Source organism: Paraburkholderia fungorum (assembly GCF_003610895.1).
Taxonomy (GTDB): domain Bacteria; phylum Pseudomonadota; class Gammaproteobacteria; order Burkholderiales; family Burkholderiaceae; genus Paraburkholderia; species Paraburkholderia fungorum_B.
Window position 1 is genome coordinate 1 of the sequence record NZ_MCAS01000046.1, and the last position, 43,773, is coordinate 43,773.

General features: G+C 62.4%; 42 protein-coding genes. 21 read left to right on the plus strand and 21 right to left on the minus strand.

Features of this window, described 5'->3' with window-relative positions; genetic code table 11:
- From BCY88_RS32660 to BCY88_RS32675, 4 genes are all read right to left on the minus strand, one after another.
- Positions 1-200, minus strand: a 200-nt coding sequence (locus tag BCY88_RS32660) for a helix-turn-helix domain-containing protein (RefSeq protein ID WP_183081495.1), incomplete at its 3' end; no start/stop codon positions are given.
- A gap of 350 nt (positions 201-550) precedes the next feature.
- Complete coding sequence (gene thrC / locus BCY88_RS32665; RefSeq protein WP_120348257.1) at positions 551-2,002, minus strand: threonine synthase; 1,452 nt, start codon at positions 2,000-2,002, stop codon at positions 551-553.
- 8 nt (positions 2,003-2,010) lie between these two features.
- Entirely contained in the window at positions 2,011-3,342 is a 1,332-nt protein-coding gene (locus BCY88_RS32670; protein ID WP_120348258.1) for a homoserine dehydrogenase, read from the minus strand.
- Positions 3,343-3,427: 85 nt separating this feature from the next.
- Entirely contained in the window at positions 3,428-4,675 is a 1,248-nt protein-coding gene (locus BCY88_RS32675) for a pyridoxal phosphate-dependent aminotransferase (protein ID WP_120348259.1), read from the minus strand.
- A gap of 552 nt (positions 4,676-5,227) precedes the next feature.
- Here BCY88_RS32675 and BCY88_RS32680 point away from each other — a divergent pair.
- The 12 genes from BCY88_RS32680 (at position 5,228) to BCY88_RS32740 (ending at position 18,645) form a co-directional block, all read left to right on the plus strand.
- Positions 5,228-5,602, plus strand: a complete 375-nt coding sequence (locus tag BCY88_RS32680; protein ID WP_120348260.1) for an Mth938-like domain-containing protein — start codon at positions 5,228-5,230, stop codon at positions 5,600-5,602.
- A gap of 242 nt (positions 5,603-5,844) precedes the next feature.
- The gene (locus BCY88_RS32685) at positions 5,845-7,605 is read left to right on the plus strand and encodes a glycosyltransferase family 39 protein (RefSeq protein ID WP_120348261.1); all 1,761 of its coding nucleotides are present in this window, start codon (positions 5,845-5,847) and stop codon (positions 7,603-7,605) included.
- 28 nt (positions 7,606-7,633) lie between these two features.
- Positions 7,634-8,005 (plus strand): SMR family transporter, encoded by a 372-nt coding sequence (locus tag BCY88_RS32690; RefSeq protein WP_120348262.1) that lies wholly within the window; start codon positions 7,634-7,636, stop codon positions 8,003-8,005.
- Between the two features lie 257 nt (positions 8,006-8,262).
- A complete protein-coding gene (locus tag BCY88_RS32695) occupies positions 8,263-9,414 on the plus strand; it encodes a DegT/DnrJ/EryC1/StrS family aminotransferase (protein ID WP_120348263.1) in 1,152 nt (383 codons plus the stop codon).
- A 6-nt stretch (positions 9,415-9,420) separates the two neighbouring features.
- Positions 9,421-10,464: a glycosyltransferase gene (locus tag BCY88_RS32700; protein WP_120348264.1), complete on the plus strand. Its 1,044-nt coding sequence runs from the start codon at positions 9,421-9,423 to the stop codon at positions 10,462-10,464.
- Complete coding sequence (locus BCY88_RS32705; protein WP_120348265.1) at positions 10,461-11,408, plus strand: formyltransferase; 948 nt, start codon at positions 10,461-10,463, stop codon at positions 11,406-11,408. Before BCY88_RS32700 ends, BCY88_RS32705 begins: the two co-directional genes overlap by 4 nt.
- Positions 11,405-12,451 (plus strand): bifunctional UDP-4-keto-pentose/UDP-xylose synthase, encoded by a 1,047-nt coding sequence (locus BCY88_RS32710; RefSeq protein ID WP_120348266.1) that lies wholly within the window; start codon positions 11,405-11,407, stop codon positions 12,449-12,451. The genes BCY88_RS32705 and BCY88_RS32710 overlap by 4 nt, the downstream gene beginning before the upstream one ends.
- A gap of 10 nt (positions 12,452-12,461) precedes the next feature.
- Entirely contained in the window at positions 12,462-13,355 is an 894-nt protein-coding gene (locus BCY88_RS32715) for a polysaccharide deacetylase family protein (RefSeq protein ID WP_120348267.1), read from the plus strand.
- Between the two features lie 160 nt (positions 13,356-13,515).
- Complete coding sequence (locus tag BCY88_RS32720) at positions 13,516-13,977, plus strand: peroxiredoxin (RefSeq protein ID WP_120348268.1); 462 nt, start codon at positions 13,516-13,518, stop codon at positions 13,975-13,977.
- Between the two features lie 347 nt (positions 13,978-14,324).
- A complete protein-coding gene (locus BCY88_RS32730; RefSeq protein ID WP_120348269.1) occupies positions 14,325-16,211 on the plus strand; it encodes a PhoH family protein in 1,887 nt (628 codons plus the stop codon).
- A 205-nt stretch (positions 16,212-16,416) separates the two neighbouring features.
- Complete coding sequence (locus tag BCY88_RS32735) at positions 16,417-17,634, plus strand: C40 family peptidase (RefSeq protein ID WP_120348270.1); 1,218 nt, start codon at positions 16,417-16,419, stop codon at positions 17,632-17,634.
- Between the two features lie 207 nt (positions 17,635-17,841).
- Positions 17,842-18,645 (plus strand): SDR family oxidoreductase, encoded by an 804-nt coding sequence (locus tag BCY88_RS32740; protein WP_120348271.1) that lies wholly within the window; start codon positions 17,842-17,844, stop codon positions 18,643-18,645.
- A gap of 114 nt (positions 18,646-18,759) precedes the next feature.
- On the opposite strand, the gene BCY88_RS32745 is transcribed toward BCY88_RS32740, so the two are convergent.
- From BCY88_RS32745 to BCY88_RS32790, 10 genes are all read right to left on the minus strand, one after another.
- A complete protein-coding gene (locus BCY88_RS32745) occupies positions 18,760-19,770 on the minus strand; it encodes an inorganic phosphate transporter (protein WP_120348272.1) in 1,011 nt (336 codons plus the stop codon).
- Complete coding sequence (locus BCY88_RS32750; RefSeq protein ID WP_115782833.1) at positions 19,770-20,396, minus strand: DUF47 domain-containing protein; 627 nt, start codon at positions 20,394-20,396, stop codon at positions 19,770-19,772. Before BCY88_RS32750 ends, BCY88_RS32745 begins: the two co-directional genes overlap by 1 nt.
- Positions 20,397-20,512: 116 nt before the next feature.
- Complete coding sequence (locus BCY88_RS32755; RefSeq protein WP_063495982.1) at positions 20,513-21,898, minus strand: replicative DNA helicase; 1,386 nt, start codon at positions 21,896-21,898, stop codon at positions 20,513-20,515.
- Positions 21,899-22,045: 147 nt separating this feature from the next.
- Complete coding sequence (gene rplI / locus BCY88_RS32760; RefSeq protein ID WP_120348273.1) at positions 22,046-22,498, minus strand: 50S ribosomal protein L9; 453 nt, start codon at positions 22,496-22,498, stop codon at positions 22,046-22,048.
- Between the two features lie 27 nt (positions 22,499-22,525).
- Positions 22,526-22,801, minus strand: a complete 276-nt coding sequence (gene rpsR, locus BCY88_RS32765; protein WP_007182109.1) for a 30S ribosomal protein S18 — start codon at positions 22,799-22,801, stop codon at positions 22,526-22,528.
- 2 nt (positions 22,802-22,803) lie between these two features.
- Positions 22,804-23,103 carry a primosomal replication protein N gene (gene priB, locus BCY88_RS32770; RefSeq protein WP_028196682.1) on the minus strand — a complete coding sequence of 100 codons (300 nt, stop codon included), beginning with the start codon at positions 23,101-23,103 and terminating at the stop codon, positions 22,804-22,806.
- 50 nt (positions 23,104-23,153) lie between these two features.
- A complete protein-coding gene (gene rpsF, locus BCY88_RS32775; protein ID WP_097392318.1) occupies positions 23,154-23,528 on the minus strand; it encodes a 30S ribosomal protein S6 in 375 nt (124 codons plus the stop codon).
- Between the two features lie 228 nt (positions 23,529-23,756).
- Positions 23,757-24,662, minus strand: coding sequence for an anti-sigma factor family protein (locus BCY88_RS40755; protein ID WP_120348274.1), 906 nt, complete (start codon positions 24,660-24,662; stop codon positions 23,757-23,759).
- A complete protein-coding gene (locus tag BCY88_RS32785; protein WP_120348275.1) occupies positions 24,652-25,392 on the minus strand; it encodes an RNA polymerase sigma factor in 741 nt (246 codons plus the stop codon). The genes BCY88_RS40755 and BCY88_RS32785 overlap by 11 nt, the downstream gene beginning before the upstream one ends.
- A gap of 151 nt (positions 25,393-25,543) precedes the next feature.
- A complete protein-coding gene (locus BCY88_RS32790; protein WP_120348276.1) occupies positions 25,544-26,458 on the minus strand; it encodes a LysR family transcriptional regulator in 915 nt (304 codons plus the stop codon).
- Between the two features lie 377 nt (positions 26,459-26,835).
- On the opposite strand from BCY88_RS32790, the gene gcl reads away from it, so the two are divergent.
- The 4 genes from gcl (at position 26,836) to BCY88_RS32810 (ending at position 31,611) form a co-directional block, all read left to right on the plus strand.
- Positions 26,836-28,611 (plus strand): glyoxylate carboligase, encoded by a 1,776-nt coding sequence (gene gcl / locus BCY88_RS32795; protein ID WP_120348277.1) that lies wholly within the window; start codon positions 26,836-26,838, stop codon positions 28,609-28,611.
- A gap of 130 nt (positions 28,612-28,741) precedes the next feature.
- Entirely contained in the window at positions 28,742-29,551 is an 810-nt protein-coding gene (gene hyi, locus BCY88_RS32800; RefSeq protein ID WP_120348278.1) for a hydroxypyruvate isomerase, read from the plus strand.
- 57 nt (positions 29,552-29,608) lie between these two features.
- On the plus strand, positions 29,609-30,517 hold the full coding sequence (locus tag BCY88_RS32805) for a 2-hydroxy-3-oxopropionate reductase (protein WP_120348279.1): 909 nt from the start codon (positions 29,609-29,611) through the stop codon (positions 30,515-30,517).
- Positions 30,518-31,209: 692 nt separating this feature from the next.
- The gene (locus BCY88_RS32810) at positions 31,210-31,611 is read left to right on the plus strand and encodes a DUF3597 domain-containing protein (protein ID WP_120348280.1); all 402 of its coding nucleotides are present in this window, start codon (positions 31,210-31,212) and stop codon (positions 31,609-31,611) included.
- Between the two features lie 173 nt (positions 31,612-31,784).
- Here the strand turns inward: BCY88_RS32810 and BCY88_RS32815 are convergent, their stop codons facing one another.
- The 6 genes from BCY88_RS32815 to BCY88_RS32840 all read right to left on the minus strand — a co-directional run bounded on the left by BCY88_RS32815 (position 31,785) and on the right by BCY88_RS32840 (position 38,155).
- Positions 31,785-32,828, minus strand: a complete 1,044-nt coding sequence (locus tag BCY88_RS32815) for an asparaginase (RefSeq protein ID WP_120348290.1) — start codon at positions 32,826-32,828, stop codon at positions 31,785-31,787.
- An 82-nt stretch (positions 32,829-32,910) separates the two neighbouring features.
- Positions 32,911-33,837, minus strand: a complete 927-nt coding sequence (locus tag BCY88_RS32820) for a CysB family HTH-type transcriptional regulator (protein WP_028196691.1) — start codon at positions 33,835-33,837, stop codon at positions 32,911-32,913.
- Positions 33,838-33,938: 101 nt separating this feature from the next.
- Positions 33,939-34,997 carry a sulfate/molybdate ABC transporter ATP-binding protein gene (locus tag BCY88_RS32825; protein WP_120348281.1) on the minus strand — a complete coding sequence of 353 codons (1,059 nt, stop codon included), beginning with the start codon at positions 34,995-34,997 and terminating at the stop codon, positions 33,939-33,941.
- Positions 34,997-36,043, minus strand: a complete 1,047-nt coding sequence (gene cysW, locus BCY88_RS32830) for a sulfate ABC transporter permease subunit CysW (protein WP_183081507.1) — start codon at positions 36,041-36,043, stop codon at positions 34,997-34,999. Before cysW ends, BCY88_RS32825 begins: the two co-directional genes overlap by 1 nt.
- A complete protein-coding gene (gene cysT / locus BCY88_RS32835; protein ID WP_120348282.1) occupies positions 36,040-36,942 on the minus strand; it encodes a sulfate ABC transporter permease subunit CysT in 903 nt (300 codons plus the stop codon). The genes cysW and cysT overlap by 4 nt, the downstream gene beginning before the upstream one ends.
- A gap of 163 nt (positions 36,943-37,105) precedes the next feature.
- The gene (locus BCY88_RS32840) at positions 37,106-38,155 is read right to left on the minus strand and encodes a sulfate ABC transporter substrate-binding protein (RefSeq protein WP_120348283.1); all 1,050 of its coding nucleotides are present in this window, start codon (positions 38,153-38,155) and stop codon (positions 37,106-37,108) included.
- Between the two features lie 315 nt (positions 38,156-38,470).
- Between BCY88_RS32840 and lexA the strand changes: the two genes are divergently transcribed.
- From lexA to BCY88_RS32855, 3 genes are all read left to right on the plus strand, one after another.
- Positions 38,471-39,121 (plus strand): transcriptional repressor LexA, encoded by a 651-nt coding sequence (gene lexA, locus BCY88_RS32845; RefSeq protein WP_120348284.1) that lies wholly within the window; start codon positions 38,471-38,473, stop codon positions 39,119-39,121.
- Between the two features lie 56 nt (positions 39,122-39,177).
- The gene (locus tag BCY88_RS32850) at positions 39,178-39,528 is read left to right on the plus strand and encodes a hypothetical protein (protein WP_120348285.1); all 351 of its coding nucleotides are present in this window, start codon (positions 39,178-39,180) and stop codon (positions 39,526-39,528) included.
- Positions 39,529-39,690: 162 nt separating this feature from the next.
- On the plus strand, positions 39,691-40,323 hold the full coding sequence (locus BCY88_RS32855) for a DUF2939 domain-containing protein (protein ID WP_120348286.1): 633 nt from the start codon (positions 39,691-39,693) through the stop codon (positions 40,321-40,323).
- Between the two features lie 120 nt (positions 40,324-40,443).
- Here BCY88_RS32855 and BCY88_RS32860 read toward each other — a convergent pair whose 3' ends face one another.
- Entirely contained in the window at positions 40,444-40,908 is a 465-nt protein-coding gene (locus BCY88_RS32860; protein WP_120348287.1) for a universal stress protein, read from the minus strand.
- Positions 40,909-41,173: 265 nt separating this feature from the next.
- On the opposite strand from BCY88_RS32860, the gene nodI reads away from it, so the two are divergent.
- Both nodI and BCY88_RS32870 read left to right on the plus strand, forming a co-directional pair.
- On the plus strand, positions 41,174-42,088 hold the full coding sequence (gene nodI / locus BCY88_RS32865; protein WP_120348288.1) for a nodulation factor ABC transporter ATP-binding protein NodI: 915 nt from the start codon (positions 41,174-41,176) through the stop codon (positions 42,086-42,088).
- A 64-nt stretch (positions 42,089-42,152) separates the two neighbouring features.
- Positions 42,153-42,980 (plus strand): ABC transporter permease, encoded by an 828-nt coding sequence (locus tag BCY88_RS32870; RefSeq protein WP_120348289.1) that lies wholly within the window; start codon positions 42,153-42,155, stop codon positions 42,978-42,980.
- The last annotated feature ends 793 nt before the right edge of the window (positions 42,981-43,773 follow it).

Here is a 43,773-nt window from a genome sequence, read left to right on the forward strand (position 1 = left end):
CGCACCACTTCCTGCTCCATGGCAGCGGGGGTCTTCGAGGGACTGCTGGCAGGGCGCCGCGATTGATCGGATAGCGCGTTCTCGCCGCGCCTGAGCCACTTGTAGCCGGTCTGCCGGCTGATGTTAAAGCGCTGGCACAGTTCGGTCATCGTCAGCGTGTCCTGACTGGCCAGATGAACAAATTCCTGTCGGAGGCTCATGGTGTCTCTTGCGTTCCAGGGCATGGTCGGGACCGGGCGTTTTAATACCCGGAAGTGTCAACCATGTCCCCGCACACCTGTCAGCTATGTCTCCGGTCTATACACTTGCCGCAAAGAAAAGTAGGCAAAAGAAAGCGGCTCAAACCGCCAGCTCTTAAGCGGGTCCCCCGCGCAGCCACGGTAGTGGTGCATCTGGAATCTGTGCTCTCGCACATTCGGCATCAGTGGCACAGCAGTCATGCTTCCGGCGGCGCTGCGCGCGCCGCGGCGGTTGTTCCAAAACAGTCCAGACATCTATTTCCGGGGTGCGGAGCGTCGGGTGCGACTTTGTCGCGCCCGACGCTCCCGGGTTACTTCCCCGTGTTGGCGACGATGAAGTCCTTTACGCGCTGGACGTCCGCCGGCAGTACCTCGAATCGCTGCGGTAGCGATTCCAGTCCCGAAAACGCAGCGGGACGCTCCGGTTCGCGCAGCAGCGCTTCGCGGATCGTTTCGCCAAACTTGATCGGTTGCGCCGTTTCCAGCACGATCATCGGGATGCCCGCCTGCAGATGCTCGCGAGCGACCTTCAGGCCGTCTGCCGTGTGCGTGTCAATCATCGTGTCGTAACGCTCGAAGACGTCGCGGATCGCATCCACGCGGTCCTCGTGGCTGCTGCGGCCCGACACGAAACCGAATTCCTGCACGCGCGCAAAATCGCCGCTCGCGGCGAGGTCGAAACCGCCCTTCTCTTCAACGTCGCGGAACAGTTGCAGCACGCGCGCCGGGTCGCGGCCCAGCAGGTCGAACACGAAACGCTCGAAGTTCGAGGCCTTCGAAATGTCCATGCTCGGGCTGCTCGTGTGATACGTCTCGGCCGCCTTGCGCACGCGGTAAATGCCCGTGCGGAAGAACTCGTCGAGCACATCGTTCTCATTCGTGGCAACCACCAGCTTCTCGATCGGCAAACCCATCATGCGTGCGATGTGACCGGCGCACACGTTGCCGAAATTGCCCGACGGCACCGTGAACGAAACACGTTCGTCGTTCGACTTCGTTGCGGCGAAGTAGCCCTTGAAGTAATACACGACCTGCGCCACGACGCGTGCCCAGTTGATCGAGTTGACCGTGCCGATCTTGTACTTCGCCTTGAACGCGTGGTCGTTCGAAACCGCCTTCACGATGTCCTGGGCGTCGTCGAACACACCTTCGACCGCGATGTTGAAAATGTTCGGGTCCTGCAGGCTGTACATCTGCGCAGTCTGGAACGCGCTCATCTTCTTGTGCGGCGAGAGCATGAACACGCTAATGCCCTTTTTGCCACGCATCGCATATTCCGCCGCGCTGCCGGTGTCGCCCGAAGTCGCGCCGAGAATGTTCAGCGTCTCGCCGTGCTTCGCCAGTGCGTATTCGAACAGGTTGCCGATCAACTGCATCGCCATGTCCTTGAACGCGAGCGTCGGGCCGTTCGACAACTCCAGCAGCGACAGTGGCGCGCCGTTCTCGACGCCCAGCGTCTTCAACGGAGTGATCTGCTCGGCGCTTTCGTCGTCGCGCACGTGGCAATACGTCTTTGCTGTGTAAGTCTTGCGCGTCAGCGCGCGCAGGTCCTCAGCAGGAATGTCGTCGCTGAATTTCGACAGGATCTCGAAGGCGAGGTCCGCGTACGGCAGCGTGCGCCAGCGCGCCAGTTCGTCGGCCGTGACGCGCGGATATTCGGCCGGCAGGTACAGGCCGCCGTCTTTCGCAAGACCGCCCAGCAGAATGTCGGAAAACGTATGACGCTCGCCGGCGCCGGCGCCGCGTGTAGAAAGGTAGTTCATAGTTCGGCCTAGTTCAGCGCTTCCATGCGCAGCTTCGTGACTTGCGAGACAACGGTCTTCAGCGCTTCGATCGTTTTGATCGCCGCGTTGACGTGCTTTTCAACCGTTTCGTGCGTAATCAGGATGATGTCGGTTTCGCCCTTGCCGTTCGCGTCGACCTGCTCCGATTCCTTCTGCAGCAACGCGTCGATCGAAATGCCGGTATCCGCCAGGATGCGCGTGATGTCAGCCAGCACGCCGGTCACGTCCGCCACTCGCAGACGCAGGTAGTAGCCGCTCGTCACGTCGTCGATCGAGAGGATCGGCGTGCTCGACAGGCTGTCCGGCTGGAACGCCAGATGCGGCACGCGATGCTCCGGGTCCGCCGTGTGCAGCCGCGTCACGTCGACCAGATCCGCCACCACGGCGGATGCCGTCGGCTCCGCGCCCGCGCCCTTGCCGTAGTACAGCGTCGTGCCGACCGCGTCGCCATGCACGACGACCGCGTTCATCGCGCCTTCCACGTTCGCGAGCAGGCGCTTCTCCGGAATCAGCGTGGGATGCACGCGCAACTCGATGCCCTTGTCCGTGCGACGCGCGATACCGAGCAGCTTGATGCGATAGCCGAGTTCTTCGGCGTATTTGATGTCGATTGCCGCCAGCTTGCTGATGCCTTCGACGTACGCCTTGTCGAATTGCACCGGCACGCCGAACGCGATCGCGCTCATGATCGTCGCCTTGTGGGCGGCGTCCACGCCTTCGATGTCGAAAGTCGGATCGGCTTCGGCGTAACCCAGTTCCTGCGCGGCTTTCAGGGCGGTCGCGAAATCGAGCCCGCGGTCGCGCATCTCCGAGAGGATGTAGTTCGTCGTGCCGTTGATGATGCCGGCGATGTACTGGATGCGATTGGCCGTGAGCCCCTCGCGCAGCGCCTTGATGATCGGAATGCCGCCCGCCACCGCCGCCTCGAACGACACCATCACGCCATTGGCGCGCGCCGCTTCGAAAATCTCCGTACCGTGCACGGCGAGCAGCGCCTTGTTGGCGGTAACCACATGCTTGCGGTTCTTGATCGCGCGCAGGACGAGATCGCGTGCCACGCCCGTGCCGCCGATCATTTCCGCCACGATATCGATCGACGGATCGTCCACCACCGCGTTGAAGTCGTCGGTCAGCGCCACGGTGCCGGCTTCACTGCCGAGCGCCGCGGTCGCCTTGGCGGGATTGCGCACGGCAATGCGTGCAATCTCAATGCCACGGCCCGCGCGGCGTTTGATTTCTTCCTGATTGCGGCGCAGTACCGTGAAGGTGCCGCTGCCTACCGTGCCGAAGCCCAGCAGTCCAACTTTGATCGGTTCCATGCAGCGTGTGTTTTCGAGTAAGTGATTAAAAGGAAACTGAGGCAACTCGGGCTGGCAGCGGCGCGCGCCCGGCGCGCCGTCCACCTCAAGCTGTGTGGCGTCTGCGGTAGCCGTCGAGGAAACGCGCGATCCGGTTGATCGAATCCGCGAGGTCGTCCACGTTCGGCAGGAACACGACGCGGAAGTGATCCGGCGTCTTCCAGTTGAAACCGGTGCCTTGCACCAGCAGCACGCGTTCTTCCAGCAGAAGGTCGAGGATGAACTGCTGGTCGTCCTGAATCGGATAAATCTTCGGATCGAGGCGCGGGAACATATACAGCGCCGCTTCCGGCTTGACGCAGCTCACGCCGGGGATGGCCGTCAGCATGTCATACGCGAGTTCACGCTGTTTGTACAGGCGCCCGCTCGGCACGATCAGATCGTTGATGCTTTGATAGCCGCCGAGCGCGGTCTGGATCGCGTACTGGCCGGGCACGTTCGGGCACAGGCGCATCGAGGCCAGAATGCCGAGCCCCTCAAAATAGTCTTTGCCATGACGGCGGTTCTCGCCCGTCAGACCCGAGATGAACATCCAGCCGGCGCGGTAGCCGCACGAACGGTAACTCTTCGAGAGGCTATTGAATGTGACAGTGAGCACATCTTCGGAGAGCGCGGCCATCGACGTGTGCTTCTTGCCGTCGTAGACGATCTTGTCGTAGACCTCGTCGGCGAAAATCACGAGGCCGTGCTGGCGGGCGATCTCGATCAGGCCGAGCAGCAGTTCGTCCGAGTACAGCGCGCCGGTCGGGTTGTTCGGATTGATGACGACGAGCGCACGCGTATTCGGCGTGATTTTCGCGCGAATGTCATCCAGATCGGGCATCCAGCTGTTCGATTCGTCGCAGATGTAATGCACGGGCGTGCCGCCCGACAGGCTGACACCGGCGGTCCACAACGGGTAGTCCGGCGCGGGCAGCAGTACTTCGTCGCCGTCGTTCAGGAGACCCTGCAGCGCCATCACGATCAGCTCGGAGGCGCCATTGCCGATGTAGATGTCGTCCAGTTCGACGCCGTGCACGCCCTTCTGCTGCGTGTAGTGCATGATCGCCTTGCGCGCGGCGAACACCCCCTTGGAATCGGAGTAGCCCGACGAGCCCGGCAGATTCAGAATCATGTCCTGAATGATTTCATCCGGCGCGTCGAAACCGAACGGCGCCAGATTGCCGATGTTCAGCTTGATGATGCGATGGCCCTCTTCTTCGAGCCGCTTTGCGTGTTCGAGGACGGGCCCGCGAATGTCGTAGCAGACATTCAACAACTTGTTGGATTTGAGAATCGGTTTCACGGCGGGCACTTCATCCTGTTGATGGGCTTGGGCGAAAGGGCTGGGACCAAAAAACCGGACCCAGGCAAATCCGCCGACACGGGGAATTATGGTGCGGCACGCCCGCCAGACACGGATCGGACCGCCAGACGCGGATTGAGCCGGCTTGCTGGACTGCTCGGGCGCGCCGTCGGCGGATTGCGCCGACGTTGCAGCCAAACAGACCCAAAGCAGGCAAAAACAATCGAAAAACAGACAAAAAACAGGCAGAACCGCGCCGGTAGCCGGTGAACCGCGCCCGTGCCCTCAGCGCGGCTTATGGCAGCAAATGAGGCAGCAAATGAGGCAACACCCGGGGGCACCCACGGCGACACTTCAGCGAGGGGCGCCGCCAAGCGGCTAAAAAGTTATAATTTAGCGGATTTTGGCCGACTTCCGCAATGCACCAACCGCAACGGCAAGCCTTTTCGGCCGCTTCTGTGCCATTCGCGTGTCGCACTCGCGTCAAACCGCCCTGCCTCCGTTCTGCCCGGTCAGGCCGCCAACACGCATGATGTCTCACGACGACCTCGGAAAACGAATTTGAAATTACATCAGGATTCCAGCGGCGCCCTCAACACCGTCACCGGCTACGGCGCCGACTATGTCGAAATCAATCTGGTGCGCCATTCGGGCAGCATTCTCGTGCTGCCGGAAGCGCCAGTCATTCCCTGGCCCGTCACCTCTTTCGAGGACCTGAGCGCCGAACATTTCGCCATGCTGGTGGATGCCGCGCCGGAAGTGGTCATATTCGGCAGCGGCGAGCGGCTGCGCTTCCCGCATCCACGCCTGACCGCGGCGCTCACCGCCAAGCGCATCGGCGTCGAAACAATGGACTTCAAGGCCGCCTGCCGCACCTACAACATTCTGATGGCCGAGGGCCGCAAGGTCGCGGCCGCGTTGCTGATCGAAGCGTAGCGGCGCCACGCGAGCGCAGCGTAGCCGGCGCTGCGGCATTGCGTTGCCGTGCTTGATCTGCCGTGCGGACAGGGCCCGCCACGCACGGCATCCGTCGCGCGCGGCCAGCGGACCGGCGCCAGCGCTCGCCGCATCCCGGCCGATAACGTACACTGCGCGCCATTGGCGCCAAGCCGGCAATCGCCCTTCCCAAATAACACCGCCTCGCCGCTCACGCGGCGTCGCCAAAAAGGTTGAAATCCATGAACGATACGCCGACAAGGCTACCGCTCAATCGCACCACGATCCTGCTGCTGGTGCTGGCCCTCGCCGTGATCTGGTTCGTGCCGCTCGGCTGGCGTCACCTGCTGCCGAGCGACGAAGGCCGCTACGCCGAAATGGCGCGCGAAATGTTCGTCACCGGTGACTGGATCACACCGCGCTACAACGGCTACAAGTATTTCGAGAAACCACCGCTGCAAACCTGGGCGAACGCGCTCACGTTCGCGTGGTTCGGCATCGGCGAATGGCAGGCGCGGCTATACACCGCACTGACGGGCTTTGCCGGCGTGCTGTTGATCGGCTTCACCGGTGCGCGCGTGTTCAACACGGCGACCGGCGTGTTCGCGGCGATCGTGCTGGCCACGTCGCCCTACTGGAACCTGATGGGCCACTTCAACACGCTCGACATGGGCCTGTCGTTCTGGATGGAGCTGGCGCTCTGCGCGTTGCTGCTGGCGCAGCGCCCCAACCTGCCGGGCGCGAGCGTGCGGGCATGGATGTGGGTGTGCTGGGGATCGATGGCGCTCGCAGTGCTGTCCAAGGGCCTTGTCGGCCTGATCCTGCCCGGTGCCGTGCTCGTGCTGTACACCCTGGCCGCGCGCGACTGGGCCGTGTGGAAGCGTCTGCATCTGATCGGCGGCCTGATTGTGTTCTTCGCGATCGTCACGCCGTGGTTCGTGCTGGTGCAGCAGCGCAACCCGGAATTCCTGAACTTCTTCTTCATCGTTCAGCAGTTCAAGCGCTATCTGACCCCTGAGCAGAACCGCCCGGGACCGTTCTACTACTTCGTGCCGGTGCTCCTGGTCGGCTTCCTGCCGTGGTTGTCGGTCACCCTGCAGAGTTTTCGCCATGCCTGGCGTCTGCCGCGCCAGCCGAACGGCTTCGCGCCGGTCACGCTGATGCTGGTCTGGACCGCGTTCATCTTCCTGTTCTTCAGCGCGTCCCACTCCAAGCTGCTCTCCTATACGCTGCCGATCGCGCCGCCGATCGCGCTGGTCATCGGCATGTACCTGCCGCTCGTCACGCGTGACCAGTTGCGCCGCCATCTGGCGGGCTATGCGCTGTTCCTCGTGGTAGCCGCGTTTGCCGCGCTGTTCATGTCGCGCTTCGGCAACGCGCGCAACCCCACTGAGCTGTACGTCGAATACCGCGTCTGGGTACTGGCGGCGCTCGGTGTCGCTTTCGTGTTCACGTTGTTCGCGCTGTGGCTGAACCGCCGCAGCCGCGCCGGCACGCTCGGCGCCATCGCGAGCTTTGGCGCGGCGTGGCTGCTGCTCGGCACGATTGCCGGCACGGGTCACGAAGTGTTCGGCCGCCTGAGCTCCGGCGCGCCGCTCGCACCGGCGATCAAGGCCGAGATCGCCAGGCTGCCGGCCAACACGCCGTTCTACTCGGTTGGCGTGCTCGACCACACGCTGCCGTTCTACGTCGACCATACGATGATCATGGTCGAACATCCTGACGAACTGGCGTTCGGCATATCCGTCGAACCGCAGAAATGGGTGCCCACGGTCGACGCATGGATCGAACGCTGGAAGGCCGACCGCTATGCGCTGGCGCTGATCCCGCCGTCGACTTACGACCGGCTGCTCAAAGAGGGGCTGCCGATGCAGGTAATCGCGCGCGACTCGCGCCGGGTGGTGGTGGCCAAGCCTGCGGCGGTGTCCACGCCCACGTCCGGCGCGGCGGCACAAGGCGCACCGGCCCAGGATCCAGCCACGCCAGTGGAAAAACCACAATAATGACCCCATCTCAGGGATTGACCGTTCGATGAACCCAATTTCGCTCTTTTGTATCCTCGCCGGCGTCACGTTGAACGCCGGTGCGCAGTTGCTGCTCAAAGCCGGAACGAATGCCGTTGGACACTTCGAATTCACCCGTGCGAACATCCTGCCCATCGCCTTTCGCCTCGCGACACAGCCGCCGATCATCGGCGGCCTCGCCTGCTACGTGGTCAGCGTGGTCGTGTGGGTAGTCGGCCTCTCGCGGGTGGACGTATCGATTGCCTATCCGATGTTGTCGCTCGGATACGTCGTCAACGCGTTCGCGGCGTGGTATCTATTCGGCGAAGTGATGTCGGTACAGAAGCTGGTGGGCATCGGCGTCATCCTGATCGGCGTCGTCGTGCTGGCGCGCAGCTAGGCTGCCATGCCCCCGGCTGCGCTGTGCCGGGCATGATTTATTACCGTTTATTGCGGTCGCCGGCGCGGGCTCTGCGAGAATGCCGGCTGCAAAGATGTCGTAAGCCGGGCACGGCCGCCGGCTCAGCAACACTTAAGTCTCGCCGCGGTAAGCTTGGCGGTTGCGCCCTTTTTTAGTCATGGCCTTGGGTTTGCGGGTAGTTTGTGATCTACTTCGCGCCCTTCGGGTTGTGCCCCTTTCAATCGAGCGAAGCATTCATGAGCCAGTCAACAGTTCCGTTTTTGCCGTTTGTCAAACCTGAGATCGATGAAGAAACGATCCAGGGCGTCGCCGACGTGCTCCGCTCCGGTTGGATCACAACCGGCCCGCAGAACCAGAAATTCGAAGCGGCGTTGTCCGAATTCTGCGGCGGCCGCCCGGTGCGCACGTTCAACTCCGGCACGGCGACGCTCGAAATCGGGCTGCGGATCGCCGGTGTGGGCGAAGGCGACGAGGTCATCACCAGTCCCGCTTCGTGGGTCGCGACCAGCAATGTGGTCTACGAGACCGGCGCGACGCCGGTGTTCGCCGACATTGATCCGGTGACCCGCAACATCGACCTCGACCTGCTGGAAAAGGCCATCACGCCTCGCACCAAGGCGATCATTCCGGTCTACCTGTCAGGCCTGCCGGTCGACATGGACCGGCTGTATGCGATTGCCCGCGCCCACAAGCTGCGCGTGATCGAAGACGCCGCGCAGGCGTTCGGCTCGACGTGGAAAGGCGAGCGCATCGGCAAGCTCGGCGACATGGTCTCGTTCAGCTTCCACGCGAACAAGAATCTGACCTCGATCGAAGGCGGCGCCCTGGTGCTGAACAACGAAGAAGAAGCGATCCTCGCGCAGAAGTACCGCCTGCAAGGCATCACCCGCACCGGCTTCGACGGCATGGACTGCGACGTGCTGGGCGGCAAGTACAACCTGACGGACGTCGCCGCGCGCGTCGGCCTCGGGCAACTGCCGCATCTGGCGCGCTTCCTCGCGCAACGCAAGAAACTCGTGCGCGCCTATTTCGCGGGGTTCGAAGGCAGCGCGGCGGTCAAGCTGGGCATCGGCCTGCCGTTTGCCGACTTCGAAAACAGCAACTGGCACATGTTCCAGATCACGCTGCCGCTCGAAAAACTGTCGATCGACCGCGCCGGGTTCATGGGTGAGCTGAAAGCGCGCGGCATCGGTTCGGGCGTGCACTACCCGGCGATTCACCTGTTCTCGCTGTACCGTGCGCGCGGCTTCAAGGAAGGCATGTTCCCGCACGCGGAGCGCTTCGGCGCCACCACCGTCACGCTGCCGCTGTTCACGCTGATGAACGAGGGCGACGTGGAGCGCGTCTGCCGCGCGGTCAATGAAATTTGCGAACAATACGGAAAATAAGCGGAAATGATTTATTCGGAACATCGCGCCGTCGCACCGGAAGTGTCGATCATCATCCCGGTGTACAACGAGGAAGCCGGGCTGGCCGCGCTGTTCGCGCGCCTCTACCCGGCGCTCGACGCGCTCGGCACCGGCTATGAAGTGATCTTCATCAACGACGGCAGCCGCGACAAATCCGCCGCCCTGCTCGCCGAGCAGTTCCGCGCGCGGCCCGACACCACCCGCGTGATCCTGCTGAACGGCAACTACGGCCAGCACATGGCGATTCTGGCGGGCTTCGAGCAATCGCGCGGCGAGATCGTCATCACGCTCGACGCCGACCTGCAGAATCCGCCGGAAGAAATCGGCAAGCTGGTCAACAAGATGCGTGAAGGCTACGACTATGTCGGCACGATCCGCCTGCAACGCCAGGACAGCCTGTGGCGCCGCAAGGCCTCGCGCGCGATGAACCGTCTGCGCGAACGCATCACCCGGATCAAGATGACCGACCAGGGCTGCATGCTGCGCGCCTACAGCCGCCACATCATCGACACGATCAACCGTTGTGGCGAGATCAACACGTTCATTCCGGCGCTGGCCTACACCTTCGCGCAGAATCCGGTCGAAATCGAAGTCGCGCACGAAGAGCGTTTTGCCGGCGAATCGAAGTACTCGCTTTACAGCCTGATCCGTTTGAATTTCGACCTGGTCACCGGTTTTTCGGTAGTGCCGCTGCAATGGCTGTCGTTCATCGGCGTGATTCTGTCGCTCGGCTCCGCGGCGTTGTTCGTGCTGCTGCTGATTCGCCGCTTCATCGTCGGCGCGGAAGTGCAAGGTGTATTCACGCTCTTCGCCATTACCTTCTTCCTGCTCGGCGTGATCATCTTCGCGTTGGGCCTGCTGGGTGAATACATCGGCCGGATTTATCAGCAGGTACGCGCGCGTCCGCGTTATCTGGTGCAGACGATTCTCGAGCAGCGCGACGGCACCACCGTGACCGAGGCGCCGCGCCAGGGCGTGGTGCAGGCCGTGCAGGCCGCGCCGCTGATCGATCAGGGCCCGAATCCATGAAGCCGCGTGCCGTCGTATTCGCGTATCACAACGTCGGCGTGCGCTGCCTGCAGGTGCTGCTCGCGCGCGGCGTCGACGTGGCGCTGGTCGTCACGCACGAAGACAGCCCAAGCGAAAACATCTGGTTCGGCAGTGTCGCCTCGGTTGCGGCCGAGCACGGCATTCCCGTCGTCACGCCGGCCGATCCGAAAACTCCGGAACTGCGCGCCGCCGTAAGCGCCGCGCGGCCAGATTTCATCTTCTCGTTCTACTACCGCCACATGTTGCCGGTCGACCTGCTGGCGCTCGCCGCACGGGGCGCTTACAACATGCACGGCTCGCTCCTGCCGAAATACCGCGGCCGCGTGCCGACCAACTGGGCGGTGATCCACGGCGAAACCGAAACCGGCGCGACGCTGCACGAGATGGCCGCCAAGCCCGACGCGGGCGCGATCATCGCGCAGACGCCGGTGCCGATTCTGCCCGACGATACCGCCGCGCAGGTGTTCGACAAGGTCACCGTGGCCGCCGAACAGACCCTGTGGCGCGTGCTCCCGGCTCTGCTTGCGGGCGAAGCGCCGCATCTGCCGAACGATCTGTCGCATGGCAGCTATTACGGCGGCCGCAAGCCGGAAGACGGCCGGATCGACTGGACGCAATCCGCCCAGCAGGTCTACAACCTGATCCGCGCGGTCGCGCCGCCCTATCCCGGCGCGTTTACCGACCTCGCGGGTCATCGCTTCATCATCGCCCGTGCGCGCCTCGCCGCGCCTGGCGCGCTTCGCTCGGATTTGCCGCCGGGCCTGCACGTAAGCGATAATGCCGTTTTCGCGATATGCGGCGACGGCCGCTCGATCGCCATCCGCGAATTACGGCACCAGCGTGACGGCAACGAAACCGTTGTCGCCCCTGACGAATTCGCCCAGCTCATCCAAACTCCCCTCCAAATTCCCCGTTACTCATGAAAAAAGTCCTGATTCTGGGTGTGAACGGCTTCATCGGCCATCACCTGTCCAAACGCATTCTCGAAACGACCGATTGGGAAGTCTTCGGGATGGACATGCAGACCGAACGTCTGGGCGACCTGATCAACCATGAGCGGATGCACTTCTTCGAAGGCGACATCACGATCAACAAGGAGTGGGTCGAGTATCACATCAAGAAGTGCGATGTGATCCTGCCGCTGGTCGCGATCGCCACGCCCGCCACGTACGTGAAACAGCCGCTGCGCGTGTTCGAACTCGACTTCGAAGCGAACCTGCCGATCGTGCGTTCGGCCGTCAAGTACGGCAAGCACCTCGTGTTCCCGTCGACCTCCGAGGTCTACGGCATGTGCACGGACGAGCAGTTCGATCCGGAAGAGTCGCAACTCTCGTACGGCCCGATCAACAAGCCGCGCTGGATCTACGCGTGCTCGAAGCAGTTGATGGACCGCGTGATCTGGGGTTACGGCATGGAAGGCCTGAACTTCACGCTGTTCCGCCCGTTCAACTGGATCGGCCCGGGCCTCGATTCGATCTACACGCCGAAGGAAGGCAGCTCGCGCGTGGTCACGCAGTTCCTCGGCCATATCGTGCGTGGCGAGAACATCAGCCTGGTTGACGGCGGCGCACAAAAACGCGCGTTCACGGATATCGACGACGGCATCGGCGCGCTGATGAAGATCATCGAGAACAAGGACGGTGTCGCCACGGGCAAGATCTACAACATCGGCAACCCGACCAACAACTTCTCGGTGCGCGAGCTCGCGCACAAGATGCTGACGCTGGCCGCCGAATTCCCGGAATACGCCGACCTCGCGAAGCAGGTGCAACTGGTCGAAACGTCCTCGGGCGCGTACTACGGCACGGGCTATCAGGACGTGCAGAACCGCGTGCCGAAGATCGACAACACGATGCAGGAACTCGGCTGGGCGCCGAAATCGACCTTCGACGAAGCGCTGCGCAAGATTTTCGAAGCGTACCGCGGCCACGTTGCCGAAGCGCGTGCTCTCGTCGAACAACAATAAGGCCTGATCCTTGGCTCGCATCGTCCTGAAGATCGACGTCGACACGCTGCGCGGCACCCGCGAAGGCGTGCCGAATCTCGCCCGTATCTTCGACCGCTTCAAGGCGCGCGCCACTTTCCTCTTCAGCCTCGGGCCCGACCATACCGGTTGGGCGATGCGCCGCGTGTTGCGGCCGGGTTTTCTGAAGAAGGTGTCGCGCACGTCGGTGGTCGAACATTACGGCATCAAGCAATTGATGTATGGCGTGCTGCTGCCCGGGCCCGACATCGGCGTGAAGACCGCGGCGGAAATGCGCGCGATTCATGAAGCCGGTTTCGAATGTGGCATCCATACGTGGGACCACGTCTACTGGCAGGACAATGTGCGCTCGCAAGACCGCGAGTGGACCGAGAAGCAGATGCAGAAGAGCTTCAACCGCTTTGTCGCGATTTTCGGCGCACCGCCCGCCACCCATGGCGCGGCGGGCTGGCAGATGAACAGTCATGCGTTCGAGCAGATCGACGCGTGGGGCATGCGTTACGCGTCCGATGGGCGCGGCCATTCGCCGTATCTGCCGGTGGTCGGCGGCAGGCAGCTGTCGCATGTGCAAATGCCCACCACGCTACCCACGCTCGACGAAGTGCTCGGTGTGGATGGGGTCGACGAGCACAGCGTCGCCGCATGGATGCTGAAGCACACGGAGAACAATCCGCACGATCAGGTGTTCACGCTGCACGCGGAACTCGAAGGACAAAAGCTCGCGCCGATTTTCGAACAGTTGCTGGAAGGCTGGCGCGCGCAAGGCCACACCTTCGCAACCATGGGTGATTACTACGCCACGCTGGACCGCGGCACGCTGCCATCGTACCCTGTTACGTGGGGCGAAATTCCAGGCCGCTCCGGCGAGTTGATTGTCCAGCCCTGACTGGCCCCAGACGCGTGCCGGTCTCGCGACCCGGCCGCCGCGCGAGCCTGGATCACGCACCAGCCGCCTCCCCCAAAGCCTCGATGCCAGGCCAGCGCCACAGCAGTTGCAGAAGCCAATGCAAGTACTGTGGCGACGGCCATAACAACCGGAGAACCTCGTGTCCATCGCAGTCGACCAACCCGTCCCCGACTTTACCGCTCCCGCTACCGGTGGCGATATCACGCTGTCCAAGCTGCGGGGCAAGAAGGTGGTGCTGTATTTTTATCCGAAAGACAACACGCCGGGCTGCACGACCGAAAGCCTGGAATTCCGCGATCTGTACCCCAAGTTCAAGAAGGCCGGCGCGGAGATTGTCGGCGTATCGCGCGACCCGATGCACTCGCATGACAAATTCAAGGCCAAGCTCGAATTGCCGTTTCCGTTGATCTCGGATCCGGAAGAAACGCTGTGCACGCTCTTCAATGTCATGAAATTGAAGAAAATGTATGGCAAAGAAGTACGTGGGATCGAACGCTCCACGTTCCTGATCGACGCTGCAGGCGTGCTGCGCCAGGCGTGGCGCGGCGTGAAAGTGCCAGGGCATGTCGATGACATTCTGGAGGCTGTACAAGCGCTTTGAGGCGCGTTATATTGGGTTCCAATGAGTGCCTGTCCACCCCACACTTTTCGCAGCTGCGCCGGACTTGACGGCCGTTTTTCCGGTTCCGTCGAAGTCGTGAGGGGCAACGCGATAACCGAAGGCGAGCCGCTTGTCCCGTACGCCGGGGCGGCGGCTTTTTTAATTGCGCGCAGCCGTTCGTTTACTCGGCCACGCGTTTCCGTTAAGGAGCCGATCGAAGACCAGGCGAACCGGCATCTCTAGACCGAATGCGCGCCTCCGGACGCAAACTGCGTGCACACATACTGGCACCGGCAGAATGCGACAGGCGGCGCACGAAATGTGACCCGATTATTTCGAGGGAAACCATGCCTTTGCCTACCCCCCCCAGCAAGCTCGGCAATCTCCTGCCGCCTGACGAATACAAGGCCAAAGCCGCCACGCCGGCGCGCTCTGCCGCGAAGAAACAGACGGTCGTTGGGGAGTCCGCGGAATCGGCCGATTACGGCCGCGCGAACGTCGCCACGCCGATGGCGCACGCAGCCAACGCCGCGACCACTTTGCGGCCCGTGCCGGCATCGTCGGCCTCCCCTGTTGCGTCTGCATCCGCCGAGCAAGCTGCACCGGCGCGTGGACGCAAATCGAAGCAGACCGCCGCATTGCTGCAACCGGTTCCCGCTGCCCGCCCGCAGGCCGAACCGGCTGCATCTGCCACACCCGCTGCCACACCCGCGGCCAAATCGCAGCCGGTCGTCGCACGCGCGCCAAGCGCGAAAGACCCGGCCGCCAGCACGCCCGCAGCCGTAGCCCCCAGCACGCGCGGCACCAGCAAGAAGCGCGGCGCGTCCACCGACCCGCTCGAAATGCAGAAGCTGTTCGTGCTCGACACGAACGTGCTGATGCACGATCCAAGCTGCCTGTTCCGTTTCGAGGAACACGACGTCTATCTGCCGATGATGACGTTGGAAGAACTCGACAACCACAAGAAGGGCATGTCGGAAGTCGCGCGTAACGCTCGCCAGGTGAGCCGCACGCTGGACGCGTTGGTGGCGAATGCCGGCAACATCTCGGACGGCATTTCGCTGGCGCGTCTCGGTAGCCGTGAGGCGTCCGGGCGCCTGTACTTCCAGACCAAGCTCAACGCCATCGAGCCGGTCGAAGGTCTGCCGGAAGGCAAGGCCGACAACCAGATTCTCGGCGTGGTGCGTGCGCTGCAGCGCGACCGGATGGATCGCCAGGTCGTGCTGGTGTCGAAAGACATCAACATGCGCATCAAGGCGCATGCGCTCGGTCTGCCTGCGGAAGATTACTTCAACGACCAGGTGCTCGAAGACAGCGATCTGCTGTACTCGGGCATCCGCGCGCTGCCGCAGGATTTCTGGACCAAGCACGCCAAGGGCATGGAGAGCTGGCAGGACACCAAAACCGGCACCACGTATTACCGCGTGACGGGACCGCTGTGCGCCTCGATGCTGGTGAACGAGTTCGTCTATCTCGAGCCGCAGAACGGCGAGCCGGCGTTTCACGCGCTGGTGCGCGAGCTGAACGGCAAGACGGCGCTGCTGCAGACCTTGCGCGACTACGGCCACCACAAGAACAACGTGTGGGGCATCACGGCGCGCAATCGCGAGCAGAATTTCGCGCTGAACCTGCTGATGAACCCGGAAATCGACTTCGTCACGCTGCTGGGTCAAGCCGGTACCGGCAAGACGCTGGTCGCGCTCGCGGCGGGTCTCGCCCAGGTGCTGGACGACAAGCGCTACAACGAGATCATCGTGACGCGTGCAACCGTGCCGGTCGGTGAAGACATCGGTTTCCTGCCGGGTACGGAAGAGGAAAAAATGCAGCCGTGGATGGGTGCATTCGACGACAACCTCGAAGTCCTGCAGAAAACCGACGACGCCGCCGGCGAATGGGGGCGCGCTGCGACGCAGGAACTGATCCGCTCGCGCCTGAAGGTCAAGAGCATGAACTTCATGCGCGGCCGCACGTTCGTGGACAAGTATCTGATCATCGACGAGGCGCAAAACCTCACGCCGAAGCAGATGAAGACGCTTGTCACGCGCGCAGGTCCCGGCACGAAGATCATTTGTCTCGGCAACATCGCGCAGATCGATACGCCCTACCTGACGGAAGGCAGCTCGGGTCTGACGTACGTGGTCGACCGCTTCAAGGGCTGGGCGCACAGCGGGCACGTGACGCTGGCGCGCGGCGAACGTTCGCGCCTCGCGGATTACGCGTCGGAAATTCTTTAAGTTTCAACGCGTTAGCTTTAGTACAAAGCCGTGTTCGGGTCAGCCCGGACACGGCTTTTTTATTCGGCGCGCGTTCACGGCGGGCAACACTTAGCGCGCAAACTTCAAGTAATTTATCAAGAATTCTTGCCTGAGCTACGATTGACGGGCTACCATCCCGAAATCGTCCGCCATTAAACGAGCGTTTACCGCTCACTTCGTCTTCATGCGCCGACTCGCGTTCTCGCTACTGACCGTTTTGCTGCTCGCCGCTTGCGCCGGCGCGCCGCAAAAGACGTCGCGCGGGCCGGGTTCGTCGGTTGTGGTGACGAACGGCGCTTATCATGCGCCGCCGCCAGGCTTCCCCAATTTCGTCGACCACAGCATCGGGCGTGAGGAAATCTCCATCCAGGCGATGAGTCTGGTCGGTATTCCATACCGCTGGGGTGGCAATACGCCCGATAGCGGCTTCGATTGCAGCGGATTGGTTCGCTATGTGGTGTCGCGCGCCGCCTCCGTCAATCTGCCGCGCACCACTGCGGACATGAGCGGCCGCGGCGAATCGATCGAGCCGGATCAAATCGCACCGGGCGATCTTATTTTCTTCAACACCACCGGGCGTGCGCATTCGCATGTCGGCATTTATGTGGGCAAGCTGCGCTTCGTCAATGCGCCGTCGACGGGTGGCACCGTACGGCTCGACTATTTGACCAATCCCTATTGGGCCAAGCGCTTCGACGGCATTCGCCGCGTGGCGGCGCCGGCTCTAACGCCTGCGCCGTTCGATGCACCGAGCTATCAGGCAGCGGCGCCTCAACCCGAACGTGTCGCGCCGGTGGCTCAAACTCAGGCGACGCCGGCTTATGGGGGCACTGCGCCGGCAACCCAATCCTCGGGTTTTGCGGCAGCCCCTGTTGCAACGCAGGCTTCCGGCTATGCGGCGAATTCGGCGGCTCCGGAGCAACCGGCTCGTGTCGCCGCGGCCATTCGTGCGCCGCTGACTGCGAGCGGCCAACCTGCGGTAGCGACTGCCGCGGCGCCAGCGCCTCAAGCTGATCCGTTTGAACCGCCGCCGCCCGGCATGAGCGCCGCGCAGATGCAAGCGCGTGCGGCAGGCGCGGTGTCTCCGGCGCCGCAGCCAGCGGCGCAAGCGAGCGCGTACGACACTGCCGCGAGCACCACGATCCAGCAGACGGCGACTGCGCGCACCGAGCCGCCAACGGCTGCCTCCCGCGCGCCAGATCCGATCGACGCCGCTGCCGATGCATTCGAGCCACCGCCACCCGCTTCAGTCGCCGCACGCCAGGCTCAACAAGCTCAGCAGGCGGACGGGAACGCCGGTGTGCGGATCATGCGCGCCTCGACCGCATCACGCGGCAGCATCCCTGCCCCCACGCAAACCACCGACGACCCGATCGCGCGTTTCGCCAACGGCAATTTCTAGGGACATCGAGCAAACTCGTCGTGGCTTGTGGCGCCAGCAGTAGCTTGTGGCGCCATGGCTCGCCGCATCGCCCAGATCAGGTCACTGAGCTGAACTGAACTGAGCTCAGCGCAAAACGCCCACACTTCGCACCTCGCCCCCGCCCATCCCCGCTGCGCTGCCGATCTGCTATCGTCATCGATATTCTTCCGACAGCAGGTGGTGACGATGGATCTCGGGCTGAAAGACAAGGTGGTGTTGATCACGGGCGGCAGCAAAGGCATCGGGTTCGCCTGCGCCCGGGCGTTCGCTCTCGAGGGGGCGAAGGTAGCGATCGTTTCACGCGACCCCGCCAATCTCGCGCGTGCTTACGAACAGTTGAAACAGGAAGGTCTGAACGTGCATCGGACCCGGGCCGACCTGCACGAACCGCACAGTGCGGCGGACATCGTCGAGGAAGTCAGCACCGCAGTCGGCCCCATCGACGTGCTGATCAACAGCGCCGGCGCAGCCCGCCGCTACGACCCCGAAACGCTGGATGCCGATGCGTTTCGCGCGACCATGGAAGCCAAGTATTTCCCCTACATCTACCCGCAACAGGAAGTGCTCAAGCGCATGGCCGAGCGCGTGAAGGCCGGCGGCGGCGCACCCGGCACGATCGTCAACATCATCGGCATGGGTGGCAAGATCGCGAGCGACATTCATATCGCCGGTGGCGCCGCAAATGCCGCGCTGATGCTCGCCACTGTCGGCCTCGCTCACTACTACGCGCGCTACGGCATTCGTATCAACGCGATCAATCCAGGTTCGACGCTGACCGAGCGCGTCGAAGAAGCGGTCAAACTGGAAGCGTCGCAGCAAGGCATCGAAAGCGCGGACGCGTTAGCGCGCGGGCAAGCCAAAGTGCCGCTCGGACGCTATGCAAAACCGGAAGAAATCGCTGATGTCGCGCTCTTTCTGGCGAGCCGCCGCGCGAGCTACGTGACGGGCGCAATCGTCCCGATGGATGGAGGCAGCGCACCGCTGATCTGAGCGGCGCGCTTTATTTGCAGCTTTAGGGGTGTGAGGCCCGGTGCCTTTGGCGCCGGACTCCGGGACAGCGCTTTGAAGCCTGAAAGGCGGACGGCGTTTGTCGTCCGCACTGCATTACAGGAAGCGGTGGCCGAGCCACCAGGCAGCCGCGGAGAGCGCCGCGGAAGCGGGGATTGTCAGAATCCACGCCCAGACGATGTTGCCGGCCACGCCCCAGCGCACCGCGCTCAGCTTCTGCGTCGCGCCGACACCAACGATCGCGCCGGTAATCGTATGCGTGGTGGACACCGGAATGCCGAGCCATGACGCGGTGAACAGCGTAATCGCCCCACCCGTCTCGGCGCAAAAACCACCGACTGGCTTCAGCTTGGTGATCTTCTGACCCATCGTGCGCACAATCCGCCAGCCACCGAATAAGGTGCCGATGCCCATCGACAGATAGCAGCCGCCGATCACCCACAGCGGCGGAGCGTCCGCGATCGACGACGCGTAACCAGTTGCGATCAGCAGCATCCAGATGATGCCGATGGTTTTCTGTGCGTCGTTACCGCCGTGGCCAAGGCTGTACAAGCCTGCGGAGACCAGTTGCAGACGCCGGAAGCGCCGGTCGACCTTGCTGGGCGGCGTGCGGAAATATATCCACGACACGGCCAGCATGAAGAAAGAGCCAAGGACGAAACCGAGCAGCGGAGAGATGAAAATGAACGCAACCGTCTTCATCAATCCGTCGATATTGAGCGAACCCCAACCCGACTTGGCCAGCGCCGCGCCCACCAGCCCGCCGATCAGCGCGTGCGACGAGCTCGATGGGATACCGTAATGCCACGTGATGATGTTCCAGCCGATCGCACCGACCAGCGCGCCGAAAATGACGTAGTGGTCGACGATTCCCGGATCAATCGTGCCCTTGCCGACCGTTTGCGCCACTTTCAGGTGAAACACGAAATACGCGATAACGTTGAAAGCCGCTGCGAAGGCCACGGCCTGCTGCGGCTTCAGCACACCGGTCGACACGACCGTGGCGATCGAATTCGCCGCGTCGTGGAAGCCGTTCATGAAGTCGAAAATCAGTGCGACGGCGACCAGGCCGGCGACGACCCAGATAGCAAGTTGTATCGATTGCATTATGCGTTTTCCAGCACGATGCCTTCGATGATGTTCGCCACGTCTTCACACTTGTCGGTGATCGTTTCGAGCAGTTCGTAGATCGCCTTCAGCTTGATCAGCGTCTTGACGTTGTCTTCTTCACGGAAAAGTTTCGACATGGCCGAACGCAGCACGCGGTCGGCTTCCGATTCCAGACGGTCGATTTCCTCGCATGCTTTCAGGATCTGGCTCGCCTGCTTCATATCCGACAGCAGGCTGACGGCGAACTGCACGCGCTCCGAGGTCGCCGTGCAGATGTGGGCCAACTGGCTCGCTTCGGAAGTCACTGCCTGCACGTCGTACAGCGAAATGGCGGTGGCGACGTCTTCCATCAGATCGAGGATGTCGTCCATCGTGGTGATCAACTTGTGGATCTCGTCGCGGTCGAGCGGCGTGATGAAGGTCTTGTGCAGCAGGTCGATGGCTTCGTGCGTAAGCTTGTCAGCGGCCTTTTCGGCTTTCTGCACGTTTTGCTTATGGGTTTCGGCGTCCTGGAGATTGTCGATCAGCAGCTCGAGTTCACGGCTTGCTGAGACGATGCACGTTGCGTGCGCATTGAAAATTTCAAAGAACTTGCCCTCGGTGGGCATGAATCGACCGAACATTGGGATCCCGAAAATTGGTCACATTATGGCTGACATAAAACCGCCACATTGTACCGTTCCGGGATCGATGTCGCACTTTTGAAAGCGTCGTTACAACACGCCCAGCAGTTACCTCTTTACTCGCTGTAGAAATTCTGCGCGCCGGCAAAATTATCGAACTTCGTGAATTGACCATGGAACGTGAGCCGAACAGGGCCGATCGGACCATTCCGCTGCTTACCGATGATAATCTCCGCCGTGCCCTTGTCCGGGCTATCCGGGTTGTACACCTCGTCGCGATAGATGAACAGAATCACGTCCGCATCCTGTTCGATAGCGCCGGATTCGCGCAAGTCGGACATGATGGGCCGCTTGTTCGGGCGCTGTTCAAGACCGCGGTTAAGCTGCGACAACGCAATCACCGGCACATCGAGTTCTTTGGCGAGACTCTTGAGCGAACGCGAGATTTCCGAGATTTCGGTTGCACGGTTTTCGCCCGACGACGACCCGCTCATCAGCTGCAAATAGTCGATGATGATCAGGCCCAGCTTGCCGCACTGGCGCGACAGGCGACGCGCGCGCGAGCGCAGTTCCATCGGGTTCAAACCACCGGTTTCGTCGATGAAAATCTGCGCCTCGCTCATTTTCTGCACCGCGTGCGTGAGCTTCGGCCAGTCCTCGTCGGTCAGACGGCCCGTGCGCATGCGGTGCTGGTCGAGCCGGCCAACCGAGCCCAGCATACGCATGGTGAGTTGCGAGCCCGGCATTTCCATGGAGAACACCGCGACCGGCAGGCCATACTCCACCGCCACGTATTCGCCGACGTTCATCGAAAACGCCGTTTTACCCATTGACGGGCGGCCCGCCACGATGATCAGCTCGCCGCCGTGCATACCGGAGGTCATGCGGTCCAGATCGACGAAGCCCGTCGGCGTGCCGGTCACGTCGCTCGGATTGGCGGTGTGATACAGCGTGTCGATCCGCTCCACCACCTCGGTGAGGAGTGGCCCGATCTCCAGGAAGCCCTGCGTGCCGCGCGCGCCGTCTTCCGCGATCGAAAACACCTTCGATTCCGCCTCGTCCAGCAACTGGCGGACTTCCTTGCCCTGCGGATTGAAAGCGTCGGCGGAAATTTCGTCAGCCACAGATACGAGGCGGCGCAATACCGCACGATCGCGCACGATTTCCGCGTAGCGGCGGATATTGGCCGCGCTCGGCGTGTTCTGCGCCAGCGCGTTCAGGTACGCTAGACCGCCGACCTCTTCTGCCTTGCCCGAGGTGCCGAGCGCCTCATACACCGTAATCACGTCGGCTGGACGCGTCGCCGCGATCAGCTTGCCGATGTGCTCAAAAATGATGCGGTGGTCGTATCGGTAAAAATCGCTCTGCGACAGGAAGTCGGCGATGCGGTCCCATGCCGCGTTGTCGAGCAGCAGGCCGCCCAGCACCGACTGCTCGGCTTCGATCGAATGCGGCGGGACTTTCAGCGACTCGATTTGGGGATCTTTGGACGGTGCGTTCATGGAGAGGAATTATCGGGTAAATGCGCGCGGAGGGAAATCAAAAACCGATACTTCGGTACATCGGAAACGGGCAATAAAAAAGGCAGGGGCCGGTCACCCGGCCCCTGCCTTTCGCCAGCAACGTCCTGGCAGATACGTATCTGGTGCTTAGACGTGTTCGCCGATCACAGCCACGTTCACATCGACAACAACGTCGGTGTGCAGCGAGATCTGAACAGCGTGTTCGCCAACCAGCTTCAGCGGGCCTTCCGGCAGGCGCACTTGCGCCTTTTCCACTGCGAAGCCGAGCTTGACCAGTGCGTCAGCGATGTCGGCGTTCGTCACCGAACCAAACAGACGGCCGTCAACGCCAGCCTTCTGATTGATCTGAACCGTCGAGCCTGCCAGCTTTTCGCCTTGAGCTTGAGCAGCAGCCAGCTTTTCAGCGGCGATCTTTTCGAGTTCAGCACGGCGAACTTCGAATTCAGCCAGGGCTTCCTTCGTTGCACGGCGAGCTTGCTTGTTCGGGATCAGGAAGTTACGTGCGTAACCGTCCTTGACCTTCACGATATCGCCCAGGTTGCCCAGATTGACGACTTTTTCCAGAAGAATGATTTGCATTCGGATGCTCCTTATCGCGTCGTCGGGTTAGGCCTTGTGCTGGTCGGTGTACGGCACCAGCGCGAGGAAACGTGCGCGCTTGATTGCCGTATCCAGCTGGCGTTGATAGTGCGACTTCGTACCCGTGAGACGCGCCGGCGTGATCTTGCCGTTTTCGCCGATGAAGTCCTTCAGCGTTTCGAGGTCCTTGTAGTCGATGTGATCGACGCCAGCGGCCGTGAAACGGCAGAACTTCTTGCGCTTGAAGAGCGGATTTTGTTGCTGACGACGCTTGTCGAATTTCTTACCAGTCGGGCGGGGCATGTTCAGTCCTTTCCAATGTCCTGCAATTCTGTGATGTGAAATACCAGTGTTCTTGCGTTGCGGTGCTTTTTTGCCAGAAAGCCTGTGAAGAGCGTTTCCACGCCCATCTGACAGCCTTCCAGCTTACCGCTCGCCTCGCCCGCGGCTACCGCCTGCATGGTCAGTTCGACTTGCCGGGCAATACCGGCTTCGACGACTTCCGTGCGGTGGTGCAACGTGCAGCCTGCAATCGGAACGCCGGCGGGGGTATACCGCACCGGTTCGCGTTCAACGACGCTGGCCGTGAGTTGCAGCCGATTCATGTAACCTTGGTCGAGGGCAACGCTTGATCTGGTAGCTTAAATAGTGTGTCTTAAGCCTGCGCTTCGGACGGTTGCGTAGCAGCCGACTTCTTGGCTTCTTCGCGCTGCACTTCCTTCATCATCGGCGACGGGCCGGTTTCGGCCTTCTTCATCTTGACGATCAGGTGACGCAGAACAGCGTCGTTGAACTTGAATGCGTGTTCCAGCTCGTCGAGCGTGGCTTGATCGCATTCGATGTTCATGCAGACGTAGTGAGCCTTGGCGAGTTTCTCGATCATGTAGGCCAGTTGGCGACGGCCCCAGTCTTCGATACGGTGGATCTGGCCACCGTGCGAGGTGATCGTGGACTTGTAACGCTCGATCATTGCGGGCACTTGCTCGCTTTGATCCGGGTGCACGATAAATACGATTTCGTAATGACGCATATTCACTCCTTGTGCTTACTTGTGGATATAAGCCACCCGGGCGTCGGAACCGGTGTGGCAAGTGAGAAGCCAAAGAGTGTAACCCGATTAGGGCCGGGTTGCAAGATATCCCGTTAAAACGACACCCGAATCGGGTGTGTTTTCAAGGGTTTAGGACGAAGCGGACGCGCGAGCGCCACGCCTCTCAGTCCAGAAATATACCCGCCGGATCGCGCACGCGCGGCCCGCTCAGCCTCCCTCGGTCTGCTCGCTGCCGCCCGCCAGGCGGGCCTTCAGCGCCGTTTCGAGTCCGCTGAGCGCGTCCGGCGCGGCATCGGTGACAGCCCACCAGGTCATCCCCTGCGCGTTCCAGTGCGCCAGCGAGTAACCCTCGCGGGTTTGCGTCATCGAAGGCCCAGCGTCGGCGGAACGTGCTTGCGGAAACACGTAGACGTCGATGACGTGCTTCTGATAGCGGTACACCAGCACCGCCACCCGCTGATGTCCGATGTAATCCAGGCGGCCGCCTTCAAGCGGAAAACCGTTCGCCGCGAGGTCCTCGACCGGTGGTGAATAGTCGATCCGGCCGTTGAACCACGGTTTGACCGTGTGCCGGTCGGTCGAAATGACGTCGATATCGTGGCCGGACATCTGCGCCCGAACATGGCTTTCGACCAGTTCATCGGCAAACGGGCTGCCTTCCGCGGGACGATGCAGGCTCATTGTCACGCCCGTCGCGGCCGCACCGAGCGCGATCACGAGCGCGACGAGCCAGCCCTGCCCGATCGTTGCGCCGCTGCCCCCGCCCCCGCCCGGCCGGCCCAGCGCGCGAGGCGGGCGCAGCCAGCCATTCAGCCAGTTGCCGAGCCAGCTTCCCTTCGGCCGCGGCTGGGTGGTGGCCCGCGGCGCCTCGATGGGCTCGTCGACGGCGCTCCCGCCTGCCGGGAGGGCAGCGAGAATCCGCGCCCGCAGGGCATCCGGCGCGCGGTGATACGGCTGTGCGCGCAGCGACTTGCCAAGCGCATGGAGGTTTTCGCTTTCGCGCCGGCAGGCATCGCAAGTTTCGATGTGCTGCTGGACGCGCTGGGCGTCCGGCGCGGGCAATTCGTGGTCGGCGTTCGCATCGAGGAGCGGCCGCGCTTCGTTACAGTCCATCTGGCGTCTCCTGAGCTAAGCCGGCGCCACTTGCGCCGGGGTTGGTGGATGGGCGGCCGTTGGAGGCTGCCCGCAATGGTGTGACCGAGGCGGTGGGCGTCGTGCACGCGCCTGACGTCGCGGCGCGCGGCGCACCGCCTGCTTCCTGCTTCGCGCCCAGCAGCGCGGCCAGCTTGCGCCGGCCCCGCGCGAGCCGCGACATCACCGTGCCGATCGGGACATCGGCCACCATCGCGATCTCGCGATAACCCATTTCTTCGAGCTCCCGCAGGATCAGCACTTCGCGGTATTCGACCGGCAACTGCGCGAGCGCGTCGTGCACGAGCTTCGTATCCTCGTCGCGGATCAGGAGCGCCTGCGGATCCGCCCCGCCCGCGCTCCAGCCGTCGAAGACCGCGTCGTCCATGGTGTCGTCGAACTCGACCATTTCGTGCGACGACGCGCGCCGCCGCCACTCCGTGTACCAGGTGCGGCGCACGATCGCGAGCAGCCACGGCCGCGCCGAGTCGCCCCGGAAGGTATCGAAGAAACGGAACGCGCGCATGAACGCTTCCTGCACCACGTCGTCGGCGTCGTTGGCGTTACCGCACAGCCAGCGCGCAAGGTTGTACGCGGCGTCGAGATGCGGCAAAGCCAGCTGCTGAAAGCGGCGGCTTCTTGCTGCATCGGCGTCGGCATCGACGGGAGCGCGGACGGGCGCGCGGGCCGCGTCTGAATCGGTTTGGACCACCTGGGCCCTCCAGGGCATTGCGGCTAGGCTGTGTGACTCGTTCTCACTGGCTCATCCTGCATAACCGGCTACATGTCCAGTTTATTCCCGCCTCCAGCTCGAATCCGATTATTTGAGCGCTTGCAGCTGTTGTTCCGGGCCGCTCGGGCCACTAATAAGCCGGGCGATTCCAGTAATCCTCGCTGGCATACACCTCTTTCAGATAATCGATGAAGTAGCGCACCTTGGCCGGCACATAACGCTGCTGCGGATAGACCGCCAGAATGTCGTAGTCGGGCAGCGCGAATTCGTCCAGCACGGTTTCCAGTTCGCCGCGCGCCAGTTGCTGCTGGATTTCCCATGTGGAGCGCCAGCCGAGCCCGAGCCCCTCGGACACCCAGCGGTGCAGCAATTCGCCGTCGTTACAGTCGAGCGTGCCGCCCACTCGCACCGTCGCCAGCTTACCGTTGCGGCGAAAGTACCAGCCGCGGTTCTGGCCGCCTTGCAGGTTGAACGCGAGGCAGTTGTGCTGCGGCAGATCTTCGAGCGTTTTCGGCTTGCCATATTTGCGGAAATATTCCGGCGTACCGCACACCACGCGCCGGTTCGACGCCAGCTTCACCGCGACGAAATTCGGATCGACCGCGCCGCCGATCCGGATCGACAGGTCATAACCCTCGCGCACCAGATCCACGACCCGGTCGGTCAGGTTAAACGACACCTGCAATTCCGGTTTGTCGGCGAGGAAAGCCGGCGCGAGCGGCGCAACGTGCTTGCGCCCGAATGCGGCCGGCGCCGACACGATCAGATGGCCGTTCACCGCGCGCCGGCCGGCGCTCAGTTCGTTTTCCGCCTGGTCCCATTCGGTGAGCAGGCCGCGGCAGCGCTCGAGAAACGCCGCGCCGTCTTCGCTGACCACGAGGCGCCGCGTCGAGCGGTACATCAGCTTTACGCCGAGGCGCTTTTCGAGCGCGTCGATGCGGCGTCCGAGAATCACCGGCGACACGCCCTCTTCCAGCGCGGCCGCGGCGAGACTGCCCGCGTCGGCGACGCGCACGAAAGTTTCGATCTGTTTGAAGCGGTCCATTTTTGTCTCCTGTGTCGACCGGAGTTAGCGCTTTAGTGCTTACTCCGGTCCCACGCAAGCGGGTTGCAACCGCCTTGTGTCGACCGGAGTTAGCGCTTTAGCTGTCGACCAGAGTTGGCGCTTCAGCGCTTACTCTGGTCCCATGCAAAGCTCTTACTCCGCCCCCACGCAAGCGGGTTGCAACCCGCCTTGCACACCGCCAGCGCCCCGAGCGCCAACGCATTCCATACTTTTTGTTTCGAAATAAGCGACCTGGACTGATCTTATCAAACCTTTAGGTGGAGCCTACAGTTCGATCAACACCTTTTGGTTTGCACATCCGTCAGCGAATTCGTTACCCCACTTATTCGCCCACCTCAGACATTCAGGAGACATTCATGGCCAAGATGAGAGCCGTCGACGCAGCCGTGCTGGTGCTCGAAAAAGAAGGCATCAACACCGCATTCGGCGTTCCGGGCGCAGCAATCAACCCGTTCTACTCGGCCATGCGCAAGGCAGGCAGCATCAGCCACGTGCTGGCACGTCACGTCGAAGGTGCATCGCACATGGCCGAAGGCTATACGCGCGCCCAGCCGGGCAACATCGGCGTGTGTATCGGCACCTCGGGCCCCGCCGGCACCGACATGATCACCGGTTTGTACTCCGCGCAGGCTGACTCGATTCCTATTCTGGCTATCACGGGCCAGGCACCGCGCGCGCGTCTGTACAAGGAAGACTTCCAGGCCGTCGATATCGAATCGATCGCCAAGCCGGTCACCAAGTGGGCCGTCACCGTGCGCGAACCGGCGCTGGTGCCGCGCGTGTTCCAGCAGGCTTTCCATCTGATGCGCTCGGGCCGTCCGGGTCCCGTGCTGGTCGACCTGCCGATCGACGTGCAACTCGCCGAGATCGAATTCGACATCGACACGTACGAACCGCTGCCGGTCTACAAGCCGAAAGCGACGCGCAAGCAGATCGAAGCCGCACTCACGCTGCTGAACAACTCGGACAAGCCGTTGATCGTCTCGGGTGGCGGCGTGCTGAACGCAGCCGCTGAAGACCTGCTGGTGGAATTCGCTGAAACCGTGGGCGTGCCGGTGATCCCGACGCTGATGTCGTGGGGCGCGATCCCTGACGACCATCCGCTGATGGCCGGCATGGTCGGTTTGCAGACTTCGCACCGCTACGGCAACGCGACGATGCTCGCCTCCGACTTCGTGCTCGGCATCGGCAATCGTTGGGCGAACCGTCATACGGGCAGCGTCGAGGTGTACACCAAGGGCCGTAAGTTCGTGCACGTGGACATCGAGCCGACGCAGATTGGCCGCGTCTTCGGACCGGATCTCGGCATCGTGTCGGACGCGAAAGCCGCGCTCGAACTGTTCGTCGAAGTCGCTAAGGAATGGAAAGCCGCCGGCAAGCTCAAGGACCGCAGCGCGTGGGTCGCCGATTGCCAGCAACGCAAGCAGACGATGCACCGCAAGACGCACTTCGACAACGTGCCGATGAAGCCGCAGCGCGTGTACGAAGAGATGAACCAGGTGTTCGGCCGCGATACGTGCTACGTGAGCACGATCGGCTTGTCGCAGATCGCCGGCGCGCAATTCCTGCACGTCTACAAGGCGCGTAACTGGATCAACTGCGGCCAGGCAGGCCCGCTCGGCTGGACGATTCCGGCAGCGCTCGGCGTGCGCGCAGCCGACCCGCAACGTCCGATCGTCGCACTCTCGGGCGACTACGACTTCCAGTTCATGATCGAAGAACTGGCAGCGGGCGCGCAATTCAAGCTGCCGTACGTGCATGTGGTGGTGAACAACTCATACCTCGGTTTGATCCGTCAGGCACAGCGCGCGTTCGATATGGACTTCTGCGTGCAGCTCGGCTTCGAGAACATCAACTCGCCGGAAACGAACGGCTACGGCGTGGACCACGTCGCGGTTGCCGAAGGCCTGGGTTGCAAGGCGATTCGCGTGTTCAAGCCGGAAGAACTCAAGCCCGCGCTGCTGAAGGCGCAATCGATGCTCTCCGAGTTCAACGTGCCGGTGATCGTCGAAGTGATCCTCGAACGTGTGACCAACATTTCGATGGGCACCGAGATCGACGCGATCAACGAGTTCGAAGATCTGGCCGAGAAGCGCGAAGACGCGCCGACGGCAATCAGCATGCTCGACTGAGCGTCCTGACGCTTTGAAGCGCGCGTCGATTCGCACGCTGACCTGATAAGCATCACATGAGCGCGGCGCGGCATTGCCGACGCCGTCTCATGAACTTATTTCACTGACCGACCAGCGAGACACCAGCACCATGCCGAAATTTGCAGCAAATCTCACCATGCTGTTCAACGAAGTTCCGTTCCTCGAGCGCTTCGCCGCAGCGTCGGACGCGGGCTTCAACGCCGTCGAATTCCTGTTTCCGTATCCGTATCAGATCGCCGAATTGAGCGAACGTCTGCAGCAAAACCGTCTGAAGCTCGTCTTGCACAACCTGCCCGCGGGTAATTGGGAAGCGGGTGAACGCGGCATCGCATGCCTGCCGGATCGCGTGGGCGAGTTTCAGGAAGGCGTCGGCCGTGCGATCGAATACGCAACGGCTTTGAAGGTGCCGCAACTGAACTGCCTCGTCGGCATTCCGACCGCGGGCGTCGATGCGGACAAGGCGCGTTCGACGATCGTCGACAACCTGCGCTTCGCCGCGGGCGAACTGAAGAAAGCCGGCATCAAGCTGCTGGTCGAGCCGTGCAATTCGTACGACATCCCCGGCTTCGCGCTGAACCGTTCCGGCGAAGGCCTCGATGTGATTCGCGCGGTGGGCTCGGACAATCTGTTCCTGCAATACGACATCTATCACATGCAACGGATGGAAGGCGAACTCGCGGCGACGATCAAAAAGAACCTGCCGCAGATCGCGCACATCCAGCTCGCCGACAACCCGGGCCGCAACGAACCGGGCACCGGCGAGATCAACTACCCGTTCCTGTTCGATCTGCTCGATTCGCTCGGCTACGAAGGCTACGTCGGTTGCGAATACAAGCCGCGCACGACCACTGCCGCCGGCCTCGGCTGGGTGCAAAGCGTGGCCGGGCAAACCCGCGGCGCAGCCCACGCCGCAGCCTGAGCGATCCGTCGATCGCATCAGGCATACCACCCCAAACAACACTGGAGATTTAGACACATGGCAAAGATCGGTTTCATCGGCCTCGGCATCATGGGCGCGCACATGGCGCGCAACCTCATCAAGGGCGGTCACACGCTGTTCGTGAATGGCGCGTATCCGGTGCCGGAAGATCTGAGCAAGAGCGCGAGCGTAGTCGCCAATTCGACCGCCGTGGCACAAGCCGCCGACGTCGTCATCATCATGGTGCCGGACACGCCTGACGTCGCCAACGTGCTGTTCGCCGACGACGGCGTCGCCGCCGGCCTCACGCAAGGCAAGCTCGTGATCGACATGAGCTCGATCTCGCCGCTCGACACGCAAGCCTTCGCGAAGAAGGTCAATGCGCTCGGCGCCGACTACCTCGATGCGCCGGTGTCCGGCGGCGAAGTCGGCGCGCGTGAAGCGTCGCTGACGATCATGGTGGGCGGTCCGGAAAAGGCTTTCGCTGCCGCCAAGCCGCTGTTCGATCTGATGGGCAAGAACATCTCGCTGATCGGCGACAACGGTGCGGGTCAAACCTGCAAGGTCGCGAACCAGATCATCGTCGCGCTGAACATCGAAGCCGTGGCCGAGGCGCTGCTGTTCGCTTCGCGCTCGGGCGCCGATCCGGAACGTGTGCGCAAGGCGCTGATGGGCGGCTTCGCTTCGTCGCGCATCCTCGAAGTGCATGGCGAGCGCATGACCAAGCGTACCTTCGATCCGGGCTTCCGCATCGAGCTGCATCAGAAGGATCTGAACCTCGCACTGGACGGCGCGCGCAAGCTCGGCATCGCCCTGCCGCACACAGCCAGCGCACAACAACTGTTCAGCGTGTGCGCAGCCAACGGCGGCAAGGCATGGGATCACTCGGCGATGGTGCGCGCACTGGAAATCATGGCGAACTACGAAGTCGCGCAAGCGCCGGGTAGCGAAGCCAAGGCTGCCTGATACACCTCCTGCGAAGGCCGGTTGCACGCGGGTTACGCGCACGCAGATTCACGCGCGGACCCGCCGTATCAGAACAAACCGCAACTGCGACAGGCCAATCAGGGAGTAGATAGCGGGCGTCATACGCGGCACATAAAAAAAACATGAAGCAGACACACAGATTGCCGTGATCGTTGCATCGTCATGGCAATCGCAGGTGGGGCGCCCGGTTCGTCGTGCAGTATCGGCGGCGGAACGGGCAAATCGTGCCGCTCTGGGCTGAGAGCGGCAAGTGGGGTCCGCAGCGGCACCCGGCGGCGCCGGGGAAGCCTTGGTCGGTCAGACGTCGTCGTCGGGTGTCCGGCTGTCGGATTTCAAAGTTATGCGTTTTCCGCCATTCTCTCGCAGCGGCTGCATCATGCATGCCGCCTGCCTGCAGCTCTCTTTGCAGGTCTGCTCACACGTGGGCTCGCAAGTCCGCTTGCATTTGCTTGCAACTGCACGCCCAGGTCACGACCTTTTTTGACACATCGGTCCGCGCTTTTCTCCTACACTCGTTGAGTCTGGTTGCTGGCGTCTTGGCGATCACGTGCGGCTTGCCGGTCATCGCAGCGCATGTGCTCCTGCTCTGTTTCATTCGCCCGATTGCAACCAGCGTTCAACCCGTGAGCGAAATGTGCTTGCGCCGGTAACCCATCTGCAAAGGATTCAGAATGAGCATCTTTGGTGACATCGTAAACAAGCTCTTCGGCAAAGCGAAGCCCGACCAGCCTGCGCCTGCGGTTGAGCCGACACCGGATCCGGCAGCGGCACAAGCTGCTGCGCCTGACGCGGCACTGGCGCCCGCGCCGCTGGCCGACGTCGACGTCGCTGCCGTCATGGACCAGTTCGTGAGCGAGAGCGGGCAAACCTTGAACTGGCGCACCTCGATCGTCGACACGCTGAAAGCGCTCGGCGTCGACAGCAGCCTCGAGCATCGCAAGCAACTCGCGCAGGAGCTGAAGTACAGCGGCGACACGAATGATTCGGCGAGCATGAACATCTGGCTGCACAAACAGGTGATGCAAGCATTGGCCGCGAATGGCGGGAAGTTGCCTCCGGATCTGGCGTCCTGAGTGCGGGTTGGCGCCATCTGCTGGCGCCGTGTATTTTCACCGACAGCGATAAAACCTTAAGCTGAAACGACAACGCGGCGCCCGGGTCGATGACCTGGGCGCCGCGTTGTCATTCAGGCGTCAAACGCTGGACACGGTTCTGACTTCGAACCGCTGCGCTCGCGCTACATCAATCAGTACGTATCGAAAGTCTTCTGCAACGCAACCGGCCCGGTACCGCCCGCGGCCAGTGCGAGCATCAGCAGGACCCGCGCCTTGTACGGATTGAGCGAACCCGCGCTGACAAAACCAAGCGCATCGTCCGCAGCCGCGCCGTTGCGCATGACGTGACCTGAGCCCACCCGCGACGAGCGCACCACCGCTACACCCTGCGAGGCCGCATCGGCCAATGCCTGTTGCATCGAAGCGTGAATCGAGCCATTGCCGGTGCCCGCCACCACGATGCCGCGCACCCCGGCTGCCACCAACGCATCCACGGCGATCCGCGAGACGCCGGCATAGCTCGCGACAATTTCCACGTGCGGCCACTTCGCGCCGATCACGAATTCGGTTGCAAGCGTATGCGCACGCACCACGCTGCGCTGAAATTCGACGCGACCGTCCTGCACCCAGCCAAGCGCGCCGATCTCCGGCGACTGGAAGGCATCGACCGCATACGTGCTCGTCTTGACCACGTCGCGTGCGCTGTGAATCCTGTTGTTGAACGCCACCAGCACGCCCTGCCCGCGCGAACCCGCGTTCGCCGCAACCGTCACGGCATTCAGCAGATTCAACGGACCATCGGCGGACAGCGCCGAGGCCGGACGCATGGCCGCGGTCAGCACGACCGGCTTGTCCGACTTGATGGTCAGATGCAGCAGATAAGCGGTTTCTTCGAGCGTATCGGTGCCATGCGTGACCACCACGCCATCGATATCGCTGTCAGCGAGCAGCGTGTTGATGCGTTGTGCGAGCGTGGTCCACAGCGACATCTCCATGTCTTTACTGTCGACGCTGGCAATCTGCTCGGGCGCGATCCGCGCGACCGTGGACAAAGCCGGCACCACGGCCAGCAATTGATCGACGCCGACCACACCCGCCTGGTAGCCGGACGTGTTGGTGGCGTCCGCGGCCGCCCCGGCGATCGTGCCGCCGGTTGCCAGCACGGCGATGCGCGGCAGCCGGGGCGTTGCGCCTTGGTTGGAAGGCGTCGCGGAAGAAGAAGTCAGAGTATTCATGGCGGCGATTGTAAGCGATGTGCCGCGCGCCGCCATGCGTCAAAAAAGCGGATACCCGTTCGTTTTGAGTTAAGCCTTCGCCTCAAACCGCCTCGCGCAGTTGCGCGGCGATTTCCGCTTCATTCAACTGCGGCGCGAACATTTCGATCAGCCGGTACGCATACGCGCGCAGGAACGCGCCCTTGCGCAAGCCGACCCGCGTCGTGCTGGCTTCGAACAGGTGCTGCGTATCCAGCGCGACCAGTTCCGTGTCGCGCTTCGGATCGTAGGCCATGGCCGCGACCACGCCGATGCCCATGCCGAGTTCGACATACGTCTTGATCACGTCGGCGTCGATTGCGGTCAACACGACGTCGGGCAATGCACCCGCTTTCGCGAACGCCTGGTCGATGTGCGAGCGGCCCGTAAAGTCCTGGTCATACGTGACGATCGGGAATTCCGCGATCTCGTCGAGCGTGAGATTCTCGCGGCCCACCAGCGGATGGTCCTTCGGCACCACCACGATGTGATGCCACGAGTAGCACGGAAACGTGACGATGTCCGGAAAGCGGTCGAGCGCCTCGGTCGAAATGCCGATGTCCGCTTCGCCGTTGATGATCATCTGGGCGATCTGTTGCGGGCTGCCCTGGCGCAACGCCAGGTGCACCTTCGGGAACACCTCGGTGAATTGACGGATCACCTTCGGCAGCGCATAGCGCGCCTGCGTGTGGGTAGTCGCCACAACGAGGTGGCCGCTGTCCTGATCGGCGTACTGGCGCGCGACGCGGCGCAGATTCTCCGCGTCGAGCAACATCCGCTCGATCAGCTGGTGCACCGCCTTGCCGGGCTCGGTGAGGCCCGTCAGACGCTTGCCGCGGCGGATGAAAATATCCACGCCGAGCTCGTCTTCCAGATCCTTGATCTGTTTCGATACGCCCGACTGCGACGTGTACAACACGTTGGCCACCTCGGTCAGATTCATGTTCTGACGCACGGCCTCGCGCACAAAGCGCAATTGCTGAAAATTCATCTGTATGTCTCCGGTTAAGCCAGAGTTGAGTTATTAGAGTTTGATTGAAACGCCGAGTGTTGTTGTGCTGCTTACCGTGCGGCCTGTGCCGCCTGTCCCGCTTATTGCGCCGGAAATACGCGCAGTGCGCGCGGCACGGCCGTCACGCCGTCGCCGATCGCCAGTTGCAGATCGCGCCACGATTCGCGGTCGAGCTCCGCCTCGAGCACATGACCCTCACGGCCCGCCAGTTCCACGCGCACCGAGCCGCCGAGCGTCACCACACGCCGCACGTCGACCACAATGCCTTCGCGGTGGCCAGATGCCTGAGGATACAACTGCAGATCGTGCGGCCGCACATAGGCGAATGCCGGCCCGCTGAAATCGGCCTTGATCGCGACCGGCAGCGCCGCGCCGTCGACCACGAAGCCGCTCGCATCCACCTTGCCATGCAGACGATTCGCCGCGCCCAGAAACTCGTAGACGAACGAGGTTTGCGGGTGGTCGTACACGTCCTGCGGACTGCCCACCTGCTCCACGTGCCCGCGATTCAACACGACGATGCGGTCGGCCACTTCGAGCGCTTCTTCCTGGTCGTGCGTGACGAAAATCGTCGAGATATGCAGATCGTCATGCAAGCGACGCAACCAGCTGCGCAACTCCTTGCGCACCTTCGCATCCAGCGCCCCGAACGGTTCGTCGAGCAGCAGGACCTTCGGTTCGACAGCCAGCGCGCGCGCCAACGCAATCCGCTGCCGCTGACCGCCCGACAATTCCGACGGATAGCGTTGCGCGAGCCAGTCGAGTTGCACGAGCTTCAGCAGTTCATGCACCTTCTCGCGAATCACCGCTTCCGAAGGCCGTTCGCGGCGCGGCTTCACACGCAAGCCGAACGCGACGTTCTCGAATACCGTCATATGGCGGAACAGCGCGTAATGCTGGAATACGAAACCGACCTCACGCTCACGCGCACCGACCGTCGCGACGTCCTGGCCTTGCAGCACGACCTGGCCGCCGTCCGCGTATTCGAGACCCGCGATCACCCGCAACAAGGTGGTCTTGCCACAACCCGACGGCCCGAGCAGCGCAACCAGTTCACCCGGCGGAAAGTCGAGCGAAACGTTATCGAGCGCGACGAAATCGCCGAAGCGCTTCTGCAGGTTACGAACGGTGATACCCATTACAGCTCTCCTTGCTTGAGCGGGTGCTGGACTGCATTTTTCGACACGTACGCCGGATTGGCGGACTGTGAAGCAGACTGTGAAGCAAACGATGAGGCGGACGCCGGCACGGCTGGCCCTGCATACGCCGGCACGTCGCGCGCGGCGGACAGCTCCGCCGACATATGGCGCTCGGCGAGCAGCTTCAGACCGAGCGTCACGAGCGCCAGCAGAGCCAGCACCGACGCCACGGCGAACGCCGCCGAGAAGTTGTATTCGTTGTAGAGGATTTCGACATGCAGCGGCATCGTGTCGGTCTGGCCGCGAATGTGGCCGGACACCACGGATACCGCGCCGAACTCGCCCATTGCCCGCGCATTGCACAGAATCACGCCGTACAGCAGACCCCATTTGACGTTCGGCAGCGTGACACGGCGGAAGATCTGCCAGCCCGACGCGCCGAGCACGTGTGCGGCTTCTTCTTCGTCGTTGCCTTGCGCCTGCATCAGCGGAATCAGCTCACGTGCGACGAACGGGAACGTGACGAAAATCGTGGCAAGCACAATCCCCGGCACCGCGAAGATGATCTGCACGTTGTGGTCCTGCAGCCACGGGCCGAACCAGCCCTGCGCGCCGAACATCAGCACATAGATCAAACCGGAAATCACCGGCGAGACCGAGAACGGCAGATCGATCAAGGTGGTCAGCAATGCCTTGCCGCGGAACTCGAACTTGGCGATACACCAGGACGCCGCGAGACCGAACACGAGATTCAGCGGCACCGCGATCGCGGCCGTAATCACGGTGAGCTTGATGGCCGACAGCGCATCCGGATCGGCCAGCGATTCCAGATAGAAGCCGATGCCCTTGTTCAAGGCCTGGTAGAACACGGCGACGAGCGGTACGACCAGAAACAGCGTGAGAAACAGCAGCGCGATGCCGGTCAGAATCCAGCGCACAACGGGCGGCTCGGTGACCGGGTCGGGCCGGCGCGCGACATTGAGCGGCGCGCGCGGCGCCACGGCAACCGCGGCGGCATCCGCGCCATTCAGGGAGTTGCGGCTCATTGCACACCTCCGCCGACACCGATCGCCGCCACACTCGCGGCAGCGGGCGCCGGGCCTGCGCCGCCGCGGCTCGTGCGGCGCTGCAGATACCATTGCAAGGTGTTGATGAAGAGCAGCATCAGGAACGAGACGACCAGCATGACCACGGCGAGCGCCGTCGCGCCGGCGTAGTCGTATTGTTCGAGCTTGGTAATGATCAGCAGCGACGTGATTTCCGATTTCATCGGCACGTTGCCGGCGATGAAAATCACCGACCCGTATTCGCCGAGCGCCCGCGCGAACGCCAGCGCGAAGCCTGTCAGCAAGGCCGGGAACACGGCCGGCAGCACCACGCGGCGAAACGTCAGCCAGCGCGAGGCGCCGAGGCAGGCGGCCGCCTCTTCCTGCTCGCGCTCGAATTCTTCAAGCACCGGCTGCACGGTTCGCACCACAAAGGGCAAACCGATGAAGGTCAGTGCGACCAGCACGCCGGCCGGCGTGAAGGCGATCTTGATGCCGAGCGGTTCGAGAAACTGTCCGATCCAGCCATTGCCCGCGTACACCGCCGCAAGCGAAATGCCGGCCACGGAAGTCGGCAACGCAAACGGCAGATCGACCACCGCATCGACGATGCGTTTGAACGGGAACGTATAGCGCACCAGCACCCACGCGACCAGAAAACCGAACACTGCGTTGATCAGCGCGCCGCCGAGAGCCGAGAAAAACGTCAGGCGATACGACGCGAGCACGCGCGGCGAACTGACCGCGCGCACGAACTGGGCCCAGTCGAGCGTCGCGGTCTTGAGAAAGGTCGCCGCAAGCGGAATCAGCACCACGAGGCTCAGATAAGCCACCGTGATGCCGAGTGTCAGGCCAAAACCGGGCAAGGCGCTCGGTTTTCGGAAGGTCAACGTCGTCATGCTCAGTACTCTTTCAGGGTTGAAACCGGCGGCTCTTTTCCGGCCGTCTGGCTGGCCAAAAAGCGCGCCGGGTGGGCGCGCTTTCTGGCGGGGTGCGGCTAACGTCTACAGGCGGCATCCTGCTGTGGCGTCTAACCGCGCACGTCGTCCGACTGGGTGCCCATTACTGCGGCGAGTAAATCGAATCGAACACGCCGCCGTCGGCAAAGTGCGTCTTCTGCGCATTCGCCCAACCGCCGAACGAATCGTCCACCGTGTACAGCTTCAGCTTCGGAAACTTCGAGGTCAGCTCGGCCGGCACCTTGCTCGAACGCGGACGGTAAAAATTCTTCGCCGCGATTTCCTGGCCTTGCTCGCTGTACAGGAAGTTCAGATACGCTTCGGCGAGCTTGCGCGTGCCGTGCTTGTCGACCACCTTGTCCACCACCGCTACCGGCGGCTCGGCCAGAATGCTTACCGACGGCACGACGATTTCAAACTTGTCCGGACCGAACTCCTTCAGCGAAAGGAACGCTTCGTTTTCCCACGCAATCAGCACGTCGCCGATACCGCGCTGGACGAAGCTGGTGGTCGCGCCACGCGCGCCCGAATCCAGCACGCCGGCATTCTTATAGAGCTTGCCGACGAATTCCTTCGCCTTCTGGTCGTTGCCGCCCGGCTGATGTTCGGCGTAGGCCCACGCTGCCAGATAGTTCCAGCGCGCGCCGCCCGAGGTTTTCGGATTCGGCGTGACGATCGAAACGCCCGGCTTGATCAGATCGTCCCAATCCTTGATGTGCTTCGGGTTGCCCTTGCGCACGAGAAACACGATCGTCGAGGTGTACGGCGAAGCGTTGTCCGGCAAACGCTTTTGCCAGCCTTTGTCGAGCAGCCCCTTGTTCGCCAGCGCGTCGATGTCGTAGGCGAGCGCCAGCGTCACCACATCGGCCTGCAAACCGTCCAGCACCGAACGCGCCTGCGCACCCGAGCCGCCATGCGACTGCTTGAAGGTGACCGTCTCACCCGTTTTCGCCTTCCACTCCTTGCCGAATGCCTGGTTGACGTCCTGATACAGCTCGCGCGTCGGGTCGTACGACACGTTCAGCAGCGTCGTGTCGGCCGCATGCGCCGAGCTCATGACGCCGGCCGCGCTAATCGTGCCGAGCGCGCCGAATGCGAGCGCCGCGATGAGTTTTCTGGTCTTGCCTGCCAGTCCCGTGCCCTGATGGTTCATGCCAACTTTCTCCGCGTGGTGGTCCGCTGAAACAGCGTGTAGTGTTGTTTTGCGTCGCGGTCACGTGCACATGAGCGCCAACTCGAAGGGCAGTCTATCGAAGAGCTTTCATCATTAAAAATAATGTTTCTTCATTCTTTAATACGCAAAAGTGGTAATGACGGCCGGATAAGGCGTTGCGGCACGAAAACAGGTGTTATGACGTCCATTTGCGGCGCTGGAGCGCCACCCCAGGCCACGAACTTAAAGTAAAGCTTGAATTGCGCCGAATACTGTATAAAAATACAGTCACCTGTTCATACATACAGTGGCGCCATGACCAAACTCACCGCACGACAGCAGCAGGTTTTCGATTTGATCCGCCGGGCCATCGAACGCACCGGATTTCCGCCCACGCGGGCGGAAATCGCCGCCGAGCTGGGGTTCAGCTCGGCCAACTCGGCAGAAGAACATTTGCGGGCGCTGGCTCGCAAAGGCGTGATCGAGCTCGCGGCCGGTGCCTCGCGCGGCATCCGGCTGCTTGGCGGGGCGGAAGATTCGCCGTACCAGTTCACGCTACCGCACGCCAGCATCATGCAGCTGTCGCTGCCGCTGATCGGGCGCGTTGCGGCCGGTAGCCCGATCCTCGCGCAGGAACATATCTCGCAGCACTACGCGTGCGACCCGGCCCTGTTCTCGAGCAAGCCGGACTACCTGCTGAAAGTACGCGGGCTGTCCATGCGCGACGCGGGCATCTTCGACGGCGACCTGCTCGCGGTGCAGAAGAAAAGCGAAGCGAAAGACGGCCAGATCATCATCGCGCGGCTTGGCGACGACGTGACGGTCAAGCGCCTGAAGCGCCGGCCGAACGGCATCGAGTTGATCGCTGAGAACCCCGATTACGACAACATTTTCGTTGAAACCGGCAGTGCGGACTTCGCGCTCGAAGGTATCGCTGTCGGGCTGATCCGCCCGGGCGAGTTCTAAGCCTGAGCGCGCGCCCACCCAAGACTGCCTCAACGTTGAATCGCCTGGAGAGACTCATGGAACGCCTTGCCCGTCTGCTGCCTTTTCGCCAGTTCGGTCGTCTGCGCCATCTGCGCAAGCTGGTGCCCTGTTCGCTGATAGAGGCGTCCCCGGCCAGTACTCCATCGCTATCGCTGTTCGACGCGCCCGTAGGCGGTGCGGGCTTGCCTTCTTCGTTGCCGGCTTTTGCGCGCGTGTCGTTGAATTCAGGGCTGAATACGGCTGAACCCGCGCGCCGGGCGCCGGTGCGTGTCTACCACGGGCCGTCGCGGCTGATCATGGTCGGCACGGTAGACGCCGTGTGCCGCATGATCGATCGTTGCATCGCCGACGAAGCCAACGTGCACGGCGCGGTGTTCGAGTCATAAGCAACACGGCGCGCGGAGCGCATTCCACTGCCGCCGTGCGTCGCGCAACGTTCGGCTGAAGGTTTTCCGGCCTCCGGCCCTCTTCGAATGTCACCTCAGCTGGGATCGTTTTCGCGTGGTTGCGGTCCACCTTAGATCGCACTTGATGGAGAGTCCCACTCGATGGCAGTTTCAACTCGCACGAAGCGCAGCGCCATCCGGCCGTTGATCGTCACTTTGATTGTGATTGTGGTGATCGCCGCGTTGGGGTTCGGTTATGCGTCGCCCTACATCGCGCTGAATAATCTCAAGCGCGCGGCGGATGCGCGCGATGCGCAAACCGTCAATGAATACGTCGATTTTCCCGCGTTGCGCGAGAGCCTGAAGCAGCAGGTCACTGGCTTGCTCACGCGCCGGCTCGACGCGCATGGCAACGGCAATCCGTTCGCGGCGATTGGCGCAATGATCGGTGTGGCCCTGATCGGTCCGCTGGTAGACGCTTATGCGACACCCGACGGTGTGGCGGCATTGCTGAACGGCATGCCGCCGCGTGGCAACCCGGGTGAACGGCCACCGGTTCCATCTGCCACGCCGGCGCCGTCCCCTGCTGTTGCCGGCAGTACGGCCAACGGCACGGCCAATGGCGAGAGCAACGCCACACCACCGCAGCCGCCGCAAACCACGGCGGGTTATCGCGGCTTCAACGAGTTCGTCGTCACTTATCAGCACGGTGCCGGTGACGCGCGTTACTCGGCGATCTTGCAGCGCGAAGGCTTATTCACATGGAAGCTGGCCGCGGTCAATCTGAACGAGTGATCGCCTGGGGAGCGCTATCGGTTGGAACGAATCGCGATCTGGCCGACGCGGTCGCCCTGAACGAGCGACCGGCCGGTCACGCGGCTCGTTCAACCGAATCCGCACGCTCCCCGTCTGGCGTCAAGCCGCCGCTTGCTGCTGCTCCTGCGCCGAAGAGCATGCCACCAGAATGCTGCACGATATCCGATCGAGCAGCGGGGTATTTCCCGCGCCCATCCACCATCGCGATAGCCCGGTGCGGCACCGGTGACCGACCACCACGAGGTCGACATGCAGTTCATTGGCGAGGTTGGCAATCTCGTCGATCGGATGGCCAAACGCAAAATGCCCTTGCGCGACCACGCCGCGTTCGGTGAGCCAGTCCACCCCTTCCTGCAGGATGTCGCGGGCTGTCTTTTCGAAACTGCCACAGGCCACATCGGTGAGCAGACCCGCGCTTTGCGCAATGCTCGAACGCATATCGACCACTGACAACAAGTGCGTTTCGGCCTTCAGATCCAACGCCAGATCGGCGCCGCAACGCAACGCTTTGCGGCCTTCGCGCGAGCCGTCGTAGCACAACAGGATTTTTTGGTAGCTCGCCATGATTTATCTCCCATCCCGCGAGGAACGCGGTCTGAATGAATCATGGTGCGCCGCAATTCAGGTTGCAAGGGATGGAAAACGCTAAGTGCGCCCTAAACCGGTGCGTGCTGGATTCGCGCCCGGTTTGGGCCGCTCGCGCACCTATGCCGCAGCGCAAGAAACACCTTCCGGCGCATGCTGGGGCTGTCAACACCTCGCCGCCGATGCCATAGAATGAGCGGCCTTACCGGCTATTTCCATCTTTTCCCGGAGCCTCGATCGATCCATGTCTGAAGCCGCCATTGAATTCCATCAGGTTAAGAAAAGTTACGGCGAAAAGACGGTAGTCGACGGACTGTCGTTTCATGTCAACGTCGGCGAATGTTTCGGCCTGCTCGGTCCGAATGGCGCAGGCAAGACCACCACGTTGCGCATGCTGCTCGGCATCGCCGCGCCGGACGCCGGTGCGATCCGCCTGTGCGGCGAGCCGATTCCGGGCCGCGCGCGTGTTGCGCGAGCGCGTGTTGGCGTCGTGCCGCAGTTCGACAATCTCGATCCCGATTTCACGGTGCGCGAAAACCTGCTGGTATTCGGCCGCTACTTCGGTCTGAGCGCCGCGCAATGCCGCGCGATGGTGCCGTCGCTGCTCGAATTCGCGCGCCTCGAAAGCAAAGCGGATGCACGCGTGAGCGAGCTGTCGGGTGGCATGAAGCGGCGCCTCACGCTGGCTCGCGCGCTCGTCAACGATCCCGACGTGCTGATCATGGATGAGCCCACTACCGGCCTCGATCCGCAGGCGCGCCATCTGATCTGGGAGCGGCTGCGCTCGCTGCTGGCGCGCGGCAAGACCATCCTGCTGACCACGCACTTCATGGAAGAAGCCGAACGGCTGTGCCATCGCCTGTGCGTCATCGAGGAAGGACGCAAGATCGCCGAAGGCGCGCCGCGCGCGTTGATCGCATCTGAAATTGGCTGCGACGTGATAGAGATTTTCGGACCGGACCCGGTGGCATTGCGCGATGAATTGGCGCCGTTTGTCGAGCGCACCGAGATCAGTGGCGAAACACTCTTCTGCTATGTGAACGACCCCCAGCCGGTGCATGCGCGACTCAAGCAACGCGCCGATCTGCGCTATCTGCATCGCCCGGCGAATCTGGAAGATGTGTTCCTGCGTCTGACTGGGCGCGAGATGCAGGATTGACGCGAAGCGGCACTGGCCCGGCTCGCATCCTCTACAGCTATAACGACACGCCTCGAGACACGCAATGGACACACGCACCTACGAACCCCACGGCGAGACGCCGCCGAAGCAGGAAACCTTCGCCGCTTTCCCCGCCAACGCGGTCAACTGGATTGCGGTGTGGCGCCGCAACTATCTTGTCTGGAAGAAGCTCGCGATTGCCTCGATGTTCGGCAATCTTGCCGATCCGATGATCTATCTGTTCGGGCTTGGTTTCGGGCTTGGGTTGATGGTCGGACATGTCGACGGCGTGTCGTATATCGCGTTTCTCGCTGCGGGCACCGTGGCATCGAGCGTGATGATGTCGGCCAGTTTTGAATCGATGTATTCGGGGTTTTCGCGCATGCACGTACAGCGCACGTGGGAGGCGATCATGCATACGCCGCTGACGCTCGGCGACATCGTGCTCGGCGAGGTGGTGTGGGCGGGTAGCAAGTCGATGTTATCGGGCGCGGCAATCATGCTGGTGGCGGGAGTGCTCGGCTACGCGAATTTTCCGTCGATGTTGCTGGCGTTGCCGGTGATCGTGCTGACGGGGCTCGCGTTCGCGAGTATCGCGATGGTGGTGACGGCGCTGGCTCCGTCGTATGACTTCTTTATGTTTTACCAGACGTTGGTGTTGACGCCGATGTTGCTGTTGTCCGGGGTGTTTTTTCCCGTTTCGCAGTTGCCCGCTGCCGCGCGGGCCGTGACTGAGGTTTTGCCTTTGGCGCATGCTGTCGATCTGATTCGGCCGGCTATGCTGGGGCGGCCTGTCGATGGCGCGGTTTGGCACGTTGCCGTGCTGGTGGCATATGCGGTGGGTGGGTTTGTTGTTTCAGCGGTTTTGTTTCGGCGCAGGATGATGAAGTGAGGGATGGGGTTGGGGTTTTCTTGTTCTGACTTCTTTGGCCTTTTCTTGCTTTTTTAGTGGTCTGGGCGTTTGGGCGCCTGCGGCGTTGGCCTTTCCTTGTTGTGTTAATGGTCTATTAGTGTTGCCCCTGTGCGGGGCGGCACTTACTTTCTTTGCCGCCGCAAAGAAAGATAAGCAAAGAAAGCGGCTCACCCCGCCAGCTCATAAGCGGGTCCCCCGCGCAGCCACGGTAGTGGTGCATCTGGAATCCGTGTTCTCGCACATTCGGCGTTAGTGACAAGGGCGTCATACTTCCGACGGCGCTGCGCGCGCCGAACGGTTCTTCATAAAACCACCCACCACGCGTTTGCTCTTGCGGTTTGTGTCGGTCCCTGACTCGTCGGTGTATCGCAGCTGCTGATACGACTGCGGCCGTGCCATGAATGCGACGCATCGGCATTTCAAGCGTCCGCTCCCACGGTTTGCCCAGTTCCCTGGCTAGTCGTTGCATCGCCGCGGCAGGCACAACTGTGGCCGTGCCGTAAATGCAACGCAGCGACATTTCAAGCGTCCGCTCCCACGATTTGCCCAGTTCCCGGGCTAGTCGTTGCATCGCCGCGGCAGGCACAACTGCGGCCGCCGTAAATACAATGCATCGACATACCATTCGAAGTGGGGGTTCGCCAACAAGTGCGGGAGCGCCTCGCCGAGGCGAAGCCGATGGTCCCCACCGAGCTCAACCGAAGCCGAGGGTTTCCCTGGCAGACCCATCCGCGACGCACGCAGTGCGGAGTGGGAGCTGATGAGCCCTGTG

Coding starts and splice junctions, on each gene's coding strand:
- nodI (WP_120348288.1), top strand. CDS start 41,174: ATGTCTGAAGCCGCCATTGAATTCCATCAGGTTAAGAAAAGTTACGGC.
- BCY88_RS32855 (WP_120348286.1), top strand. CDS start 39,691: ATGGCAGTTTCAACTCGCACGAAGCGCAGCGCCATCCGGCCGTTGATC.
- priB (WP_028196682.1), bottom strand. CDS start 23,103: ATGAATCGGCTGCAACTCACGGCCAGCGTCGTTGAACGCGAACCGGTG.
- lexA (WP_120348284.1), top strand. CDS start 38,471: ATGACCAAACTCACCGCACGACAGCAGCAGGTTTTCGATTTGATCCGC.
- rpsF (WP_097392318.1), bottom strand. CDS start 23,528: ATGCGTCATTACGAAATCGTATTTATCGTGCACCCGGATCAAAGCGAG.
- thrC (WP_120348257.1), bottom strand. CDS start 2,002: ATGAACTACCTTTCTACACGCGGCGCCGGCGCCGGCGAGCGTCATACG.
- BCY88_RS32710 (WP_120348266.1), top strand. CDS start 11,405: ATGAAAAAAGTCCTGATTCTGGGTGTGAACGGCTTCATCGGCCATCAC.
- BCY88_RS32690 (WP_120348262.1), top strand. CDS start 7,634: ATGAACCCAATTTCGCTCTTTTGTATCCTCGCCGGCGTCACGTTGAAC.
- cysT (WP_120348282.1), bottom strand. CDS start 36,942: ATGACGACGTTGACCTTCCGAAAACCGAGCGCCTTGCCCGGTTTTGGC.
- BCY88_RS32860 (WP_120348287.1), bottom strand. CDS start 40,908: ATGGCGAGCTACCAAAAAATCCTGTTGTGCTACGACGGCTCGCGCGAA.
- BCY88_RS32670 (WP_120348258.1), bottom strand. CDS start 3,342: ATGGAACCGATCAAAGTTGGACTGCTGGGCTTCGGCACGGTAGGCAGC.
- BCY88_RS40755 (WP_120348274.1), bottom strand. CDS start 24,662: ATGGACTGTAACGAAGCGCGGCCGCTCCTCGATGCGAACGCCGACCAC.
- gcl (WP_120348277.1), top strand. CDS start 26,836: ATGGCCAAGATGAGAGCCGTCGACGCAGCCGTGCTGGTGCTCGAAAAA.
- BCY88_RS32850 (WP_120348285.1), top strand. CDS start 39,178: ATGGAACGCCTTGCCCGTCTGCTGCCTTTTCGCCAGTTCGGTCGTCTG.
- BCY88_RS32825 (WP_120348281.1), bottom strand. CDS start 34,997: ATGGGTATCACCGTTCGTAACCTGCAGAAGCGCTTCGGCGATTTCGTC.
- BCY88_RS32730 (WP_120348269.1), top strand. CDS start 14,325: ATGCCTTTGCCTACCCCCCCCAGCAAGCTCGGCAATCTCCTGCCGCCT.
- BCY88_RS32810 (WP_120348280.1), top strand. CDS start 31,210: ATGAGCATCTTTGGTGACATCGTAAACAAGCTCTTCGGCAAAGCGAAG.
- BCY88_RS32870 (WP_120348289.1), top strand. CDS start 42,153: ATGGACACACGCACCTACGAACCCCACGGCGAGACGCCGCCGAAGCAG.
- BCY88_RS32750 (WP_115782833.1), bottom strand. CDS start 20,396: ATGTTCGGTCGATTCATGCCCACCGAGGGCAAGTTCTTTGAAATTTTC.
- BCY88_RS32685 (WP_120348261.1), top strand. CDS start 5,845: ATGAACGATACGCCGACAAGGCTACCGCTCAATCGCACCACGATCCTG.
- BCY88_RS32695 (WP_120348263.1), top strand. CDS start 8,263: ATGAGCCAGTCAACAGTTCCGTTTTTGCCGTTTGTCAAACCTGAGATC.
- BCY88_RS32790 (WP_120348276.1), bottom strand. CDS start 26,458: ATGGACCGCTTCAAACAGATCGAAACTTTCGTGCGCGTCGCCGACGCG.
- BCY88_RS32815 (WP_120348290.1), bottom strand. CDS start 32,828: ATGAATACTCTGACTTCTTCTTCCGCGACGCCTTCCAACCAAGGCGCA.
- BCY88_RS32735 (WP_120348270.1), top strand. CDS start 16,417: ATGCGCCGACTCGCGTTCTCGCTACTGACCGTTTTGCTGCTCGCCGCT.
- BCY88_RS32740 (WP_120348271.1), top strand. CDS start 17,842: ATGGATCTCGGGCTGAAAGACAAGGTGGTGTTGATCACGGGCGGCAGC.
- BCY88_RS32755 (WP_063495982.1), bottom strand. CDS start 21,898: ATGAACGCACCGTCCAAAGATCCCCAAATCGAGTCGCTGAAAGTCCCG.
- hyi (WP_120348278.1), top strand. CDS start 28,742: ATGCCGAAATTTGCAGCAAATCTCACCATGCTGTTCAACGAAGTTCCG.
- BCY88_RS32705 (WP_120348265.1), top strand. CDS start 10,461: ATGAAGCCGCGTGCCGTCGTATTCGCGTATCACAACGTCGGCGTGCGC.
- BCY88_RS32700 (WP_120348264.1), top strand. CDS start 9,421: ATGATTTATTCGGAACATCGCGCCGTCGCACCGGAAGTGTCGATCATC.
- rpsR (WP_007182109.1), bottom strand. CDS start 22,801: ATGCCCCGCCCGACTGGTAAGAAATTCGACAAGCGTCGTCAGCAACAA.
- BCY88_RS32820 (WP_028196691.1), bottom strand. CDS start 33,837: ATGAATTTTCAGCAATTGCGCTTTGTGCGCGAGGCCGTGCGTCAGAAC.
- BCY88_RS32805 (WP_120348279.1), top strand. CDS start 29,609: ATGGCAAAGATCGGTTTCATCGGCCTCGGCATCATGGGCGCGCACATG.
- BCY88_RS32840 (WP_120348283.1), bottom strand. CDS start 38,155: ATGAACCATCAGGGCACGGGACTGGCAGGCAAGACCAGAAAACTCATC.
- BCY88_RS32745 (WP_120348272.1), bottom strand. CDS start 19,770: ATGCAATCGATACAACTTGCTATCTGGGTCGTCGCCGGCCTGGTCGCC.
- rplI (WP_120348273.1), bottom strand. CDS start 22,498: ATGCAAATCATTCTTCTGGAAAAAGTCGTCAATCTGGGCAACCTGGGC.
- cysW (WP_183081507.1), bottom strand. CDS start 36,043: ATGAGCCGCAACTCCCTGAATGGCGCGGATGCCGCCGCGGTTGCCGTG.